Annotated in this window: 47 protein-coding genes and 1 riboswitch (1 of these 48 cut by a window edge); of the genes, 37 read left to right on the top strand and 10 right to left on the bottom strand. The window is 71.9% G+C overall.

Annotated features, from left to right (window positions below):
* Positions 1-116 precede the first annotated feature (116 nt).
* Entirely contained in the window at positions 117-1,013 is an 897-nt protein-coding gene (locus tag AB0J04_RS03185; RefSeq protein WP_363166639.1) for an SAM-dependent methyltransferase, read from the bottom strand.
* A gap of 199 nt (positions 1,014-1,212) precedes the next feature.
* On the opposite strand from AB0J04_RS03185, the gene proS reads away from it, so the two are divergent.
* The 18 genes from proS to AB0J04_RS03095 all read left to right on the top strand — a co-directional run bounded on the left by proS (position 1,213) and on the right by AB0J04_RS03095 (position 15,937).
* Positions 1,213-2,628, top strand: coding sequence for a proline--tRNA ligase (proS, locus tag AB0J04_RS03180; RefSeq protein WP_363166638.1), 1,416 nt, complete (start codon positions 1,213-1,215; stop codon positions 2,626-2,628).
* A gap of 261 nt (positions 2,629-2,889) precedes the next feature.
* Positions 2,890-3,486 (top strand): hypothetical protein, encoded by a 597-nt coding sequence (locus AB0J04_RS03175; RefSeq protein ID WP_351911628.1) that lies wholly within the window; start codon positions 2,890-2,892, stop codon positions 3,484-3,486.
* A gap of 292 nt (positions 3,487-3,778) precedes the next feature.
* Complete coding sequence (gene rpsP / locus AB0J04_RS03170) at positions 3,779-4,201, top strand: 30S ribosomal protein S16 (protein WP_363166637.1); 423 nt, start codon at positions 3,779-3,781, stop codon at positions 4,199-4,201.
* A gap of 5 nt (positions 4,202-4,206) precedes the next feature.
* Positions 4,207-4,446: an RNA-binding protein gene (locus tag AB0J04_RS03165; RefSeq protein ID WP_221353916.1), complete on the top strand. Its 240-nt coding sequence runs from the start codon at positions 4,207-4,209 to the stop codon at positions 4,444-4,446.
* 85 nt (positions 4,447-4,531) lie between these two features.
* The gene (gene rimM, locus AB0J04_RS03160; RefSeq protein WP_363166636.1) at positions 4,532-5,098 is read left to right on the top strand and encodes a ribosome maturation factor RimM; all 567 of its coding nucleotides are present in this window, start codon (positions 4,532-4,534) and stop codon (positions 5,096-5,098) included.
* Positions 5,098-5,931 carry a tRNA (guanosine(37)-N1)-methyltransferase TrmD gene (trmD, locus tag AB0J04_RS03155; protein ID WP_363166635.1) on the top strand — a complete coding sequence of 278 codons (834 nt, stop codon included), beginning with the start codon at positions 5,098-5,100 and terminating at the stop codon, positions 5,929-5,931. Before rimM ends, trmD begins: the two co-directional genes overlap by 1 nt.
* 137 nt (positions 5,932-6,068) lie before the next feature.
* Entirely contained in the window at positions 6,069-6,419 is a 351-nt protein-coding gene (rplS, locus tag AB0J04_RS03150) for a 50S ribosomal protein L19 (RefSeq protein ID WP_363166634.1), read from the top strand.
* Between the two features lie 45 nt (positions 6,420-6,464).
* Positions 6,465-7,163 (top strand): signal peptidase I, encoded by a 699-nt coding sequence (gene lepB / locus AB0J04_RS03145; RefSeq protein WP_363166633.1) that lies wholly within the window; start codon positions 6,465-6,467, stop codon positions 7,161-7,163.
* Positions 7,156-8,253: a signal peptidase I gene (gene lepB, locus AB0J04_RS03140; protein WP_363166632.1), complete on the top strand. Its 1,098-nt coding sequence runs from the start codon at positions 7,156-7,158 to the stop codon at positions 8,251-8,253. The genes lepB (AB0J04_RS03145) and lepB (AB0J04_RS03140) overlap by 8 nt, the downstream gene beginning before the upstream one ends.
* A complete protein-coding gene (lepB, locus tag AB0J04_RS03135; protein WP_363166631.1) occupies positions 8,141-9,121 on the top strand; it encodes a signal peptidase I in 981 nt (326 codons plus the stop codon). The genes lepB (AB0J04_RS03140) and lepB (AB0J04_RS03135) overlap by 113 nt, the downstream gene beginning before the upstream one ends.
* A gap of 109 nt (positions 9,122-9,230) precedes the next feature.
* Complete coding sequence (gene lepB / locus AB0J04_RS03130) at positions 9,231-10,007, top strand: signal peptidase I (RefSeq protein ID WP_363166630.1); 777 nt, start codon at positions 9,231-9,233, stop codon at positions 10,005-10,007.
* Positions 9,997-10,533, top strand: coding sequence for an NUDIX hydrolase (locus AB0J04_RS03125; RefSeq protein WP_363166629.1), 537 nt, complete (start codon positions 9,997-9,999; stop codon positions 10,531-10,533). Before lepB (AB0J04_RS03130) ends, AB0J04_RS03125 begins: the two co-directional genes overlap by 11 nt.
* 56 nt (positions 10,534-10,589) lie before the next feature.
* Positions 10,590-10,898, top strand: coding sequence for a DUF2469 domain-containing protein (locus AB0J04_RS03120; RefSeq protein ID WP_005311352.1), 309 nt, complete (start codon positions 10,590-10,592; stop codon positions 10,896-10,898).
* Positions 10,899-11,014: 116 nt separating this feature from the next.
* Positions 11,015-11,386 carry a YraN family protein gene (locus tag AB0J04_RS03115; protein ID WP_363166628.1) on the top strand — a complete coding sequence of 124 codons (372 nt, stop codon included), beginning with the start codon at positions 11,015-11,017 and terminating at the stop codon, positions 11,384-11,386.
* A gap of 1 nt (position 11,387) precedes the next feature.
* A complete protein-coding gene (locus AB0J04_RS03110) occupies positions 11,388-13,007 on the top strand; it encodes a YifB family Mg chelatase-like AAA ATPase (RefSeq protein ID WP_363166627.1) in 1,620 nt (539 codons plus the stop codon).
* A complete protein-coding gene (dprA, locus tag AB0J04_RS03105) occupies positions 13,004-14,164 on the top strand; it encodes a DNA-processing protein DprA (protein ID WP_363166626.1) in 1,161 nt (386 codons plus the stop codon). The genes AB0J04_RS03110 and dprA overlap by 4 nt, the downstream gene beginning before the upstream one ends.
* Positions 14,165-14,428: 264 nt before the next feature.
* Positions 14,429-15,271 carry an RNA polymerase sigma factor WhiG gene (gene whiG, locus AB0J04_RS03100; RefSeq protein ID WP_351911615.1) on the top strand — a complete coding sequence of 281 codons (843 nt, stop codon included), beginning with the start codon at positions 14,429-14,431 and terminating at the stop codon, positions 15,269-15,271.
* A 108-nt stretch (positions 15,272-15,379) separates the two neighbouring features.
* Complete coding sequence (locus tag AB0J04_RS03095; protein WP_363166644.1) at positions 15,380-15,937, top strand: helix-turn-helix domain-containing protein; 558 nt, start codon at positions 15,380-15,382, stop codon at positions 15,935-15,937.
* Positions 15,938-16,055: 118 nt separating this feature from the next.
* Here the strand turns inward: AB0J04_RS03095 and AB0J04_RS03090 are convergent, their stop codons facing one another.
* Positions 16,056-16,694, bottom strand: a complete 639-nt coding sequence (locus AB0J04_RS03090; RefSeq protein ID WP_363166625.1) for a M23 family metallopeptidase — start codon at positions 16,692-16,694, stop codon at positions 16,056-16,058.
* 280 nt (positions 16,695-16,974) lie between these two features.
* On the opposite strand from AB0J04_RS03090, the gene rpsB reads away from it, so the two are divergent.
* The 10 genes from rpsB (at position 16,975) to AB0J04_RS03040 (ending at position 27,942) form a co-directional block, all read left to right on the top strand.
* Positions 16,975-17,919, top strand: coding sequence for a 30S ribosomal protein S2 (rpsB, locus tag AB0J04_RS03085; RefSeq protein WP_363166624.1), 945 nt, complete (start codon positions 16,975-16,977; stop codon positions 17,917-17,919).
* Between the two features lie 157 nt (positions 17,920-18,076).
* Entirely contained in the window at positions 18,077-18,913 is an 837-nt protein-coding gene (gene tsf / locus AB0J04_RS03080) for a translation elongation factor Ts (RefSeq protein WP_363166623.1), read from the top strand.
* Between the two features lie 189 nt (positions 18,914-19,102).
* Positions 19,103-19,861, top strand: coding sequence for a UMP kinase (gene pyrH / locus AB0J04_RS03075; RefSeq protein WP_351919554.1), 759 nt, complete (start codon positions 19,103-19,105; stop codon positions 19,859-19,861).
* Positions 19,862-20,033: 172 nt separating this feature from the next.
* Positions 20,034-20,591 (top strand): ribosome recycling factor, encoded by a 558-nt coding sequence (gene frr, locus AB0J04_RS03070; protein WP_363166622.1) that lies wholly within the window; start codon positions 20,034-20,036, stop codon positions 20,589-20,591.
* Positions 20,591-21,847, top strand: coding sequence for a phosphatidate cytidylyltransferase (locus AB0J04_RS03065; RefSeq protein WP_363166621.1), 1,257 nt, complete (start codon positions 20,591-20,593; stop codon positions 21,845-21,847). The genes frr and AB0J04_RS03065 overlap by 1 nt, the downstream gene beginning before the upstream one ends.
* 172 nt (positions 21,848-22,019) lie before the next feature.
* Entirely contained in the window at positions 22,020-23,126 is a 1,107-nt protein-coding gene (gene rlmN, locus AB0J04_RS03060; protein ID WP_351919558.1) for a 23S rRNA (adenine(2503)-C(2))-methyltransferase RlmN, read from the top strand.
* 22 nt (positions 23,127-23,148) lie between these two features.
* Positions 23,149-23,256, top strand: a riboswitch (TPP riboswitch).
* An 82-nt stretch (positions 23,257-23,338) separates the two neighbouring features.
* Entirely contained in the window at positions 23,339-24,433 is a 1,095-nt protein-coding gene (locus tag AB0J04_RS03055) for a thiamine ABC transporter substrate-binding protein (protein ID WP_363166620.1), read from the top strand.
* Complete coding sequence (locus tag AB0J04_RS03050; RefSeq protein WP_363166619.1) at positions 24,409-26,097, top strand: iron ABC transporter permease; 1,689 nt, start codon at positions 24,409-24,411, stop codon at positions 26,095-26,097. Before AB0J04_RS03055 ends, AB0J04_RS03050 begins: the two co-directional genes overlap by 25 nt.
* Positions 26,097-27,119, top strand: coding sequence for an ABC transporter ATP-binding protein (locus AB0J04_RS03045; RefSeq protein ID WP_363166618.1), 1,023 nt, complete (start codon positions 26,097-26,099; stop codon positions 27,117-27,119). Before AB0J04_RS03050 ends, AB0J04_RS03045 begins: the two co-directional genes overlap by 1 nt.
* A 25-nt stretch (positions 27,120-27,144) precedes the next feature.
* Positions 27,145-27,942, top strand: coding sequence for a maleylpyruvate isomerase family mycothiol-dependent enzyme (locus AB0J04_RS03040; protein ID WP_363166617.1), 798 nt, complete (start codon positions 27,145-27,147; stop codon positions 27,940-27,942).
* Between the two features lie 70 nt (positions 27,943-28,012).
* Here the strand turns inward: AB0J04_RS03040 and AB0J04_RS03035 are convergent, their stop codons facing one another.
* From AB0J04_RS03035 to AB0J04_RS03005, 7 genes are all read right to left on the bottom strand, one after another.
* A complete protein-coding gene (locus AB0J04_RS03035; RefSeq protein ID WP_363166616.1) occupies positions 28,013-28,723 on the bottom strand; it encodes an LAETG motif-containing sortase-dependent surface protein in 711 nt (236 codons plus the stop codon).
* A gap of 162 nt (positions 28,724-28,885) precedes the next feature.
* Positions 28,886-30,013, bottom strand: a complete 1,128-nt coding sequence (locus AB0J04_RS03030) for a Rossmann fold nucleotide-binding protein (protein ID WP_363166615.1) — start codon at positions 30,011-30,013, stop codon at positions 28,886-28,888.
* A gap of 57 nt (positions 30,014-30,070) precedes the next feature.
* Complete coding sequence (locus tag AB0J04_RS03025) at positions 30,071-30,490, bottom strand: VOC family protein (protein ID WP_363166614.1); 420 nt, start codon at positions 30,488-30,490, stop codon at positions 30,071-30,073.
* Between the two features lie 124 nt (positions 30,491-30,614).
* Entirely contained in the window at positions 30,615-31,961 is a 1,347-nt protein-coding gene (locus AB0J04_RS03020) for a hypothetical protein (protein ID WP_363166613.1), read from the bottom strand.
* Complete coding sequence (locus AB0J04_RS03015) at positions 31,943-32,662, bottom strand: ATP-binding cassette domain-containing protein (protein WP_363166612.1); 720 nt, start codon at positions 32,660-32,662, stop codon at positions 31,943-31,945. The genes AB0J04_RS03020 and AB0J04_RS03015 overlap by 19 nt, the downstream gene beginning before the upstream one ends.
* Before the next feature lie 364 nt (positions 32,663-33,026).
* On the bottom strand, positions 33,027-34,391 hold the full coding sequence (locus AB0J04_RS03010; RefSeq protein WP_363166611.1) for an aspartate aminotransferase family protein: 1,365 nt from the start codon (positions 34,389-34,391) through the stop codon (positions 33,027-33,029).
* A gap of 19 nt (positions 34,392-34,410) precedes the next feature.
* Complete coding sequence (locus tag AB0J04_RS03005) at positions 34,411-34,929, bottom strand: Lrp/AsnC family transcriptional regulator (RefSeq protein WP_363166610.1); 519 nt, start codon at positions 34,927-34,929, stop codon at positions 34,411-34,413.
* Between the two features lie 181 nt (positions 34,930-35,110).
* Between AB0J04_RS03005 and AB0J04_RS03000 the strand changes: the two genes are divergently transcribed.
* The 8 genes from AB0J04_RS03000 to AB0J04_RS02965 all read left to right on the top strand — a co-directional run bounded on the left by AB0J04_RS03000 (position 35,111) and on the right by AB0J04_RS02965 (position 41,246).
* The gene (locus AB0J04_RS03000) at positions 35,111-36,550 is read left to right on the top strand and encodes a gamma-aminobutyraldehyde dehydrogenase (RefSeq protein WP_363166609.1); all 1,440 of its coding nucleotides are present in this window, start codon (positions 35,111-35,113) and stop codon (positions 36,548-36,550) included.
* A 138-nt stretch (positions 36,551-36,688) separates the two neighbouring features.
* Positions 36,689-37,042: a sortase-dependent protein gene (locus AB0J04_RS02995; RefSeq protein ID WP_363166643.1), complete on the top strand. Its 354-nt coding sequence runs from the start codon at positions 36,689-36,691 to the stop codon at positions 37,040-37,042.
* Positions 37,039-37,686 carry a class F sortase gene (locus AB0J04_RS02990; protein WP_363166608.1) on the top strand — a complete coding sequence of 216 codons (648 nt, stop codon included), beginning with the start codon at positions 37,039-37,041 and terminating at the stop codon, positions 37,684-37,686. The genes AB0J04_RS02995 and AB0J04_RS02990 overlap by 4 nt, the downstream gene beginning before the upstream one ends.
* A complete protein-coding gene (locus tag AB0J04_RS02985; protein WP_363166607.1) occupies positions 37,683-38,180 on the top strand; it encodes an RNA polymerase sigma factor in 498 nt (165 codons plus the stop codon). Before AB0J04_RS02990 ends, AB0J04_RS02985 begins: the two co-directional genes overlap by 4 nt.
* A complete protein-coding gene (locus AB0J04_RS02980) occupies positions 38,164-38,694 on the top strand; it encodes a hypothetical protein (protein WP_363166606.1) in 531 nt (176 codons plus the stop codon). The genes AB0J04_RS02985 and AB0J04_RS02980 overlap by 17 nt, the downstream gene beginning before the upstream one ends.
* 73 nt (positions 38,695-38,767) lie before the next feature.
* A complete protein-coding gene (locus tag AB0J04_RS02975; protein ID WP_363166605.1) occupies positions 38,768-39,727 on the top strand; it encodes a hypothetical protein in 960 nt (319 codons plus the stop codon).
* A gap of 36 nt (positions 39,728-39,763) precedes the next feature.
* Positions 39,764-40,423: a hypothetical protein gene (locus AB0J04_RS02970; RefSeq protein ID WP_363166604.1), complete on the top strand. Its 660-nt coding sequence runs from the start codon at positions 39,764-39,766 to the stop codon at positions 40,421-40,423.
* Positions 40,398-41,246: an inositol monophosphatase gene (locus tag AB0J04_RS02965; RefSeq protein ID WP_363166603.1), complete on the top strand. Its 849-nt coding sequence runs from the start codon at positions 40,398-40,400 to the stop codon at positions 41,244-41,246. Before AB0J04_RS02970 ends, AB0J04_RS02965 begins: the two co-directional genes overlap by 26 nt.
* An 11-nt stretch (positions 41,247-41,257) precedes the next feature.
* Here AB0J04_RS02965 and AB0J04_RS02960 read toward each other — a convergent pair whose 3' ends face one another.
* The gene (locus AB0J04_RS02960) at positions 41,258-42,511 is read right to left on the bottom strand and encodes an SLC13 family permease (RefSeq protein ID WP_363166602.1); all 1,254 of its coding nucleotides are present in this window, start codon (positions 42,509-42,511) and stop codon (positions 41,258-41,260) included.
* A 113-nt stretch (positions 42,512-42,624) separates the two neighbouring features.
* Here AB0J04_RS02960 and AB0J04_RS02955 point away from each other — a divergent pair, with 113 nt between their 5' ends.
* Positions 42,625-47,702: the 5' portion of a TIR domain-containing protein gene (locus AB0J04_RS02955; protein WP_363166601.1), read on the top strand. It continues 736 nt past the right edge of the window; only the first 5,078 of its 5,814 coding nucleotides appear in the window; the start codon lies at positions 42,625-42,627; its stop codon lies off the right edge, out of view.

Below are 47,702 nucleotides of genomic sequence, written 5' to 3'. Positions count from 1 at the left end.
GTCCTCGTAGCGGAGCTACTAGGGCTTTCGCCCGGTGCGGCGAGAGTGCGTGCCGGGCGTCGCGACGCCGCGGAGATCCATCAGAAGCCCCCTAGCCCCACCCCGGGGGCGTGCGCTCAGGGCGTGCGGGCGATGAGGTAGCGGAAGACGTTCGGCATCCACACCGTGCCGTCCGGCCGGCGGTACGGGTGCAGTGCCTCCGTCAGCTCCTTGTCGACCTGCGCCTGGTCCGTCGCCGAGACCGCCGCGTCGAACAGGCCGGTGGACAGCAGGCCCTTGAGGGCGCTCTCCACGTCCGCGTACCCGAACGGGCAGGCCACCCGCCCCGATCCGTCCGGCCGCAGGCCCGCCCGGCCGGCGACCTCCTCCAGGTCGTCGCGCAGGGCCGGACGCAGCCGGACCGTGCCGCCGCGCAGCGGATCGGCCAGCTTGGCCGCGACCCGCAGCACCGCCGACGTGGCACAGCGCTCCGGAGGGCCCCAGCCGACCAGCACCACGGCCGCGCCGCGCACGGCGAGCGGCTTCGCCTCGCTGAGCAGGGCGGCGAGCCGGTCCGCGTCGCCCGCGCGGCACCCGATCGGCTCGAAGGCGGTCACCAGGTCGTACGCGGGCGTCTTCGCGTCGGCCGCGTCCTTCGGCGAGCGGGCGGTGAGCCGGATGTCGGCGCCGCCGCTGCCGTCGCTTCCCGCACGCGCGCGTGCGGCGCGCTCCTCGGGTTCCTTCGGCAGCAGTCGCTCGCGGGCGAGGGCCAGCCGCTCGGGGGAGGAGGGCTCGCTGCCCGTGAGCGCGGCCGCGCCTCTGGCGGCGGCCATCAGCAGGGCGAGCCCGGAGCCGCAGCCGAGGGCGAGGAGCCGGGTGCCGGCCCCCACGTCCAGTCGCTCGTACACGGCCTCGTAGAGCGGTACCAGCATCCGCTCCTGGATCTCCGACCAGTCACGCGCGCGTGCATCCAGGTCCGCGCGGGACGTCGGTCCCGCGTGCGGCAGGTGCTGTCGCACGAGCGTAGGTGTCATGGATAAGCGCCCCAATCCGCCGAGAATCGACGCAGTAACCGATCAGGTGGCCCCCGTGCAGTGCGCTCGCACTTCCCCCGTATGTCAGGTAACTCCCCGTACGCGACCGCGTCCAGGGGTCTCGGGGCCCGGCTTGTGGACTTGCTGTGCCTGTGGCCAGAATTCACATTCCGGCAACTTGGGCCCGTACCATCGCGCCATGGCAAAGGCACCCGTTCTCACCCCTCGGGCAGACGATTTCCCCCGCTGGTACCAGGATCTGATCAACAAGGCGGAACTGGCCGACAACGGCCCAGTGCGCGGCACGATGGTGATCCGACCGTACGGTTACGGGCTGTGGGAGCGGATGCAGGCGGAGATGGACGCCCGCATCAAGGAGACGGGCACCGAGAACGCGTACTTCCCGCTGCTGATCCCGCAGTCGTACCTCACGCGCGAGGCGGACCATGTCGAAGGTTTCGCGCCCGAGTTGGCCGTGGTCACGCACGGCGGCGGCAAGGAACTGGAGGAGCCGGCGGTCGTCCGGCCCACGTCCGAGACCATCATCAACGAGTACTTCTCCAAGTGGGTGCAGAGCTACCGCGACCTGCCCCTGCTGATCAACCAGTGGGCCAACGTGGTCCGTTGGGAGCTGCGGCCGCGCCTGTTCCTGCGCACCTCCGAGTTCTTGTGGCAGGAGGGGCACACGGCCCACGCCACCTACGAGGAGGCCCGCGACTTCGCCGCGCACATCCACCGCGAGGTCTACGGCGACTTCCTGGAGAACGTCCTGGCGATCGACTTCGTCGCCGGCCGCAAGACGGTCAAGGAGCGCTTCGCGGGGGCCATCAACACGCTGACGCTCGAAAGCATGATGGGCGACGGCAAGGCCCTCCAGATGGTCACCAGCCATGAGCTGGGCCAGAACTTCGCCAAGGCCTTCAACACCCGGTACCTCTCGAAGGACGGCGCCCAGGAACTGGTCTGGCAGACCTCCTGGGGTTCGACGACCCGCATGATCGGCGCCCTGGTGATGACCCACGGCGACGACGACGGGCTGCGGGTGCCGCCGCGGCTGGCGCACATCCAGGTCGTCGTCCTGGCGATCAAGGGCGACGAGGCGGTTCTGGCCAAGGTGCGCGAGCTGGGCGACCGGCTGAAGGCGGCGGGCCTGCGCGTCCGGGTCGACGACCGCACCGACATCCCCTTCGGGCGGCGCGCGGTCGACTGGGAGCTCAAGGGCGTGCCCGTCCGCATCGAGATCGGGCCCCGTGACCTGGAGAGCGGCACGGCGATGCTGGCCCGGCGCATCCCGGGCGGGAAGGCGCCGGTGGCGATCGACACGATCGTCGGCCTGCTGCCCGCCCTCCTCGAAGAGGACCAGGCGCTGCTGCTGAAGCAGTCCCGCGAGCGCCGCGAGTCCCGCACGGTCGAAGTGTCGACGATCGAGGAGGCGGCCGAGGCAGCCGTCGCCGGCGGTTGGGCGCGCGTCCCGTGGGCGACCCTCGGCGAAGAGGGCGAGGCCAGGCTGGCCGAGCGGTCGCTGACCGTACGGTGTCTGGTCGCCGAGGACGGGTCGGTGCCGGACGACGGGGACGCTCCCGGTAACGTCGCGATCGTCGCGCGCGCTTACTGAGACAGCGCCCTCCGCCCGCGAGAGCGGCCGAAACGCCCCTTGCGCCCCTGCGGATCATCCCTGCCCCGGCGCGCGGACATGGTCTACGCGCCGGGGCGTACGGGGGTCTACGCACCAGCTTGGTATGAGCTGTGAGGCTTCTCCGCAGATCAGCGCACCCGCCCTCGTCTCCACGCATCAGTGGCAACTGACGGGTACGTGCAAATTATTTGGGATGCCCCGGAATAGGAACACAGGGGCACTCCCGCTCGTTGTCATTACGTGAGCACGACACAGACACCACCAGTTCTCGCCGCAGAGCTGGCAGAGGCGTGGGCCGACATTCAGCGGTACCACCCCGAACTGCCGGATCTCGCCGCGCCAGAGTCCCTGATCGGGGAGTCGTCGTCCGCCTGCGGTCACGAGCTCTCCTTCGAGCGACTGCTTCACGAGGCAGTCCATGGCATCGCCGCCGCCCGAGGCGTCCGCGACACCTCCCGTGCCGGCCGCTACCACAACCGCAGATTCCTCGCGATCGCTGAGGAGCTGGGCCTGGACCACCCCGAGGAACCCCACCCGAGCAGCGGTTTCTCCCTGGTCACGCTCAACCCCGAGGCCAAGCGTCGCTACCGTCCGACGATCGAGCGTCTCCAGCGGGCCCTCAAGGCCCACACGGCGGCCACCTCAGCCGACACCACCCGCACGTTCCGCGGTCCGGCGGCCCGCCACGGCTCCTCCGGCGGAGGCGTCCGGGTCAAGGCCGTCTGCGACTGCGGGCGCAACGTACGGGTCGTGCCCTCGGTCCTGGCCCAGGCGCCGATCGTGTGCGGGGGCTGCGGCAAGCCGTTCCGGATCCCGGAGATCGTCGGCGCGGCCTAGTCACGGGCAGTTCATGCACCGGCATCTCGTGGCTGCCGGTTCAGCGTGACGTGGGGAGCCGTCGTCGTCCTGTCGACGGCGCCTCGCGGGCGCCGGGCGTCCGTCAGTCATGCCCCGACCACCCGTGGCCGGAAGGGGCCCAGGTGGTGTGGCACAATGGCTAGCTGTACTCGACAGTCGCACAGGACCCCTCTCTCCTCCGGCTGACGCGTCCATCGGGCACTCGGGTACCGCAACCCCACGCGGCAATCTGCCGTGCCCAACCACGTCAAAACCAGGAGAACCCACTCCCGTGGCAGTCAAGATCAAGCTGAAGCGTCTGGGCAAGATCCGTTCGCCTCACTACCGCATCGTCGTCGCCGACTCCCGCACCCGTCGTGACGGCCGTGCGATCGAGGAGATCGGCAAGTACCAGCCGACGTACAACCCGTCGGTCATGGAGGTCGACGCCGACCGCGTGGCGTACTGGCTGGGTGTCGGCGCGCAGCCGACCGAGCCCGTGCTCGCCATCCTGAAGAAGACCGGCGACTGGCAGAAGTTCAAGGGCGAGCCCGCCCCGGCGCCGCTGCTCGTCGCCGAGCCGAAGAGGGCTCGCCCGTCGTTCGAGGCCCTCGGCGGAGACGACTCGGGCAAGGGTGAGGCCATCACCCAGAAGAAGAAGGCCGAGAAGAAGGACGAGGCCGCGGCCGAGTCCTCTGAGTCGACCGAGGCCTGAGCAGCATGCTCGAAGAGGCGCTTGAGCACCTCGTGAAGGGCATCGTCGACAACCCCGACGAGGTGCAGGTCGCTTCCCGCAACCTGCGCCGCGGGCGCGTGCTCGAGGTCCGGGTCCACCCGGACGACCTCGGCAAGGTGATCGGCCGCAACGGCCGCACCGCGCGCGCTCTGCGCACCGTCGTGGGCGCCATCGGCGGCCGGGGCGTCCGCGTCGACCTCGTCGATGTGGACCACGTCCGCTGACGCGTTTCGCAGCACCGGCTCGGGCCGGGGAAGGCCTACTGGGCCGTCCCCGGCCCGTAGTCGTTACGACAGGAGACTTTGAGAAGTGCAGCTCGTAGTCGCACGGATCGGCCGCGCCCACGGCATCAAGGGCGAGGTCACCGTCGAGGTTCGCACCGACGAGCCGGAGCTGAGGCTCGCGCCCGGCGCCGTGCTGATGACCGACCCCGCCTCGACGGGCCCGCTCACCATCGAGACCGGACGCGTCCACAGCGGCCGGCTCCTTCTGCGCTTCGAGGGCGTGAAGGACCGCAACGCCGCCGAGGCGCTGCGCAACACGCTCCTGATCGCCGAGGTGGACCCGGAGGCGCTCCCCGAGGAAGAGGACGAGTACTACGACCACCAGTTGATGGACCTGGACGTGGTCACCAAGGAAGGCGTCGAGGTCGGCCGGATCACCGAGATCTCGCACCTGCCCTCGCAGGACCTGTTCATCGTGGAGCGCGCGGACGGCAGCGAGGTCCTCATCCCCTTCGTGGAGTCGATCGTCATCGAGATCGACCTTGAGGAGCAGCGGGCGGTCATCGACCCGCCGCCGGGGCTCATCGACGACCGGGCAGAGATCGCGTCCTCCCGGGACGCGGCCGAGGGCTCCGGCGAGGGCGGGTCGTGATGCGCCTCGACGTCGTCACGATCTTCCCCGAGTACCTCGACCCGCTGAACGTCTCCCTCGTCGGCAAGGCACGCGCGCGTGGACAGCTCGACGTCAGGGTGCACGACCTGCGGGAGTGGACGTACGACCGGCACAACACCGTCGACGACACCCCCTACGGCGGCGGGCCCGGCATGGTCATGAAGACCGACCCCTGGGGCGCCGCCCTCGACTCGATCCTCGCCGACGGCTATGAGCGCGGCTCGCACGCGCCCGCGATCGTCGTCCCGACCCCCAGCGGCCGTCCCTTCACCCAGGAACTGGCGGTCGAGCTCTCCGAACGCCCCTGGCTGATCTTCACCCCGGCCCGCTACGAGGGCATCGACCGGCGGGTCATCGACGAGTACGCCACCCGGATCCCGGTCTACGAGGTCTCCATCGGCGACTACGTCCTGGCCGGCGGCGAGGCCGCCGTCCTCGTCGTCACCGAGGCCGTGGCGCGGCTGCTGCCCGGTGTGCTCGGCAACGCGGAGTCGCACCGCGACGACTCCTTCGCCCCCGGCGCCATGGCCAACCTCCTGGAAGGCCCCGTCTACACCAAGCCGCCCGCCTGGCGCGGCCGGGAGATCCCCGAGGTGCTGCTCAGCGGCCACCACGGGAAGATCGCACGCTGGCGACGCGACGAGGCCCTGCGCCGCACCACGGCCAACCGGCCCGACCTCATCGAGCGCTGCGATCCGAAGACCTTCGACAAGAAGGACCGCGAGATGCTCTCCATCCTGGGCTGGTCGCCTGACCCGGAGGGTGCGCCGTACGGTCGATTTTGGCGCAGGACCGAGGGCATGGAAGAATAGGTCGCTGTTGTGCGCCGTCCGGTGTGCGCCCCTGCCGCAGGGGGACACGACGCCCGCCTCGACGGGCACACGGCACTCAATCCTCGAACATCTAGTTCCGTTGATGACCTGTGGCATCAGCGAAGAAAGCAGACGAAATGTCTCACCTGCTCGACAATGTCGACGCCGCGTCGCTGCGCAGCGACATCCCGGCCTTCCGCCCGGGTGACACCGTCAACGTCCACGTCCGCGTCATCGAGGGCAACCGCTCCCGTGTGCAGCAGTTCAAGGGCGTAGTCATCCGCCGCCAGGGCGCCGGTGTCCGCGAGACCTTCACGGTCCGCAAGGTCTCCTTCTCCGTCGGCGTCGAGCGCACGTTCCCGGTGCACACCCCGATCGTCGAGAAGATCGAGCTCGTCACCCGCGGTGACGTGCGTCGCGCGAAGCTGTACTACCTCCGTGAGCTGCGCGGCAAGGCCGCGAAGATCAAGGAGAAGCGCGACAACTGAGTGCCTTCAGGGGTTCATGGAGGGGCCGGATAGCATCTGGCCCCGATGGACACCGAAGCTCGAACGACGACGGAGCGCGACCGCTCCTCCAGCCCTGAACCAGCGGGCGCGGAGGGCCGGTCGCGTTTCGCGTTGGTGGCGTGGATCACGGAGCGGATCCCGGGCGGCCGGATCAGCCTCACCCTGCTGGTCTGCCTGGTGTTTTTGCTGGTCCTCAACGCTTTCGTGGCGCAACCATTCCAGATTCCCAGCGGATCCATGGAAAACGGATTGAGGATCGGTGACCGGGTTCTCGTAAATAAGTTGGCGTACCGTTTCGGTGCCGAGCCGCGCCGCGGCGACGTCATCGTGTTCGACGGCACCGGGTACTTCGGGAACTCCGACTACATCAAGCGCGTCGTGGGTGTAGGGGGAGACCACGTGGTCTGCTGCGACAAGGAGGGGAGGATCCAGGTGAACGGCCGGTCGGTCGACGAGTCGACGTTCCTGTATCCCGGCGACAGCCCGTCAACGGTGGACTTCGACGCGGTCGTGCCGGACGGCGCCCTGTTCGTCCTCGGCGACCATCGCAGCCACTCCAGCGACTCCCGGGACCACCTGGGCTCACCGGGCGGCGGCATGATCCCCGTCGACGCGGTGATCGGCCGCGCCGACTGGATCGTCTGGCCTTTCGCCCACCTCACGCGTCTGCCCCGGCCGGGCGCCTACGCGCGCGTGCCCGGCCCGGAGGGCGCCCATGGGTAACCGCGGCAAGCCGCGCGGCGTGCCCACCTCCGCCGCGGACCAACTCCTGCCCACCGGCGTCCGGCGCGCCGCCAGCCCGGCCGGCGGCCGCTCGCGCGCGGAGCGGCGCAAGCTCCAGCGCAAGGTCAAGCGCAAACGCAGGCGGTCGGCCGTCCGGGAGATACCGCTGCTGGTCGGCGTCGCCGTCCTGATAGCCCTGGTGCTGAAGACCTTCCTCGTGCAGGCCTTCGTGATCCCGTCCGGCTCCATGGAACAGACGATCCGGATCGGCGACCGCGTCCTGGTCGACAAGTTCACCCCGTGGTTCGGCTCGAAGCCCGAGCGCGGGGACGTCGTCGTCTTCAAGGACCCCGGCGGCTGGCTGGACGACGAGCAGACGACGACCAAGAAGGAGGACCCGATCGTCGTCAAGCAGATCAAGGAAGGGCTCACCTTCATCGGTCTGCTGCCGTCCGACAACGAGAAGGACCTCATCAAGCGGGTCGTCGGCGTGGGCGGCGACCGGGTCGTGTGCTGTGACACGCAGGGCCGGGTGACCGTCAACGGCGTTCCCCTGGAGGAGGGGGCGTATCTGTACCCCGGCAACGCACCCTCCGCCACGGCCTTCGACATCACCGTCCCCCAGGGGCGGCTGTGGGTCATGGGCGACCACCGGGCCAACTCCGCGGACTCCCGCGCCCATCAGAACACCGACTACGGCGGCACCGTCTCGGAGGACGAGGTGGTGGGGCGGGCGATGGTCATCGCCTGGCCGGTGGGCCACGTGGTCCGCCTCAACGAACCGCAAACTTTCTCTTCCGTGTCCGGCTCGACGGCCACGACGACCGCGTCCGCCCAGCTGTCGCATAGGGTTGCTCCCGGCGATCCGAACGGATCGATTCGACAACTCCCGAGCCCTGCGGAACTCCCGCTCGTTATGGGAGTGGTGGGCCTGCGTCGTATGTGGGGCAGGCAGCGGCACAGAGTGAGGAGTTGGCGTGGGGGATGTGGCGGTTGGCGCACGGTCCGGGCACGACGGCGAGGATCACCGCGGACACCCCGTGGAAGCCGCCGACCCGGCCCCGGACGGCGGCGTGACCTCCGGGAATGACCCCGTGGCGGGCGGCGACGGTCCTCCGGCGGACGAGCCGCCCGGGACCGACGAGCTGGGATCCGGCGACTCGGCCCCGAAGCCGAGGAAGCCGCGTTCCTTCTGGAAGGAGCTGCCGATCCTGATCGGCATCGCGCTCGTCCTCGCGTTGCTCATCAAGACGTTCCTGGTGCAGGCGTTCTCCATCCCGTCGGCCTCGATGGAGAACACGCTCAGGATCGGCGACCGGGTCCTGGTGGACAAACTGACCCCGTGGTTCGGCTCGGAGCCGGAGCGCGGCGAGGTGGTCGTCTTCCACGACCCCGCCGACTGGCTGGCCGGTGAGGCCACCGTCGACCCGAACGCCTTCCAGACCTTCCTGAGCTGGATCGGCCTGATGCCGTCCGCGGAGGAGAAGGACCTGATCAAGCGGGTCATCGGGGTAGGCGGCGACACCGTCTCCTGCAAGGGCACGGGCCCGCTCACGGTCAACGGCAAGGCGCTGAACGAGCCGTACGTGTACCCCGGCAACACCCCGTGCAGCCAGGACGACCAGGGCGGTCAGTTCACGGTGAAGGTCCCCAAGGGGTACGTCTGGGTGATGGGCGACCACCGGCAGAACTCCCGTGACTCGCGCTACAACCAGTCGGACAAGAACCACGGCATGGTGCCCGTCGACCAGGTCGTCGGCCGTGCCATCGTCAAGGCCTGGCCGCTCACCCGCTGGGGCACGCTGCCGGTGCCGGACACCTTCGACCAGGACGGCCTGAGCAACCAGTCCGCGGCCTCCGCGGTCCTGACGGTCGCCCCGCAGGGCCTCGCCCTCGCCGGGGTCGTGCCGGTGGTCCTGTGGCGCCGTCGGCGCACGGCGGACTCCACGACCCGCTGATCTTCACCCTGCCGCACGGCAAACCCTTTCCCAAGGCTGCGGCCCTGGCCGGGAAGACCGGGGAAGAGGGGCTGCCCCGGTTCGGTACCGCCGGGTAGGGTGCGGATCCATGGGTGGCGAGAGCACTACGCGTACGGCCCCGCACAGTGGCGGCGGCACCAGCAGTGGCCCGGTGGGCAGCCGGACCGGACAGCGTCTGTCCGGACTGGCCGTCGCACTGGGCCTCGTGCTGTTCCTCGTCGGATTCGGCTGGGGCGCCCTGGTCTACCGGCCGTACACCGTGCCCACCTCCTCCATGAGCCCGACGATCGCCGCCGGCGACCGTGTCCTGGCCGAGCGGATCGACGGCGGTGAGGTGCGCCGCGGGGACGTCGTCGTCTTCACCGACAAGACCTGGGTGAGTGACTCGGCCGTGGTCAAGCGGGTGGTCGCGATCGGCGGTGACACCGTCGCCTGCTGCACGGAAGGCAAGCTGACCGTCAACGGCAAGCAGATCGAGGAACCGTATCTGCCGGCGGGCAGCCTGGCCGAGATCAAGAACTTCCCGACCGTGACGGTCCCCGAGGGCAGGCTGTTCCTGCTCGGCGACGAGCGGGAGGGCTCGCTGGACTCCACCGCCCACCTCTCGGACGCGGCACAGGGCACGGTCCCGCGCAGCGCCGTCACGGCGCGCGTCGACGCCGTCGTCTGGCCCATGAACGGCATGCTGAAGCGCCCCACGGGCTTCGAGACCCTCGGCGCCCTCTCCCAGCCGGGTCCGCTGCGGACGATGGGCTGGATGATCGTCGTCGGCGCGGTGCTGGTGCTGGGCGGCGGAGCGTACGGCCCGATCGCCAAGCGGACGTCGGCCCGTCGCGTCCGGTCGGAGCCGGCCGGTGCCCGCTGACCCCGCGGACGGCTCGACGGGCGCGATCCTCGACCCGTCCGGAGACGGGCTGCGCAAGGTCGCCCGGGTCGTCCTGCTGGATCCGCAGGACCGCATCCTGCTGCTGCACGGCCATGAACCCGACGACCCGGCCGACGACTGGTGGTTCACGCCGGGCGGCGGCGTGGAGGGCGACGAGACCCGTGAAGAGGCCGCCCTGCGGGAACTCGTCGAGGAGACCGGGATCGCCGAGGTCGAGCTCGGCCCGGTGCTGTGGCGGCGCAGGTGCTCCTTCCCGTTCGCCGGCCGTCGCTGGGACCAGGACGAGTGGTACTTCCTCGCCCGGACGACGGTGACGGCGACCCGCGCGACGGCCCTGACCGAGCTGGAGCGGCGCAGCGTCGCCGGAGCACGTTGGTGGACGTGTCAGGAACTGACCCGGGCACATGAGACGGTGTATCCGACCAGACTCGCCGAGCTGCTGCGCAGGCTGCTCGACGAAGGTCCTCCGGCCGGACCGGTGACCCTTGACACGGAAATCGTCTAGGGGCGCACGGGACTGGCGCACAATGGGGGGATCGCACGGCTGAAGGGGAACATGCCATGAGCGCCGAGGACCTCGAGAAGTACGAGACCGAGATGGAGCTGAAGCTCTACCGGGAGTACCGCGATGTCGTCGGTCTGTTCAAATACGTGATCGAGACCGAGCGGCGCTTCTACCTCACCAATGACTACGAGATGCAGGTGCACTCGGTCCAGGGTGAGGTGTTCTTCGAGGTGTCGATGGCGGACGCCTGGGTGTGGGACATGTACCGGCCGGCCCGGTTCGTGAAGCAGGTACGGGTGCTCACGTTCAAGGACGTGAACATCGAGGAGCTGAACAAGAGCGACCTGGAGCTTCCGGGGAGCTAGTTCTGAGCTAGTTCCCTCGCACGGGTGACGTGGTTGTCCACAGTCGCCGACTTCTCCACCAAGATCCTTTTTGTTGCGGCGGATGCGCGAACGTCGGTGCCGGAGGTGGTGCCGACATGAACGCGGATCTGGCACGTGGTGCACTCGGCAGGTACGGCGAGGAGCTGGCCGCCCGACGGCTGGCCGAGGCCGGAATGACGGTCCTGGAGCGCAACTGGCGCTCTGGCAGGACCGGTGAGATCGACATCGTCGCGAGGGACGGCGACGTCCTGGTCGTCTGCGAGGTGAAGACCCGCAGCGGGGGCGGATTCCAGCACCCGATGGCGGCGGTGACGCCGGAGAAGGCCGAGCGTCTGCGCGGCCTGGCCGAGCGGTGGATCCAGGCACACGGGGGAGCCCCGCCGGGCGGCGTCCGCATCGACCTGATCGGCGTCGTCCTGCCCCGCCGTGGGGCGGCCGTCGTGGAGCACGCGCGGGGGGTGGCCTGAGATGGGCTTCGCACGTACGTGCTCGGTGACGCTGGTGGGCGTCGAAGGAGTGGTCGTCGAGGTCCAGGCCGACCTCGAACCGGGAGTGGCGGCGTTCACGCTGGTGGGGCTGCCGGACAAGAGCCTGACCGAGAGCCGGGACCGGGTACGGGCGGCGGTGGCCAACTCGGGCGACGAATGGCCGCAGAAGAAGCTCACCGTCGGTCTCAGTCCGGCCTCGGTGCCCAAGGGCGGCAGCGGTTTTGATCTTGCTGTGGCCTGCGCCGTGCTCGGCGCGGCCGAGCGGATCGACCCGCGGGTGCTCACCGACCTCGTGATGATCGGGGAGCTGGGCCTGGACGGCCGGGTGCGCCCGGTGCGGGGCATCCTGCCCGCGGTGCTGGCCGCGGCCGAGGCCGGATACGAACAGGTGGTCGTGCCGGAGTGCGCCGCAGCCGAAGCGGCGCTCGTCCCCGGCGTCTCCGTGCTCGGGGTGCGCAGCCTGCGCCAGCTGATCGCCGTCCTCGCGGACGAGCCCGTGCCCGAGGAGGAGCCGGACGACGCGGGCCGCCCCGATCCGCTCCTGGCGGGGTTGCGGATGCCCGGCACGGGCGCGGCCACCGGCATGCACAGCCTGGGCGCCGCCCAGCACGAGCACGACCTCGCGGACGTGGTCGGCCAGGGCTCGGCGCGCACCGCGGTGGAAGTGGCCGCGGCCGGCGGACACCACCTCTTCCTGGAAGGACCGCCGGGGGCGGGCAAGACCATGCTCGCGGAGCGCCTCCCGGCGGTGCTGCCCCGGCTGGGCAGGCAGGAGTCGCTGGAGGTCACCGCGGTGCACTCGGTGGCCGGGCTGCTGCCACCGGGCAAACCCCTCATCGACATGCCCCCGTACTGCGCCCCGCACCACTCGGCCACCATGCAGTCGCTGGTCGGGGGCGGCCCCGGGACGGCCCGGCCCGGCGCCGTGTCGCTGGCCCACCGGGGAGTGCTCTTCCTCGACGAGACCCCGGAATTCGGCAGCCAGGCGCTCGACGCGCTCCGGCAGCCGCTGGAGGCGGGGCATGTGGTGATCGCGCGCAGCGCGGGAGTGGTCCGGTTCCCGGCCCGCTTCCTGATGGTGCTCGCGGCCAACCCCTGCCCGTGCGGCCGGTTCTCGCAACGGGACAGCCTGTGCGAGTGTCCGCCCTCGGTGATCCGCCGCTACCAGGCGCGGCTCTCCGGCCCGCTGCTCGACCGGGTCGACCTGCGCGTCGAGGTCGACCCGGTCAGCCGGGCCGAGCTCGCGCACCGCGGTCCCGGAGGCGAGTCCACGGCGACCGTCGCCGACCGGGTCCGGGCCGCCCGGGAGCGCGCGGCGGCCCGGCTGGCGGGCACCCCGTGGCGGACCAACAGCGAGGTGCCGGGACGTGAACTGCGCAGCCGCTGGCATGCCGCGGTCGGGGCCATGGACGAGGCGGAGCGGAACCTGGAGCGCGGGGTGCTGACCGTCCGGGGGCTCGACCGGGTGCTGCGCGTCGCCTGGACCGTCGCCGACCTCGTCGGGCACGACCGCCCCGGCGCGATGGACGTGGCCCTGGCCCTGCAACTGCGCACGGGGGTGCCGCGCGGTGTGCCGATGGCCCTCGGGGCTCTGACGTGAACGGCGGGGGCGGGCCGGTCGACGAGCGGCTGGCCCGCGTCTTCCTCGGGCGGGTCCTCGAGCCCGGTGACGAGGTGGGCGGGCAGTGGGTGCGCGAGCGCGGGGTGCCGGAGGTGGTGCGGCGGCTGCGGAGCGACGGGGAGCCGCTGCCGGGGGTGACCGCCCGGCGCTGGGCCGGCCTGCGGGCGCGCGCCGGGCGGGCCGAGCCGGAGAGCGATCTGGCCCGCGCGCGGGAGGCAGGGGTGCGGTTCGTGTGCCCGGGAGACGCCGAGTGGCCGGGAACGCTGGACGAGCTCGGGGACGCCCGGCCGCTGGGGCTGTGGGTGCGCGGACGGCCCAGCCTGCGGATGTGGGCGCTGCGCTCGGTCGCCGTCGTCGGAGCCCGCGCCTGCACCGAGTACGGGGCCCACATGGCCGCCACCCTGGCCTGCGGCCTCGCCGAACGAGGCTGGGTCGTGGTGTCCGGCGGGGCCTACGGAGTCGACGGCGCCGCCCACCGGGGCGCCCTCGGCGCGGGCGGCGCCACCGTCGCCGTCCTCGCCTGCGGGGTCGACCAGCCCTATCCGCGCGGCCACACGGAGTTGATCAACCGGATCGCGCAACAGGGCCTGGTGGTCGGGGAGTTGCCGCCCGGGGACCATCCGACGCCGAGCAGGTTCATCCTGCGCAACCGGGTGATCGCCGCGCTCACCCGGGGCACGGTCGTCGTCGAGGCCGCCTATCGCAGCGGCTCGCTGGTCACCGCGCGGGCGGCGCAGCGGCTGGGCCGCCACACCATGGGGGTGCCGGGGCCGGCCACCAGCGGCCTCTCCGCCGGGGTGCACGAGCTGCTGCGGGGGGAGGCCGTGCTGGTCACCGACGCCGCGGAGATCGTCGAGCTGGTGGGTGCCATGGGCGAGCTGGCTCCGGACCGGCGCGGGCCGGCGCTGCCGCGCGACCTGCTGGAGCCGGGCGCCCGGCGGGTCCTGGCCGCGCTCCCCGCCCGCAGGCCGGCGGCGGCCGAGGAGATCGCCCGCGAGGCCCGCACCACACCGGACGACGCGATCGCGAGGCTGTACGAGCTCAAGGCGCTCGGCTACGTCGAACGACACGGCGACGGCTGGAAGTTGACACGCCAGGCGATGGTCTCCGTTCGAGGGGGTCGCCCTCCGTGTTGACCCGGGGTGTTCGGCCGTCCGGGGGAACGCCGAAAGCCTTGGGAATTCCGGTAGTTGACCCACTCAGATGATCATCCACGGCGACCGGCGCGACCCCGGAGTGCGCCCAGCGGAACGTATCTGCGTACCGGTCCGGGCGCGACCTTCGCGCACCGCGACACCGCAGTCACGCTACGCTCACGAGGATTCCGGCACAGAACGGCACCACTGCACCATGCGGTACCCACCTCGCACACTTCACGGCAGAACGGCACAAGGCGACGAATGCCCCAGCACACCTCCGGGTCCGACCGGGCGGCGATCCCCCCAGCCGCCCGTGACGGTGGCAGCGTGCGCCCGCCCGCTCCCTCGACGCTCGACGAGCTGTGGCGCTCGTACAAGACGACCGGGGACGAGCGGCTGCGGGAGCAGCTGATCCTGCACTACTCACCGCTGGTGAAGTACGTGGCGGGACGGGTGAGCGTCGGACTGCCGCCCAATGTGGAGCAGGCCGACTTCGTGTCCTCCGGGGTCTTCGGGCTGATCGACGCGATCGAGAAGTTCGACATCGACCGGGAGATCAAGTTCGAGACGTACGCGATCACCCGCATCCGGGGCGCGATGATCGACGAGCTGCGCGCGCTGGACTGGATCCCGCGGTCGGTGCGGCAGAAGGCCCGCAACGTCGAGCGGGCCTACGCCACGCTGGAGGCGCGGCTGCGGCGCACTCCGTCGGAGTGCGAGGTGGCCGCCGAGCTGGGCATCGCGGTGGACGAACTGCACGCCGTGTTCAGCCAGTTGTCGCTGGCCAACGTGGTCGCGCTGGAGGAGCTGCTGCACGTCGGGGGCGAGGGCGGCGACCGGCTGAGCCTGATGGACACGCTGGAGGACACGGCCGCGGACAACCCCGTGGAGGTGGCCGAGGACCGGGAGCTCAGACGGTTCCTGGCGCGGGCCATCAACACCCTGCCCGACCGGGAGAAGACGGTCGTCACGCTGTACTACTACGAAGGGCTGACGCTCGCCGAGATCGGGAACGTGCTGGGTGTGACGGAAAGCCGGGTCAGTCAGATCCACACCAAGTCCGTGCTCCAGCTGCGCGCGAAGCTGGCGAGCTTCGGTCGTTGAGCCGCGTTCGCCGACCTGGCCGGATGACACGAGTGCGGGCGGAGTCACTCCCGCCGGGGGTGGCGCGTCCGTAGAGTGGTTGACGTGCCAAGGATTCGAGCGGCCTCCGTGGCCGAGCACCGATCGATGCAGCGCGCCTCCCTCCTGGACGCGGCACGCTCCCTGTTGTCCGAGGGCGGGACGGAGGCGCTGACGTTCCCGGCCCTCGCCGAGCGGACGGGCCTCGCGCGCTCGTCCGTGTACGAGTACTTCCGCTCGCGCGCCGCCGTGGTCGAGGAACTGTGCGAGGTCGACTTCCCCGTCTGGGCGGCGGAGGTCGAGGCGGCCATGGCCGCGGTCGACGGCGCGGAGGCCAAGGTCGAGGCGTATGTGCGGCGGCAGCTCGCGCTGGTGGGCGACCGACGGCACCGGGCCGTCGTCGCGATCTCGGCCAGCGAGTTGGACGCGGGCGCCCGGGAGAAGATCCGGGCCGCGCACGGCGGCCTCGTCGCGATGATCGGGGAGGCGCTGGCGGAGCTGGGCCACGCCGAGCCCCGCCTGGCGGCGATGCTGTTGCAGGGAGTCGTGGACGCGGCGGTACGCCGGATCGAACTCGGCGCCGCGGAGGACCCCTCGGCGATCACGGAAGCGGCGGTGGCGATGGTGCTGAGGGGCGTCCAGGGCTGAGGAACCGCCCGCCCCGCCTGTCCTGCCCGCCCCGCCTGTCCTGCCCGCCCTGCCCACCCCGCCTGCCTCACCGCTCCGTCTGCCCCGCCGCCCCGTCTGTTCCTTCTGATCGGCCGGGTCACGGCAACGGCACGCCCAGTACCGGCAGGAGTCGTGGCGGGCCCGTGTGTCGTAGCCATGGGGGCAGTAGCGACAGGGGGTCCAGATAGGTCCCGCCGCTCAGCAGGCCCCAGTGCACGCAGGTCCGGGTGCAGTGGGAGCCTGTCGGTTCCACCGTGCCGACCGTCTGGCCCGGGACGAGCTCGTCGCCCTTGCGCACCGATGCCCGTACCGGTTCGTATGTCGTGCGCAGGGGTGGTTCGCCCGTCGCCGTCAGTTCCACCGAGACGACGCCCCGGCCTGCCACCCGACCCGCGAAGGACACGCGGCCGGCTGCCACCGTCCGCACCGGGGCGCCCGGCGGGGCCGCCAGGTCGACGCCTCGGTGGCCGCGGGCGTAAGGCGTCGCCGGGGGCTCCCAGCCGCGCAGCACCGCCGGGCGTGTGCCCACCGGCCAGGCGCGGCCGATCGCCGGGACCGCGGGCGCAGGGGGCGCGGGGGCTCGCGGCGGGGCCTGCGGGTTCGCCCACGCCACGGACGCCAGGACCAGGATCGTGACCGACAGGAGCAGGGACAGCGGCAGGAAGAGGGACACCGGCAGTGGCAGGCGCAGGGACAGGGGCACGCCGCCGGAGTGTCGTTTCGTGTGCGGGTACATGGGGAGACCGTTCCGCATGCGAGCGATCACGGCTCCGGCCTGTGGACCACTCGCCGGTTGTGGACAGCGGCGTCACCCGCCGCCCCGCGGGTCCCGTACACTTCTTCTGGCGATCCGGGTCACCGGGTCGACTTCGCACGCCCCGGTATCGGGTGCCGGCCACGGTCGGTCTCCCGGTATCAGCGCCCCTCGGTCCTTCGTGGCTCGGCGCATCGCGGGCGTCAGGCGCGGGAGCCGTCCGGTTCCCGCGGCACAACCGAGAAACCCAAGGAGAACGGCCATGGCCGTCGTCACGATGCGGGAGCTGCTGGAAAGCGGCGTCCACTTCGGTCACCAGACCCGTCGCTGGAACCCGAAGATGAAGCGCTTCATCTTCACCGAGCGCAACGGCATCTACATCATCGACCTGCTCCAGTCGCTGTCGTACATCGACCGCGCCTACGAGTTCGTCAAGGAGACCGTCGCCCACGGCGGCACGGTCATGTTCGTCGGCACGAAGAAGCAGGCGCAGGAAGCGATCGCCGAGCAGGCGACCCGCGTCGGCATGCCTTACGTCAACCAGCGCTGGCTGGGCGGCATGCTCACCAACTTCTCGACCGTCTACAAGCGCCTCCAGCGCCTCAAGGAGCTCGAGCTCATCGACTTCGAGGACGTCGCGGCCTCGGGTCTGACCAAGAAGGAGCTCCTGGTCCTCTCGCGTGAGAAGGCCAAGCTCGAGAAGACCCTCGGCGGTATCCGCGAGATGTCCAAGGTGCCCAGCGCCGTCTGGATCGTGGACACCAAGAAGGAGCACATCGCGGTCGGCGAGGCCCGGAAGCTCAACATCCCGGTCGTCGCCATCCTCGACACCAACTGTGACCCCGACGAGGTCGACTACAAGATCCCGGGCAACGACGACGCGATCCGCTCCGTCACCCTGCTCACCCGCGTGATCGCCGACGCCGTCGCCGAGGGCCTCATCTCCCGCTCCGGCGTCGCCACCGGCGACAAGGGCGACAAGGCCGCCGCCGAGCCGCTGGCCGCGTGGGAGCGCGACCTGCTCGAGGGCGAGAAGAAGGCGGACGAGGCCGAGAAGCCGGCCGAGGCCGCTGCCGAGGCTCCGGCCGCTGAGGCGCCCGCCGCCGAGGCCCCCGCTGCCGAGGCTCCGGTCGCCGAAGAGGCGCCCGTCGCCGACGAGGCCCCCGCTGCCGAGGCCGCTCCGGCCGCCGAGGGCGAGCAGGCCTGAGTCAGGCCGTAGGCCGTACGGTCGCACAGCAGTCCGTACGGCCCCAGGGACGAAGTGACGGCGGGTGGCGTCTTGACCGAGCCGCCCGCCGTTCACCCACAGCCCCAGATCTTCGTAGATCTTCGAGACTTCGAACTCCGAGAGAGATTCACAGATCATGGCGAACTACACCGCCGCTGACGTCAAGAAGCTCCGTGAGCTCACCGGCGCCGGCATGATGGACTGCAAGAAGGCCCTGGACGAGGCCGTGGGCAACGTCGAGAAGGCCGTCGAGGCGCTCCGGATCAAGGGCCAGAAGGGCGTCGCCAAGCGCGAGGGCCGCTCCGCCGAGAACGGCGCCGTGGTCTCGATCATCGCTGACGACAACTCCTCCGGCGTCCTCGTCGAGCTGAAGTGCGAGACGGACTTCGTCGCCAAGGGCGAGAAGTTCCAGGCCGCCGCGGCCGCGATCGCCGAGCACGTCGCCAAGACCTCCCCGGCCGACCTCGAGGCGCTGCTCGCCTCCGAGATCGAGGCCGGCAAGACCGTCCAGGCGTTCGTGGACGAGGCCAACGCCAACCTCGGCGAGAAGATCGTGCTGGACCGCTTCGCGGTGTTCGCCGACGGCTTCGTGTTCGCGTACATGCACCGCACGATGCCCGACCTGCCCCCGCAGATCGGTGTCCTCGTCGAGCTGGACAAGCCGAACGCCGACGTCGCCAAGGGCATCGCCCAGCACATCGCCGCCTTCGCGCCGAAGTACCTCTCCAAGGAGGACGTGCCGGCCGAGGTCGTCGAGTCCGAGCGCCGCGTCGCCGAGGAGACCACCCGCGCCGAGGGCAAGCCCGAGGCCGCCCTGCCGAAGATCGTCGAGGGTCGCCTCAACGGCTTCTTCAAGGACGCCACGCTGCTCGGCCAGCCGTACGCGCTGGACAACAAGAAGTCCGTCCAGAAGGTCCTGGACGAGGCCGGTGTCGCCCTGAAGCGCTTCACGCGCATCAAGGTCGGCATCTGAGTCCGTACCGCGATCGACGCGTCGGCCCGATAGGGTCGGATGCAGTCGTCCGGTACGCCGTCACGCGCACGCGTGACGGACGACAGCAGATCTGACGAGGAGGCCATTGCCGAGCACGGGTTGCGGACGACACCCCACCGGCAGTGGCCTTCTTCGTATGTGCACCACGTGAAAGAGGCGGGATCTCCCATGACCACCAAGCCCCAGAAGAGCGACGACGGCAAGGTACGCGGCCGGTTTCTGCTGAAGCTGTCCGGTGAGGCATTCTCCGGTGGCGGGGGCCTGGGCGTGGACCCGAACGTGGTGCACAAGATCGCCCGGGAGATCGCGGCCGTCGTCCGGGACGGCGCGGAGATCGCCGTCGTCATCGGCGGCGGTAACTTCTTCCGCGGCGCCGAACTCCAGGTACGCGGCATGGACCGGGCCCGCTCGGACTACATGGGCATGCTGGGCACGGTCATGAACTGCCTCGCCCTCCAGGACTTCCTGGAGAAGGAAGGCATCGACAGCCGCGTCCAGACGGCCATCACCATGGGCCAGGTCGCCGAGCCGTACATCCCGCTGCGGGCCGTGCGGCATCTGGAGAAGGGCCGGGTGGTCATCTTCGGCGCCGGTATGGGCATGCCGTACTTCTCGACCGACACCACCGCCGCGCAGCGCGCCCTGGAGATCGACGCCGAGGCGCTGCTGATGGGCAAGAACGGCGTGGACGGCGTCTACGACTCCGACCCGAAGACCAACCCGGAGGCCGTCAAGTTCGACGCCCTCGGCTACGGCGAGGTCATCACGCGCGAGCTGAAGGTCGCCGACGCCACCGCCGTCACACTGTGCCGCGACAACAAGCTGCCGATCCTCGTCTTCGAGCTTCTGGCGGAGGGCAATATCGCTCGCGCCGTCAAGGGTGAGAAGATCGGCACGCTTGTGGGTGAGCAAGGCAGCCGGGCCTGACCGGCACAACCCCGGTCTCGTACGACAGCCCCTGACCGGGGGACGGACCCTGGCCGGGGGATGGACAATGTCCTGCCGGTCGGGAACCGTGCAGGAAGAAGACGCGACGCAGCCGGCCGCCGCCCCGTAAGGAACCGCAGCCGGGCCTACTCAAGACACGCAGGAGCAAGTGGTGATCGAAGAGACCCTCCTCGAGGCCGAGGAGAAGATGGAGAAGGCCGTCGTGGTCGCCAAGGAGGACTTCGCCGCGATCCGCACCGGCCGTGCGCACCCGGCGATGTTCAACAAGATCGTGGCCGACTACTACGGCGCGCCGACGCCGATCAACCAGCTGGCTTCGTTCTCCGTGCCGGAGCCGCGCATGGCGGTCGTGACCCCGTTCGACAAGACGGCCCTGCGCAACATCGAGCAGGCCATCCGCGACTCGGACCTGGGCGTCAACCCCAGCAACGACGGCAACATCATCCGGGTGGTGTTCCCCGAGCTCACCGAGGAGCGCCGCCGCGACTACATCAAGGTCGCCAAGGGCAAGGGCGAGGACGCCAAGGTGTCCATCCGCGCGGTCCGTCGCAAGGCCAAGGACGGGATCGACAAGCTCGTCAAGGACGGCGAGGTCGGCGAGGACGAGGGCCGCCGTGCGGAGAAGGAGCTCGACGACGCGACGCACAAGTACGTCGCCCAGGTGGACGAGCTCCTGAAGCACAAGGAAGCGGAGCTGCTCGAGGTCTGATGAACGACTCTTCCTGGGGCTCACCGCCGCAAGCCGGGTCACGGGCCGGGTACTGGGGGCCCGCTGCCCAGGGTCCTGTCCAGGGGGCCGCCCCGGCGGGTCCCGCGTACGATGCGCCTGAGGCGCAGCAGACTCGCCCCATGCCCATCGTCCCCGACGTACCCGCACACGGCGGAAACCAGGATGACGACCGGGGGGCCGCTCGGCCGGGCGGCCCCTTGTTCCGAGACGAGCCCCACCACGGCGCGTCCTACGGCACCGCGTCCTACGGCAACCCGCCTTACGGCAACCCGCCTTACGGCGGCACGCCTTACGGCGGCGAACCCTACGGCGACGCCGCTCGCGGCAACGACACCCCGTCGGCACGGCCCCCTGCGGCGGTGCCGCAGAATCCGGAGCCCATGTCCGACGTCCCGCACCCTGCGCCCGCCCCGCAGAAGAAGAGCGCGGGCCGAGACCTGGGCGCGGCCATAGGGGTCGCGGTCGGGCTCGGTGCGGTGATCCTCGCGTCGCTGCTCATCGTCAAGGCCGTGTTCGTCGGCGTGGTCGCGGTCGCCGTCGTCGTCGGTCTGTGGGAGCTGACCAGCAGGCTGCAGGAGCGCAAGGGCATCAAGGCGCCGCTCGTGCCGCTCGCGGTCGGCGGCGCGGCGATGGTCGTCGCCGGTTACGTCCGGGGCGCCGAGGGCGCCTGGGTCGCCATGGCCCTCACCGCGCTCGCGGTGCTGGTCTGGCGGATGACGGAACCGCCCGAGGGCTATCTGAAGGACGTCACGGCAGGCGTCTTCGCGGCCTTCTACGTCCCGTTCCTGGCCACGTTCGTCGCCGTGATGCTCGCCTCCGACGACGGGGCGTTCCGCGTCATGACGTTCCTGCTCCTGACGGTCGTCAGCGACACGGGCGCGTACGCCGTCGGCTGGCGCTTCGGCAGGACCAAGCTCGCCCCGCGCATCAGTCCCGGCAAGACCCGCGAGGGTCTGCTCGGCGCGGTGTCGTTCGCGATGGTCGCGGGCGCGCTGTTGATGCAGTTCCTGATCGACGACGGCACCTGGTGGCAGGGCCTGGTGCTCGGCTTCGCCGTCGCGGCCAGCGCCACGCTCGGCGACCTCGGCGAGTCCATGATCAAGCGGGACCTGGGCATCAAGGACATGGGCACGCTCCTCCCGGGCCACGGCGGCATCATGGACCGGCTGGACTCGTTGCTCCCTACGGCTCCTGTCGTCTGGGCCCTGTTCGTGCTGTTCGTCGGCTCCGGCTGACCCACCCGCGCAGAACGGCTCGCACGGGCCCCCGCCCCGGTCTCCGGAAATTCGCCAACAGCGTCCGGTCTCCGGGGCAGGGGCCCGTCGCTGCGAGGCCGCCCTGAGGCCGTTGCCGCTGTGCCGAGCGCGGCACCGGTCACACGATTCGATCTGCGACACTGGTACGGCTATGCCTAAGCCCGGAGAACTCACTTTCGTCGCCCCCCGCGGAGCCCAGAAGCCGCCGCGGCACCTTGCCGACCTCTCGCCCGCCGAGCGGAAGGAGGTCGTGGCGGAGATCGGTGAGAAGCCGTTCCGTGCCAAGCAGCTGTCCCAGCACTACTTCGCGCGCTACGCGCACGACCCGGCGGAGTGGACGGACATCCCCGCCGGTTCGCGCGAGAAGCTGCGCGAGGCGCTGCTGCCGGACCTGATGTCGGTCGTCCGGCATCTGTCGACGGACCAGGGGACCACCCGCAAGACCCTGTGGCGGCTGTTCGACGGCACGCTCGTGGAGTCGGTGCTGATGCGCTACCCGGACCGGGTGACGATGTGCATCAGCTCGCAGGCCGGGTGCGGGATGAACTGTCCGTTCTGCGCGACCGGGCAGGCGGGGCTGGACCGGAATCTGTCCACCGCCGAGATCGTCCATCAGATTGTCGACGGCATGCGGGCGCTGCGGGACGGCGAGGTTCCGGGCGGGCCGGCCCGGCTGTCCAACATCGTGTTCATGGGCATGGGTGAGCCGCTCGCCAACTACAAGCGGGTCGTCGGCTCCATCCGGGCGCTCACCGACCCCGCGCCGGACGGCCTCGGGCTCTCGCAGCGGGGCATCACCGTGTCGACGGTCGGGCTCGTGCCGGCCATCCACCGGTTCTCCGACGAGGGCTTCAAATGCCGGCTCGCGATCTCGCTGCACGCTCCCGACGACGAACTGCGCGACACCCTCGTCCCCGTGAACACGCGGTGGAAGGTGCGCGAGGTGCTGGACGCAGGGTTCGAGTACACCGAGCGGTCCGGCCGTCGGCTGTCCATCGAGTACGCGCTGATCCGGGACATCAATGACCAGGCCTGGCGAGGTGACCGGCTCGGCCGGCTGCTCCGCGGCAAGCCCGTGCACGTCAACCTCATCCCGCTCAACCCGACGCCGGGCTCGAAGTGGACGGCCTCGCGGCCGGAGGACGAGAAGGCGTTCGTCGAGGCGATCGCCTCGCACGGGGTGCCCGTCACCGTCCGGGACACCCGCGGTCAGGAGATCGACGGGGCCTGCGGTCAGCTCGCGGCCACCGAGCGGTAGTCTTTAGGCCATACACATCTTCATATTCCGACAGGGGAGCGCCACAGCGCTGAGAGTGCGGCACCCAGGCCGCAGACCCTCTGAACCTCGCCCAGGTCATTCTGGGTAGGAAGTTCGGTCATCACTCGAGCTGTTGCGCCCTGCCCGGATGTCCCCTGCGGACACCCGGGCAGGGCCGCGTCTCTTCCTGGTCCACCCCAGGAGGAAAACCAGTGCACAACAAGACCTTCAAGGCCGCGGCCCTCGGGCTCGGCATGATCGCGCTGTCCACGCTGTCCGCGTGCGGATCCACGGACGGCGACGGCAGCGAGGGAGTGGCGGCGGAGTCCAAGACCGTCACCCTCGTCAGCCATGACTCATGGGCCGTGTCCAAGACCGTGCTCGCCGACTTCGAGAAGACCTCCGGCTACCAGGTGAAGGTCCTCAAGGACGGCGACGCCGGGCAGGCCGTCAACAAGGCCATCCTCACCAAGGACAACCCGCAGGGCGACGTCTTCTTCGGCGTCGACAACACCCTGCTCTCCCGCGCGCTCGACAACGGGCTCTTCCAGCCGTACGAGGCGAAGGGGCTGGACCAGGTCGGCAGCGCGTTCCAGCTGGACGCCGAGAAGCACCGGGTCACGCCGATCGACTTCGGCGACATCTGCGTCAACTACGACAAGGCGTACTTCACCGAGCACAAGCTGACCCCGCCGGCCTCCTTCGACGACCTCGTCAAGCCCGCCTACAAGAACCTCCTCGTCACCGAGAACGCCTCCACCTCCTCACCCGGACTCGGCTTCCTGCTCGGCACGGCCGCGAAGTACGGGGACGGAGGCTGGGAGGGGTACTGGGCGAAGCTCAAGGCCAACGGCGTCAAGGTCGTCGACGGCTGGGAGCAGGCCTACAACGAGGAGTTCTCCGGGTCCGCCGGCGGCAAGAAGGCGGGGGCCGACCGGCCGCTCGTCGTCTCCTACGCCTCCTCACCCCCCGCCGAGGTGATCTACGGCGACCCGAAGCCGACCACCGCCCCGACCGGGGTCGCGGCCGGCACCTGCTTCCGGCAGGTCGAGTTCGCGGGGCTGCTGAGCAACGCGCACAACAGCAAGGGCGGCAAGGCGCTGATCGACTTCCTGATCGGCAAGGAGTTCCAGGAGGACATGCCGCTCAACATGTTCGTCTATCCGGTGCGGACGGGCGCGCAGATTCCGGCGGAGTTCACGCAGTACGGGCCGCAGGCGAAGGACCCCGAGACCCTCGCCCCGGCGAAGATCGCCGAACACCGCGACGACTGGGTCAAGTCATGGACCTCGCTCGTACTGAAGTGACCGAAGCAGCCCCCGGCAAGGGCAGCGGCGCCAAGGGGAGCGCGGCGGCGCGGCTCGGGCTCATGGCCCTGCCCGTCGCGTTCTTCGCGGTGTTCTTCGCCTACCCGGTCGCTGCGATCGTCGCCCGGGGGCTCGACGTCGACGGGAGCTGGCGGTTCGGGCGGCTGTGGGACGTGCTCGCCCAGTCCGACGTCCGGCATGTGCTGTGGTTCACCACCTGGCAGGCGCTCGTCTCCACCGCGCTCACGCTGTTGGTCGCGCTGCCGGGGGCGTATGTGTTCGCGCGTCTGGACTTCCCCGGCAAGCAGGTGCTGCGCGCGGTCGTCACCGTCCCGTTCGTGCTGCCGACGGTCGTCGTCGGCACGGCGTTCCTGGCGCTGGTCGGGCGGGGCGGCCTGCTCGACGAGCTGTGGGGCGTACGGCTGGACACCACGGTGTGGGCGATCCTGCTCGCGCACGTCTTCTTCAACTACGCGGTCGTCGTTCGGACCGTGGGCGGGCTGTGGGCGCAACTCGACCCCGGGCAGGAGGAGGCGGCGCGGATGCTGGGCGCGTCCCGGCTGCGCGCCTGGCGCACGGTGACCCTGCCCGCCCTCGGGCCGGCTGTCGCGGCCGCCGCGCTGATGGTCTTCCTCTTCACCTTCACCTCGTTCGGTGTGGTGCAGATCCTGGGCGGTCCCACCTTCTCCACCCTGGAGGTGGAGATCTACCGGCAGACCTCCGAGATCTTCGACCTGTCCACGGCCGCCGTCCTCACGATCGTCCAGTTCGCGGCCGTCGGCGCGGTCCTCGCCGTGCACGCGTGGACCGTGCGGCGTCGGGAGACCGCGTTGCGGCTGGTGGACGCGGCCGTGACGGCGCGGCGGCCGCGCGGGGCCGGGCAGTGGTCGCTGCTGGCCGGGGTGCTCGCGAGCATCGCCGTGCTGCTCGTGCTGCCGCTCGCGGTGCTGGTGCAGCGCTCGTTCGACGCGCCCGACTTCGCCTACTACCGGGCGCTGACCAGCGACGACGGCAATGTCTTCCTGGTCCCGCCGATCGAGGCCATCGGCAACTCGCTGGAGTACGCCCTCGCCGCGACCGGGATCGCGGTGCTGATCGGCGGGCTCGCCGCGGCCGCTCTCACCCGCCGGGACGCCGGACGGCTGGTGCGGGGCTTCGACGCGCTGCTGATGCTGCCGCTGGGCGTCTCCGCGGTGACCGTCGGCTTCGGGTTCCTGATCGCGCTCGACGAGCCTCCGCTGGACCTGCGCGGCAGCTGGATCCTGGTGCCGCTCGCGCAGGCGCTGGTCGGCGTGCCCTTCGTCGTCCGGACCATGCTGCCGGTGCTGCGGGCGGTGGACCGGCGGCTGCGGGAGGCGGCGGCCGTGCTCGGGGCGTCGCCCTGGCGGGTGTGGCGGGAGGTCGACCTGCCGATGGTGCGGCGGGCGCTGCTGGTCGCGGCCGGGTTCGCGTTCGCGGTGTCGCTGGGGGAGTTCGGCGCGACCGTGTTCATCGCCCGGCCCGACAACCCGACGCTCCCCGTCGCCGTGGCGCGGCTGCTCGGGCGGGCCGGTGAGCTCAACTACGGCCAGGCGATGGCCCTTTCGACGATTCTGATGGTGGTGTGCGCGGTGGCCCTGCTGGTGCTGGAGCGGCTGCGGACCGACCGGACGGGGGAGTTCTGATGCCGCTGCTCGAACTTGACGGCGCTACCGTGCGGTTCGGCGGGCGGCCTGTGCTGGACGCCGTCGGTCTTGCCGTCGCCGAGCACGAGGTCGTGTGTGTGCTCGGGCCCAGCGGCAGCGGCAAGTCGACGCTGCTGCGGGCGGTGGCCGGGCTGCAACCCCTGGACTCCGGACGGGTGTTGCTCGACGGGAGCGATCAGGCGGGGGTGCCCGCGCATCGGCGGGAGCTCGGGCTGATGTTCCAGGACCACCAGCTGTTCCCGCAGCGCGATGTCGGCGGCAACGTGGCCTTCGGGCTGCGGATGCGCGGCCTGCCCAAGGCTCAACAGGGCGAGCGGGTGCGGGAGTTGCTCGAACTCGTCGGGCTGCCGGGGGCCGCTGGCCGGGCCGTGGCCGCGCTCTCCGGCGGGGAGCAGCAGCGGGTCGCGTTGGCCCGGGCCCTCGCGCCGCGGCCCCGGCTGCTGATGCTCGACGAGCCGCTCGGGCAGCTCGACCGGTCGCTGCGCGAGCGGCTGGTCGTCGAGCTGAGGGAACTCTTCGGCCGGTTGGGCACGACCGTGCTCGCGGTCACCCATGACCAGGGCGAGGCGTTCGCGCTCGCCGACCGGGTCGTCGTGATGCGGGACGGCCGGATCGCCCAGTCCGGCACGCCTCTTGAGGTGTGGCAGCGGCCGGCGGACGCGTTCGTGGCCCGCTTCCTCGGCTTCGACAACGTGGTGGAGGCGACCGTCACGGGAGAGGTCGCCGTCACGCCGTGGGGCAAGATGCCGGTGCCGGCCGGGTCGGCGCAGGGAGCGTGCACGCTGCTGGTCCGGCCCGCCGGGGTGCGCCTGGTGGGCGTGGACGAGGGGTTGCGCTGCACGGTCGCCGCGCGCACCTTCCGGGGCACGCATGTCGCCGTGCACCTCCAGCCGGAGGGCGCACCGAAGCTGGAGGCGGCGTGCGCGTTGCGGGACGCGCCGGAGGTCGGGAGCACGGTGGAGGTGTCCTTCGACACGGCCGAAATCGTCGTGCTGGACTGACCCGCCGCGCCCTACGGTGCTGTGTATGACCCTTCTCTCGCATGACCGGTACTGCGACGAAATCGCCCACCAGATGGGTTTGTTGAGGTCCGTGGTGACCTCCGGGGCGGATCTGACGGCGACCGTGCCGACCTGCCCCGACTGGTCGCTGGAGCAGCTGGTGCGGCACATGGGCGTCGCCCTGCGCTGGACGGACGCCCTGGTGCGGGCGCGGGCCCAGGAGGAGATCCCGCCGGAGCGGGTTCCGGGGATCGGCGGACCGGCGGTCGAGGGCGACCCGGCCGCGCTGGACGCCTGGCTCGCCGAGACCGGCGAACTGGTCGTCGGCGCGCTGCGGGAGGCCGGGCCGGACACGAAGGTGTGGGGTTGGGCCGGGGTGCACGACACCGGCTTCTGGGCGCGCCGGATGACCCACGAGATCACCGTGCACCGCGCCGACGCCACGCTCGCGGTCGGACTGCCCTACGAGGTCGCGCCCGAGGTGGCCGCCGACACCCTGGACGAATGGCTGCAGATCGTGGCGTGGGTGCAGCGGAACCTGCCGCACCGGGTGGCCGCGGAACTGCTCGTCGGGGACCGGAGCATCCATCTGCACGCCACGGACGCGGCGGCCGGCCTGAACGCCGAGTGGAGTGTCGACCTCACCGAGCAGGGGATCGTCTGGCGGCGCGGGCACGAGAAGGCGACGGTCGCCCTGCGCGGGCCGCTGACCTCCGTGCTGCTCGCCTTCTACGGCCGGCTGCCGCTGGACAGCCCGGGGCTGGAGGTGCTCGGCGAGCGCGAGGTGCTGGAGTTCTGGCTGGAGAGGGCCAAGTTCGGCTGAGCGGCCGGGAAGAACGGGTGGCCCGCCCCGGTCGGGGACGGGCCACGCGCGTTCGGGTCGGTGGTGGAGGTCAGCGGTGGCTGGCCCCACGGCGACGCATGCCGAAGAACACCGCGCCGCCGCCGACGGCGACCAGAGCGGCCGCTATGCCGACGATCAGACCGGTGTTGGAGCCCGCGCCGGTCTCGGCGAGGTTGGACTCCTGGACCGCGGCCGACGGGGCGTTGCTCGCCGAGGCCGGGGGCGCCGAGCTGTCGCTCGCCGAGTCGGACGGGGACGGCGAGGCGGTGACCGTCTCGGCCGGCGGCGGAGTGGTGCCCGACGGCGTCGAGGACGGGGTGGTGGTCGGGGTGGTGGTGTCGTCGGCCTTGCAGGCCTTGGACGGGGTGGTCAGGTTCGGGGCTATGTCGGCGTCGACCGGGGTCTTCTTGCCGTTGTCGGCCACGACGTGGATCCGGTACTCGGCGTTCGGCTCCCAGTCCTCGGCGAAGGAGACGGTGACGCCCTTCTTCGAGCCCTCGACCGTCTGGGGTTCGCCGACCTGCCTCAGGTCGGCGCCGTTGTTCTCGAGGAACACGGTGATCACGGCCGGGACGCCCGTGGGGTCGTTGTCGGTGACGGTGATGACGCCCTTCGTGCCGTCACAGGCGGCAGCGGCGGAGAAGTCACCGATCTCGCGGGCCAGCGCGGTGCCGGAGGCACTGAGCGCGAGGGCGGCGGCGGCGGCGGTGACGCCGAGCATGCGCACCGAGCGGGCGGCGGTACGGCGGGATAGGGACACGTTTGTCCTTTACGGGAAGCGCAACTGCGGGGGGTGGAGGGGGAGATGGCGCCCCCGGTGAGCCGAGTGCGTCACCATCCCCAGCAGACTCACAGGTCTATAAGCGTTCCATAAGAAGTGTCAATGTGGGGACCCCTCTGAGCGGTTGCCTTTGCCCGCTTATTAACCACCGAGACGTTTCAACGCTTCCGGAGCCTCCTCGATCCGGTCAACGAGGGCGATACGGGACTCCATGGCCCGCTCCCGGGCGAGTGACCGCAAGAGCGGCCAGGCCGGCAGGCGTTCGGTCCAGTGCGCTCGGTCCACGAGCACCATCGGCGTCGGCTCGCCCCGCGACTCGTAGTAGTTGGGCGTCGTGTTGTCGAAGATCTCCTGGACGGTCCCGGCGGCGCCCGGCAGGAACACCACGCCCGCGGTGCAGCGGGCCAGCAGGCCGTCCTCCCGGGTGGCGTTGGAGAAGTACTTGGCGATGTGCGCGGCGAACGGGTTCGGCGGCTCGTGGCCGTAGAACCAGGTGGGGACGCCCACCGAGGGGCCGCCGCCGGGCCAGTTGTCGCGCACGTCGAAGGCGGCCCTGGCCCAATCGGTGATCGAGGGGGTGAACTTCGGCGCCTTGGCGAGGCGGCGCAGCGACTCGTCGAGCATCTCGTCGCCGAAGGGGGCCGCGTACGCGCCGAGGTTCGCGGCCTCCATCGCGCCGGGTCCGCCGCCGGTCGCCACCGTGAGCCCCGCGCGGGCGAGTTCCCGGCCGAGGCGGGCCGCGCCGGCGTACGCCTCCGTGCCGCGCGCCATCGCGTGACCGCCCTTCACCCCCACCACCCGGGCGCCGACGAGGAGTTCGTCGAGGGCGTCCGACACGGCGTCGTCGTGGATCGAGCGGAGCATCGAGCCGAATATGTCGCCGTCCGCCTTGGTCCGCTGGAACCAGGCGTAGGTACGGGCGTCCGGAGTCGCCTCGTAGCCCTCGGCCAGGTCGGCGAAGAGCTCGTCGGGGGAGTAGACGAAACCGCGGTACGGGTCGAAGGACAGGCCTGGCACGGGCGGGAGCACGAGGGCCCCCGAGGCGCGGGACTTCGCGGCCGCGTCCGGGTGCATCGGGCAGCCGAGGAAGACGGCGCCCGTGGTGTCCAGGGCGAGCAGGACCTCCGTACGGTCCGTCAGGTCGACGGACTGGACGCGGAAGTGGAACAGGGTGCCGTGGTCGCGGACCGCCTCGTCGAACTCGGCGAGGGTCTCGATCTCACGGTCGTGGGAGCCGTCGAACGGCGGGGCGGGTGTCGTCGGATGCACCCGCCCATGCTAGGACCGGTCCTGGGTACCGCCGTTCGGTGGACCGCCCGGGTTCGGTCAGCTCTCGATGACCGACGGGTCCATCCAGGAGATCTCCCAGGTGTGGCCGTCCAGGTCGTCGAAGGAGCGGCCGTACATGAAGCCGTGGTCCTGGGTCTCGCCGCCCGGCGAACCGCCCAGCGCGATCGCCTTGTCGACCAGTTCGTCGACCTTCTCGCGGCTCTCGGCGCTCAGCGCGATCAGGACCTCGCTGGTCTTCGTGGAGTCCGCGATCTCCTTCTTGGTGAAGGTCGAGTAGAACGGCTTGACGAGCATCATCGCGACGATCGTGTCGCTGATCATCACGGAGGCCGCGTTGTCGTCGCTGAACTGGGGGTTGAGCTTGTAGCCGAGCTCCGTGAAGAACTTCTTCGAGGCGTCGAGGTCGTTCACGGGCAGGTTGACGAAGATCATCTGCTGGTAGGCCGGAGTGGTCATCGGGTCTCTCCCTGGGGTTCGCGGTCTCGTGGCGCAGGTGCGTGCCGGTGTGTGCTGTTCGGTGGGGTAGACCCGTGGGTCGCGCCGAACTCATCGGCGGGCGGAGATTTTTTCGGCCGGGATCTCAGCGGGCCAGGGGGAGCGCCGCGAGTTCGGCCACGACGAGGGTGAGCGGGACGAACAGCGTCAGCAGGGCGCCGGCGCGCATCGCGGCGGCGCTGCGCAGCGTCTTCGCCGGGGCGCCGAGGCGGAGCAGCGCGGCGGTGGTGTCGGCGCGGGCCTGCCGGGCCTCCACGGCCGCCGTCAGCAGCGTGGCGACGGTGGAGCCCGCCACGACCAGCGCGCCGAGGGTGGTGAGCGGGCCGAAGGACGGGTCGGCCGGGTCGTACAGCGCGGCCATCGTGTACGCGCCGGAGGCCACCGCGCAGACGACGCCCAGCGGGCGGCCGATGCGGGACGCCTCCTGCATCAGGCCCCGGCCCGCGAGGAGCCGCAGGGCGCCGGGGCGGGCCGTCTGCAGCAGCCGGCCGCAGAGATGGGTGAGGCCGGGGCCGGCGAGGGCGAGGCCGACGGCGGTGAGGATCCAGCCGAGCAGGACCCCGGCGGGGCCGCTGGGGAGGCCGCCGGGGAGGCCGCCGGGGAGCGGGAGGGCGCCGCCGCCGGCGCGGCTCGCGTAGCCCTCCACCGCCAGACCGGTGGCCAGCAGGGCCGCACCCCAGGGGAGGGCGGTGGGGTTGGGGGTCGGCGTGCGGCCGGGGGTGGGATCCGGGGCGGGGCTCGGGGCGGCTTCGGGTTCCGGGCCGGGCAGGGTGTCGTCGGCCGGGGCCGCCGGGCGGGGCGCGCTGCTCTTCAGTCGGGCGCCGAACCGGCCGTACGCCCCGAAGCTCTCCCTCGACCCCGTCGGTCCGCCCGCCCCGAACCGGCCGAACATGCGCGGGGCCGCCTGGGCCGCCACGCGTGCGTCCCTGGGGCGCAGCGTCAACGCGACCGCGACGGACGAGGCGGCCGGGACCAGGGCCAGCAGGGTGAGGGCGGCGGGCAGCGGCAGCGGCTGGTGCGCCGCCAGGAACTCGGCCGCCGCTCCGTCGAACGGCATGCCCGTGAGGTCGCCGCGCAGGTGCAGGAAGAGGAGGAGGGCCAGCATGGAGCCGAGCAGCGTCGACAGGGCCGTCGTCGTCGCCGAGACGGCCATCAGCCGGGCCGGGCCCAGGCCGATCGCCGCGAGGCCCGGGCGGGGGCGGGTGCCGGGGTCGGTGCGGGCCACCGCCAGGGCGAAGTGGACCGTCGCGGCCAGCGGGACCGCGCACCAGGCCAGCCGCAGCGCGGAGGCCGCCGCGGCGTCCGGGTGGCTCAGGGCGTGGCCGAGGGTGCACAGGAGGAGGAAGCCGGTGCCCGCCGAGGCCGTCGCCACCAGGAGGCGGCGGACCTGGACGGCGGGGTGGGCGCTGCGGGTCAGACGGAGAGCGAGCACGCGGCCCCCCGGCCTTCCGGCTCCGTCACCGGGGGCAGATGGACGGTCTTCACCCGGCGGCCGTCGAGCAGCGCCACGGTGCGGTCGGCGAGGGCCGCGGTCTCCGCGTCGTGGGTGGCGAGCACCACCGTGATGCCGTGCGAGCGGGCCGCCGTCGTCAGGGTGCGCAGGACGTGCGCCCGGTCCGCGCGGTGCAGCGGGGCGGTGGGCTCGTCGGCGAAGAGGATCGAGGGGGCCGGGGCCAGGGCGCGGGTGATGCAGACCCGCTGGCGCTCGGCATGGGTGAGTTCGTGCGGGCGGCTGTGGGAGCGCTCGCCGACGTCCAGGCGCTCCAGCCACTCCAGGGCGGCGACCTTGGCCCGGCGGCGGCTGGTGCCGCGCAGCATCAGGGGGAGGGCCGCGTTCTCCCAGACGTTGAGCTCGGGCACGAGGACCGGCGCCGGGTCGATCCAGCCGAAGCGGTTGCGGCGCAGCCGTTCGCGGGCCATCGGACCCATGGTGTGCACGGGGACGCTGTTGAACCAGACCTCGCCGCGCTGGGCGGGCGCCAGGCCGGACAGACAGTGCAGCAGGGTCGTCTTGCCGCTGCCGCGCGGTCCGCTGACGGCGAGGATCTCGCCCTCCCGCACCTCCAGGGAGACCCCGCCCAGGCCGGGGGAGCCGTCGGGGTGCGTGAAGTGCAGGGAGCGTGCCCAGAGCACGTCGTTGTCCGGCGGGTCCTCCTGATTTCCGGAGCCGCTCCGTGGCGTAGTACGCTGCGTCTCCGCTCCGGCAGCGGTCAGGGCTTGGCCGTCACGAGACCCGTTGCGGTCGAGTGCGAAGCCCCCTCGGTCACGTGGGGGAGGAGTCACGGGCGTACACCTCGGTTCAGATCCGTAAGTTCCTTGCCAATCCCCCATCCTGGGGAACGAACGGGAAACGAAGGCAGGGCCGATCGGTCACGAGCACGCTAAGGATGTCGCGGCGGGCATCCACACAGCACACGGCCCCGGGCCGCCGTTTCTCACTCGAACGGCAGACACCGGGGCCGGTGTTGATCACAGAGTCAGCTCATCGGGCTGACGGTCACAGCTTCGTCCACGCCTCCGTGAGCGTGGCGCGCAGGATCTGCTCGATCTCGTCGAACGTCTCCTGGTTCGAGATCAGCGGCGGGGCGAGCTGGACGACCGGGTCGCCGCGGTCGTCGGCACGGCAGTACAGGCCGTTGTCGAAGAGCGCCTTGGACAGGAAGCCGTACAGGACGCGCTCGGTCTCGTCCGCGTCGAAGGACTCCTTCGTCGCCTTGTCCTTGACCAGTTCGATGCCGTAGAAGAAGCCGTTGCCGCGGACGTCGCCGACGATCGGCAGGTCGTGCAGCTTCTGGAGGGTGGACAGGAACGCGCCCTCGTTGTCGAGGACGTGCTGGTTGAGGCCCTCGCGCTCGAACAGGTCGAGGTTGGCCAGGCCCACCGCCGCGGACACCGGGTGGCCGCCGAAGGTGTAGCCGTGCAGGAAGGTGTTGTCGCCCTGGTAGAACGGCTCGGCGAGCCGGTCGGAGACGATGCACGCGCCGATCGGGGAGTAGCCCGACGTCATGCCCTTGGCGCAGGTGATCATGTCCGGGACGTAGTCGAACTTGTCGCAGGCGAACATGGTGCCGAGGCGGCCGAAGGCGCAGATGACCTCGTCCGACACGAGCAGCACGTCGTACTGGTCGCAGATCTCGCGGACCCGCTGGAAGTAGCCGGGCGGGGGCGGGAAGCAGCCGCCCGCGTTCTGCACGGGCTCCAGGAAGACGGCCGCGACCGTGTCCGGGCCCTCGAAGAGGATCTGCTGCTCGATCTGGTCGGCGGCCCAGCGGCCGAAGGCCTCCGGGTCGTCGCCGTGGATCGGGGCGCGGTAGATGTTGGTGTTCGGGACCTTGTGCGCGCCCGGGACGAGCGGCTCGAAGGGGGCCTTCAGGGCCGGCAGGCCGGTGATGGACAAGGCGCCCTGCGGGGTGCCGTGGTAGGCGACCGCGCGGGAGATGACCTTGTACTTGGTGGGCTTGCCGACCAGCTTGAAGTACTGCTTGGCCAGCTTCCAGGCGGTCTCGACGGCCTCACCGCCGCCGGTGGTGAAGAAGACCTTGTTGAGGTCGCCGGGCGCGTGGTGGGCGAGACGTTCCGCCAGCTCGACGGCCTTGGGGTGGGCGTAGGACCACACCGGGAAGAACGCGAGCTCCTGCGCCTGCTTGAAAGCCGCCTCGGCGAGCTCCACGCGGCCGTGGCCGGCCTGGACCACGAACAGACCCGCGAGCCCGTCGAGGTAGCGCTTGCCCTTGTCGTCGTAGATGTAGGTGCCCTCGCCCCGGACGATCGTCGGGACCGGGGAGTTCTCGTACGAGGACATGCGGGTGAAGTGCATCCACAGGTGGTCGTACGCGGTGCGGCTGAGGTCCTTTGAGCTCACGGTTATCGGGTCCTCACGGTCATCGGGTTCCCCACATGTAGGTCTGCTTCTTCAGCTTCAGATAGACGAAGCTCTCGGTCGAGCGCACGCCGGACAGGGCGCGGATGCGTTTGTTGATGACGTCCAGCAGGTGGTCGTCGTCCTCGCAGACGATCTCGGCGAGGACGTCGAACGAGCCCGCGGTCATCACCACGTACTCGACCTCCGGCATGGCGGTCAGCGCCTCGGCTATGGATTCGACGTCGCCCTCGACGTTGATCCCGACCATCGCCTGCCGGCGGAAGCCCACGGTCAGCGGGTCCGTCACGGCGACGATCTGCATCACGCCCTGGTCGAGCAGCTTCTGGACGCGCTGGCGCACGGCCGCCTCGGAGAGGCCGACCGCCTTGCCGATCGCGGCGTACGGCCGCCGGCCGTCCTCCTGGAGCTGCTCGATGATGGCGAGGCTGACGGCATCGAGGTGCGGGGTGCTGCCGTTCCTGGACTCGCGGGAGTCCCTGTGCTCTGCGCTTCGACTGGCCACGACCTCACTGTGCACGACGTCTCGACCGTTCCGCAAGGTCGATGCGATGAAATTCGTTGTTTACGTGAGTGAGATCTGCGGATTCCGCAGCCATCACGCGATCAGGGGTGTTGAAAACGTCGGTGCGCGGATTACTGTGGGTGTCTCAGTCAATGGACACCCGCACGCGGGACACCCGCACTTGGAGGGCCGGTCAGTGAGCAGCGAGCTGCGTCGTCTGCGCAACTACATCAACGGTGAGTTCCGGGACGCCGCCGACGGACGGACCACCGAGGTGGTCAACCCCGCGACGGGCGAGGCGTACGCGACCGCGCCGCTGTCCGGCCAGGCCGACGTCGACGCCGCGATGGCGGCCGCCGCCGCGGCCTTCCCGGGCTGGCGCGACACGACGCCGGCCGAGCGGCAGAAGGCCCTGCTGAAGATCGCGGACGCGTTCGAGGAGCGGGCCGAGGAGCTCATCGCGGCCGAGGTGGAGAACACGGGCAAGCCGATCGGGCTGACCCGTTCCGAGGAGATCCCGCCCATGGTCGACCAGATCCGCTTCTTCGCGGGCGCGGCCCGGATGCTGGAGGGGCGCTCGGCCGGTGAGTACATGGACGGCATGACGTCCATCGTCCGCCGCGAGCCGGTCGGCGTCTGCGCGCAGGTCGCGCCGTGGAACTACCCGATGATGATGGCCGTGTGGAAGTTCGCCCCGGCGATCGCGGCCGGCAACACGGTCGTCCTGAAGCCCTCGGACACCACCCCGGCCTCGACCGTCCTGATCGCCGACATCATCGGCTCGATCCTGCCCACGGGCGTCTTCAACGTCGTCACCGGCGACCGTGACACCGGCCGGCTGATGGTCGAGCACCCGACCCCGGCGATGGCGTCCATCACCGGTTCGGTGCGCGCCGGGATGTCGGTCGCCGAGTCGGCGTCGAAGGACCTCAAGCGCGTCCACCTGGAGCTGGGCGGCAAGGCGCCGGTCGTGGTCTTCGAGGACACCGACATCGCCAAGGCCGTCGAGGACATCTCCGTGGCGGGCTACTTCAACGCCGGCCAGGACTGCACGGCGGCCACGCGCGTGCTCGTCCAGGACTCGATCCACGACGAGTTCGTGACGGCGCTGGCCAAGGCCGCGGCCGAGACGAAGACCGGTCAGCCGGACGACGAGGACGTGCTGTACGGCCCGCTCAACAACCCCCACCAGCTCAAGCAGGTCACCGGCTTCATCGACCGGCTGCCCGCCCACGCCAAGGTCGAGGCGGGCGGCCGACGCGTCGGCGACAAGGGCTACTTCTACGCCGCGACCGTCGTCTCCGGCCTGAAGCAGGACGACGAGATCATCCAGCACGAGGTCTTCGGACCGGTCATCACCGTCCAGTCCTTCACGGACGAGGACCAGGCCGTGGAGTGGGCCAACGGCGTCGACTACGCCCTCGCCTCCTCGGTGTGGACCAAGGACCACGGGCGCGCGATGCGGATGTCCAAGAAGCTCGACTTCGGCTGCGTATGGATCAACACCCACATCCCGCTGGTCGCCGAGATGCCCCACGGCGGCTTCAAGAAGTCCGGCTACGGCAAGGACCTGTCGGGCTACGGCTTCGAGGACTACACCCGCATCAAGCACGTGATGACCTCCCTCGACGCGTGAAGTTCCGCCGCGCGGAGCCGCCCCCCGGGGCGGCTTTGCCATCTCTTTACAACCTGCCCCAGGGCTGTCTCGTCTCTTAGCCCGATCCGTCGCCCGATCCGTCGACGGACCGAGGAAAGAGAGCGATTCATGCGACTCATGCCCCGAACGGGCCTCGCCGCCCTGGCAGTTGCCACCACCGCCCTGCTGGCCGGCGCGGCGCCCGCGCTCGCCGACGCGGGGACGCCGACCCCCGTCCCCGACACCCGCAGCGCGAGCCCCGTGCCGAGCGAGGCCCCGACCAAACAGGCGCCGGCGGACGAGGCCAGCACGGCTCCGTCCGCGGTTCCGAGCCAGGTCGCCGTCGTGCCGCGGGGCGCGGCCGAAACCGGTGTCGAGGAGCCGTCCGCCGACAGCGACGCCGGGGTGATCGGCGGCGGCGCGGCCGGCGTCCTCGCGGCGGCCGGCACCGTCTTCTACGTCGTCCGGCGCCGGAGGGCGACCGGCGCATGAGCCCGCTCTCCAGGCGTGCCCCGGCCGCCCTGTCGGCCCTCGCGGCACTGCTGCTGCTCACGGGCTGCGCCGGTGACCAGGCCGAACCGGCCGCGGCGGCCGCCACGCGCACGCCGGGCGCCTCCGCGGCCCCCGTCGCCCGGCCGACGCAGCCCCTGGCGCGCTCGGTGCCGGTGGGGCTGCGGATCCCCGCCATCGAGGTCGACGCCCCGGTCATGCGGCTGGGGCTGGCCGCCGACGGCACTGTCGAGGTGCCTCCGGTCGAGCAGGACGACCGGGCCGGGTGGTACGAGAACTCGCCGACGCCGGGCCAGACCGGACCGTCGGTCATCCTCGGCCATGTCACGGTCGGCCGGTACGGCGACGGCGTCTTCCGCCGCCTCGACCGGCTGCGCAAGGGCGATCTGATCGGGGCGCGTCTGGAGAACGGCACGACGGCCGAGTTCGCCGTCACCGAGGTGCGGACCGTCGACAAGGCCGAGTTCCCGACCGAGGACGTCTACGGGAACGTGGACCGGCCCGCGTTGCGTCTCATCACATGCGGTGGCCCCCGGACCGGCGACGGATACCGCGACAACGTGATCGTCTTCGCCGAGCTGAGCCCATCGCCCGGCGCTGGGCCGACTGCTGCGGGAGAACGTTGAAGCGGCTCGCCTCACGGGAGAGGGCGGCGTCCGAGCTGTTCGCCGCCCTCTACCCACGCCTCGCCGGCTGGTGCCGCCGCCTCGTCGACGACGACGAGACGGCGCACGAGATCGCCTCGGAGGCGTTCACCCGGCTCTGGGCCCGCTGGACGGCCGTCGCGGAACCCCAGGGCTTCCTCTTCGTCACCGCCGCCAACCTGGTCCGCGACCACTGGCGCAAGCTCGAACGGGAGCGCCGGGCCGTGCGCCGGGCCGGCGTCGAGGCCGCCGTCGCCCCGCCCGCCGAACCGGCCGATCCCTCGGTGCGGATGCTCGTGCAGTCCCTGCCCGACCGGCTGCGCGTGCCCATCCTGCTGCACTACTACGCTGACATGCCGATCAGGGAGGTGTCCGTGCTGACCGGGCGCAAGGAAGGGACCGTCAAGGCCGACCTGCACGCGGCCCGCGAACTGCTCCGCGCCCATCTGAGGAGAAGCCTTGATCACACCTGCTGACGACTTCGACGACGGCCCGGACCTCGACCCCGACGACCCTCTGACCGTCATCCTTAGGCCCGCCTCCGGCCACCTCGGCGCGCCGCCCGGCCGCTACCAGGAGATCCGGCGGGGCGCGGCCCGCCGCCGCCTGCTGCGCGCCGCCGCCGGGGCCGGCGCGACCTGCGCGGTCCTCACGCTCGCCGTCCTGCTGCCACTGCGCCTGACGGCGTCCGACGCGCCCGCGCGCCCGACGGTCCCGCTCGCCCCGCCCTCGCTGGGCGGCTCGGCGACCGTGCCCACCCCGTCGGTCGCGCCCTCCCGGGCGGACTCGACCGGGCCGGTCACCGAGCGCCCTACCGAGGGGGCCCCGTCCCCCGTACCGGACGCCGGGGCCTCGACTGCGCCCACCGACACCGCTGCCTCCGGCACGGACTCCGCCCGTGACCAGTCGCCGACACCGACCGTGCGGGACGAGTCGTCCAAGACCAGTGCGCCGTCCATCGCGCCGTCCGCGTCGAGTACGCGCCGCTGAGGCCGATGCACGCACCGTAGCCGTCGGGGGCGGTTGCTCCTACCCTGGAAGTCGCCGTCGGGGGAGGGTGGTCGTGTCGCGCAGTACACCGCAGCCGTCGGGGCGCCGGCTGGAGGACTCGATCGCGTGGGCGGTCCGCAACGCGGACGGCGTCGTCGCCATCGGGCTGGCTCTGACCGTCGCCCTGCTGGACGTCACGGACAAGGGCTTCGACGAGGACAACGACATCGTCTCCGGCGCGATCCTGCTGGTCCTGGCCGCGCTGGTGTACGGCTCGCTGACCGAACGGCGCCGGCGGATGGCCGACCTGCGCGCCGCCACCGCCGGGACCAGCCGGGCCATCGAGGACCTGGCCATGGTCCGCACGCTGGCCGGACCCGAGGTGGGCGTGGCGCACGAACAGGCCCGACGCAGCACCGCCCGCTGGGTGTTCAAGGGCGGCACCGGCACCTACCTGCGGGCGGTCACCCTGCCGGAGTGCGTCCGGGAGGCGCAGCGCCAGCGCCGTTCCCTCAGCATGAAGATCGACATCGTCAACCCGGCCGACGACCGGGTGTGCGAGGCCTACGCCCGCTTCCGACGCACCTTCGGACACGAGGACACCGGCGGCTGGACCCTCGAACGCACCCGCAAGGAGTCGTACGCCACCGTCCTGGCCGCCAGTTGGCACCGGCAGCGGCTGGACACGCTGGAGATCGACGTCCATCTCAGCTCCGTGGCGCCGGCGTTGCGCTTCGACCTGTCCGACACCTGCCTGATCATCACCCAGGACGACCCGCGCCGCGTGAGCCTGTACGTCGAGCGGGGGCGGCCGCTGTACGACTACTACGTCACCGAGCTGCACCAGAGCCGCGAGCAGGCGGTCAAACTCGACCTGCGGGAGGCCACCCCGCTCGGCGACGAGCCGACCGTCGACGAGGCCAGACGCCTGCTGGAGCGGCTCGGACTGCCGCTGCCGAGCAGTTTCACCGACCGCGACGTCGGCGACATCATCGACAAGGCGCTGCACGCGGAGGATCCCTACCGCAGGTGAGAGCGCCGTCTTTCTTCGGTCTGGGGAGGGGGAGCGATGGATTACCCGGCCCTGGAACGGGCCGCACGGCGGGGTGCGTCCGCCGAGCTGATGCGGCACGCCGCATCGGACCTGGAAGAGATCGTGTCCGGCCGCCGCGTCCTGCGCGCGGTGCGCCATCCACTGGGGTTCGTCTGCCTGCCGGTGCTGCGCGACGGAGCGGAGGGCGTCTGCGTGCATGTCTTCGGGCCGACCGATCCCGTCCTGACCGACCATCAAGTGCACTCGCACAGCTGGGAGTTGACCAGCACCGTGCTGTACGGGCGGCTGAGCAACCGGCGGATGGAGGTGACCGAGGAGAGCACGCAGCCCACCCACCGGGTCTTCGAGGTGCGCAGCGAACCGTCCGGGGCGGACGAACTGCGGCCCACCAGACGGCTGGTGCGCTGCTCTCCCGGCCCCGAGCAGACCAGCGCCCGAGGCCAGACCTACGCCCTTGCCGCGGGCGAGTTCCACACCACCGTGGTGCCGGACGGCCGTCCGACCGCCACCCTGGTGCTGGGACGCACGCTGCCCGGCCGGGCGGACCTCTCCCTGGGCCCGGTACGGGCCCCGGGCCACCGGATGGTCCGCAGGATGTGCGACGCGGCCCAGACCACCCGGATCGCCCAGGCCGCGCTCAGGAGGATCCATGAGCCCCAGCCCCCGCTCGTCTGACTTCACCGCCGAGTGCCGTACGGCGGTGGCGGCCGCCGAGGCGGCCGGGGCGCTGTTGCGCTCCCGCTTCCCCGACGGCTTCGCGGCCCGCCCCAAGGGCGACCGCGGCGATGTCGTCACCGACCTGGACCTGCTGGCCGAGGCCCTGGTCGTCGACCGGATCCGCGCGGACTTCCCGCACGACCGGGTCCTCGCCGAGGAGGCCGGGGACCTGGGCGGCGACGGGGGCGGCGGCCGGACCTGGCTGGTGGACCCCCTCGACGGCAGCAACAACGTGGTGATCGGGCTGCCCGTCTACGTCGTCGGCGTCGCCCTCTGCGTCGACGGGGCGCCGGTGGTCGGCGTGGTGCACGACCCGGTGACCGGACGGACCTGGTCGGCCCGGCACGGCCGCGGCGCGCACGGCCCCGCCGGACGGCTGCTCGTTCCCGCGGGCCGCCCGCCCTCCCCGGCGGGACCGCTGCTGGCCTGGACCCAGGGGCACGCGGTGCGCCGCGACGACCCCGCGGTCCGCGCGCTGCGGCACACCCTGGAGCTGCGCTCCCGTCGGCTGCTCCAGCTGTGGGCGCCCCTGCTGGCCTGGGCGATGCTGGCCCGCGGGGACATCGACGGCTTCGTCGGCTACCGCGCGGAGGCCATCGACCTGCCGGCCGGCGCCCTGCTGGCCCGCGAGGCCGGAGTCGCCCTGCGCCACCTCGACGGCCGCGACTTCACCGGCTGCTTCACCGGCCCGGACACCGAGCGCTCCTTCGTCGCTGGCCGACCGGAGACGCTGCCGTCGTTGCTGGAACTGGTCGCCGACTCCGCCGTGCCCACCTCCTGAACGCCGGACGGCTACCGAGTGAGTGCCAACGCGGCGACCGATGCCGTCACCGCCGTGACCGCCAGTACCGTGCCCGTTCCCATCAGGCGGGCGACCGGGACGCGGACGCCGTACGCGAGGCAGCGTTCGTACCAGAGGAGGGTCGCCAGGGAGGCCCACGGGGTGATCACCGGGCCCGCGTTGGTGCCCACCAGCAGGGCGAGGAGCTGATCGTGGTTGGCGACCGGCACGGCCCCCTCGCCGGCCAGGTAGACGGGGAGGTTGTTCAGGACGTTCGACAGACCGCCGCCGACCGCCGCCGCGCGGAACTGGCCCAGCAGGCCGCCGTCGTCGCCGACCGCCGCCGCCAGCAGGTCGTGCAGACCGTGCGCGTTGACCGTCTCCACCACCAGGAACATCCCCGGGACCATCACCAGCAGCCGCCAGGGGATCAGGGACCAGCGCAGCGCCGAGCGGCCGCGCAGGGCGAAGGCCGCGACCGCGACCGCGGCGGCCGTCGCGGACGCGATCCACAGCTCGACGTCGGCGACCAGGATCGCCAGCAGGAACCCGCCGCAGGCGAGCGCGCAGGCGCGGAAGAGGACGGGGTCGGCGGGGCGGTGGACCGGCGGCGGCTCGTATCGGTCGGGGGCCTTCTCGCGCACCCGCTCCGTCACCTGCACCGCGCCCGGCCCGCCGCTCGATCCGGCCGCCGCGCGACGGCCCCGGCGCCAGAAGAACACCCACAGGCAGGCCGTCGTCACCGCGATCGCCGCCAGCTGGGGAGCCCACATCCGGCCCGCGAGCCCCAGCGGGGACAGCGCGACACGGTCCGCGGCCAGCAGGTTCGTCAGGTTGGAGACCGGCAGGAGCAGACTCGCCGTGTTCGCCAGCCAGACCGTCGTCATCGCCAGCGGGACCGCCGCGATGCCGATCCGCGCCGCCAGCGCCAGCATCACCGGGGTCAGGAGCACCGCCGTGGTGTCCAGGTTCAGGGCGATCGTGGTGACGGACGCGAAGGCCACGCACAGCAGGAACAGCAGTGCGTAGCTGCCCCGGCCCGCCCGCGCCACCCGCGCCGCGACCACGTCGAACACCTCGGCCCTGCTGGTGAGTTCGGCGAGCACGATGACCGTGCCCAGGAAGGCCAGCAGCGGGGCGATCCGGGTCATCGCGTCGGACGCCGCACCGGTCGGCAGCAAGCCCGAGGCCACGCACACCAGTCCGGTCGCGAGAAGACCGATCGCCACCCGGTCGAGCACATGCAGACGCCTCAGCACAGACACGGGGGGAAGGGTCGCACATTTGTGCTCCGCTGTGACCAGGGACGGGGACCGGTCCGGAAAAAGCCCATATCTACGCTCGCTCACGGCATCATGCATACATGGGGGGTCGTCAGATGACGGGTGACGCAGGGCCGTTGGACTTCTTCGTCAGCTATTCGCCGGCCGACGAACGCTGGGCGTCCTGGATCGCCTGGACGCTGGAGGAGGCCGGGTACCGCACGGTCCTGCAGGCCTGGGACTTCGTGGCGGGCACCAACTTCGTGGACTTCATGGACCGGGGGGTGAGCGAGTCCGCGGCCGTCATCGCCGTGCTGTCGCGGAACTACGAGCGCTCCCGGTACGGCCGGATGGAGTGGCAGGCCGCGCTGCGCGCCGACCCGGACGCGCCCGAGCGGCGCTTGATCACGGTCCGGGTCGAGGACATCCCGGTGGAGGGGCTGCTCGCCACCATCACCTACGTCGACCTGGTGCCCGTCACCGATCCGGCCGCCGCCCGCGACCTGCTCCTCACCCGGGTCCGGCAGGCCCTCGACGGGCGGGCCCGGCCCAGCCTGCGGCCCGCGTATCCGGGTGACGGCAGGCCGGTCCCGCCCGCCCCCGCCGTGCCGGTCGCGCCCGCCTCCGGACGCCCCCTCGGGCGGGCCGGCTGGGCCGGGAGGCGCCGGCCCGCCGCGCCGCCGGCCTATCCGCGGGTCACCGGGGACCCGGCGACCCGGGAGGCGGTCACCGTGCTCCAACTGGCCGGGCCCGCCTTCGGGCGCGGGCAGGATCCGGCCGAACTGCAGGCGGCGATCTGGGGCGACCTCGTCGAGCTGTACGACGTCGGCGCGCCCGCCCCCGACCTGCTGGTGGTCACCGGCGACCTGACCGCCTCCGGCAGCCCCCGCGAGTTCGACCAGGCGCTCGCCTTCCTCACCGGACTGCGGGCGCTGCTCGGCCTCGAACCGCACCGGGTCGCCCTCGTCCCGGGCGGCCACGACGTCAACCAGGCCGCCTGCCGGGCCTACTTCAGCACCTGCGAGGCCGACGAGATGCCGCCCCGGCCGCCGTACTGGCCCAAGTGGCGGCACTTCGCCCGACTCTTCCAGGAGCTGTACCAGGGGCTCGACGCCGTCTTCGACAGCGACCAGCCGTGGACCCTCTTCCCCGTGCCCGAGCTGCACACCGTCGTCGCCGGGCTGAACTCCTCGATGGCCTACAGCCATCGGCTCGACGACCAGTACGGCCTGCTCGGGCCCGAGCAGGCCGCCTGGTTCGCGCAGGCGCTGCGGCCCTACGAGGAGGAGGGATGGCTGCGCATCGGCGCGCTGCGGCACGCCCCCGGGACGGCCCGGGCCGGGGTGCTGCGCGGCGCCGCCCCGGACGGCTCGGGGCCGCTGCGCGACACCGACGTGCTGGCCCGGCTCACCGCGCCCCGGCTGCATCTGCTGCTGCACGGCCCGACCGGCCCCGGCGCGCACCCGGCCCTGCCCACCGCCGCCGGCGAGCTGCCGCTGCTCGGCGCGGCCGGACCCGCCCGGCACCAGCTCCTGCGCATCGGCCGCGACGGACTCGCCGCCTGGCCGGGCCCCGGCGAGCCGCGCCGCAGCCGCGTCGAGTGGCGGCGGGCCCACCGCGCCTTCGCCCCCGACGACCACTGCGACGACGGTCCCGCCGGTGTGCCGGACGGCGTCCCGGACGCGACGGCCGTGCCCGACCCCGAGCCGCGGGCCGTGCAGTCGCCCGCCGACATACTGCTGGCCCGGGTCGCGGAGGTCTGCCGGACCCGGCACGAGGGCGCGCAGATCCGCCCGGTCGCCGGTCCGGTGCCCCAACTCCTCGTCACCTGGACCCAGTCGGGCTTCGTACGCCAGCAACGGGTCGCCGTGCACACCGGCACCCCCACCGACCAGGACGTCGAACGAGTGGTCGCGCTCGTCCACGCGGCCGACTCCGAGACCGAGGCCGAACTCGTCCACGACGGCCCGCCGCCCGCTCGCGAACTGCGCGACCAGGCCCGCCGCAGAGGCGTCCGGGTGCGCAGCTTCACCGAGTTCCAGGGCCTGCTCGACCTGCGGGCCTACGTCGGCGCCCAGAGCGAGCGGCTGCGCACCGACCCGCGCTATCCCCCGGGCATGTACCTGCCCCAGCGGTACCGCGAGGCCGAGCGGCTCGACGCCGAGGACCGCGACGGCCTGGTCGACGACATGCTCCGCCTCCTCGACTGCGACCAGGGCCGCTTCCTGCTCCTGCTCGGCGACTTCGGCCACGGCAAGACGTTCGCGCTGCGCGAGCTGGCCCGCCGCATCCCCGTCGAACTCCCGCACCTGGTGCCGCTGTTGGTCGAGCTGAACGCACTGGACCGGGCCTACTCCTTCGAGGGGCTGGTCGCCGCGCACCTCGCCGCCCACGGCGTCGACAACATCGACCTGCGCGCCTTCCGCTACATGCTCCAGCAGGGCCGGATCGTGCTCCTCTTCGACGGCTTCGACGAACTCGTCACCCGGGTGACGTACGACCGGGCCGCCGAGCGGCTGCAAGTGCTCCTGGACTCCGCCGTCGACAGCGCCAAGATCGTCGTCAGCAGCCGCACCCAGCACTTCCGCTCCCAGGGCCAGGTGCTGACCGCGCTCGGCGAACGAGTCGGCCTGCTCCCGCACCGCCGGGTGCTCGCCGTCCAGGAGTTCACCGCGGCGCAGATCCGCGCCTACCTGATCAACCGCTACGACGGCGACGACCGCGCCGCCGACCGCCGGGTCCGCCAGCTCGACGCCATCCCCGACCTGCTCGCCCTGTGCCGCAACCCCCGGCTGCTGGGCTTCGTCGCCGACCTGGACGACGACCAGCTGCGCGCCGTCGCCGGAGCCGGCCGCGCGCTCAGTCCCGCCGGACTCTACGAGGAGGTGCTCACCGCCTGGCTGCGCTTCGAGCAGCAACGGGCCGGCGGCCCCGGCCGGGCCCCCGGACTCAGCCTGGAACAGCTGTGGAACGCGGTCACCGCGCTCGCCCTGCGGCTGTGGCAGAGCGGCCAGGACTCGCTGCGGCTCGACGAGCTGACGGACGTCGCCGAGACCCTGACCGGACTCGCCGACAGCCGGCTGTCCGTCCCGCAGGCCGCGCACGCGGTCGGCTCCGGCAGCCTGCTGGTGCGCAGCGAGGACGGCGTGTTCCGGTTCATCCACGGCTCGGTGGTGGAGTGGCTCATCGCCCGGGAGTGCGCGCTGCGGCTGGCCGCGGGGGACAGCACGCTGCTCGGTCGGCGTCAGCTCAGCCAGCTCGCCGTGGAGTTCCTGTGCGACCTGGCCGACCACCGGGCCTGCCAGGAGTGGGCCGAACAGGTGCTGGCCGCGCGGGAGACCCGGGGCGCGGAGGTGTCCCGCGCCAACGCCGTGAAGATCCTGTCCCGGCTGCGGGTGCCCGCCCACACCGACCTGCGCGGCGCGGCCCTCGCCGGGGAGGACCTCTCCTACCGCGACTTCTCCGGCGTCGACCTGACCCGCGCCGACCTCACCGACGCCCGGCTCGTCGGCGCCGACCTCTCCGGGGCCGTTCTGCGGGACGCCCGGCTGACCGGCGCGCGGCTGGACGGCGCCGATCTCACCGGGGCCGACCTGCGCGGAGCCGACCTGCGGCGGGCCCGGCTGATCCGCACCGATCTGACCGGCGCCCGCGTCGAGGGCGGCCGCTGGCGGCGGGCCGCGCTCATCGGCGCGACCACCGGAGCCGGGCTGCCGGACACCCCGGAACTGTCGGTCGCGGCGCTCGCGCCCGGCATGGCCGTCGACTCCGGGTTCCGGCCCTCCGCGGTCGGCGTGCCCTACGGCTTCGACATGCGCACCAGCCGACTGCCCGAACCCATCTCCTACAGCCCCGACGGCGAACTCCTCGCCGTCGGCAGCGAGGACGGCGGGGTGCTGGTCTGCGACGCCGTCACCGGCACCGCCCTGCGCACCCTCCAGGGCCACACCGACCGCGTCTACGCCGTCAAGTTCCGCGAGCGGGTCCTCGCCACCGGCAGCGCGGACGGCACCGTCCGGCTGTGGGACCCGGTGTCCGGCGCGTGCCGGCACCGGCTGGAGATCCATCCGCGGGGCGTCTGGCCCGTCGTCCTCGACGCCGGGGGGTCCCTGCTCGCCACCGGCGACGCCGACGGGGTGGTCACCGTGTGGGACACCGCCACCGGCGCCCCGCTGCACCGGCTGCCCGGGCACTCAGCGCCCGTCTACACCGTCGCGTTCGCCGCCGACAACGCCACCCTCGTCACCGGGGACGCCTCCGCCGCCGTCCGGCTGTGGGACCTCGGCGCCGGGCGGCTGCTCGGGGCGCTGCCGGGGCATCGGGGCGCGGTGTTCCGGGCCCGGTTCAGTCCGGACGGCACGCTGCTGGCCACCGGCGACATGGGCGACGGGCGGGCCGGGACCGTGCGGGTGTGGGACGTGGCCGGGCGGCGGGTGGTGCACACCTTCACCGGGCACGCCGGCCGCGTCTACACGCTGGACTTCCACCCCGGGGGCCGGTTCCTGGTGAGCGGCGACACCGAGGGGGAGGTGCGGCTGTGGGACCTGGCCGCCGGAGCCGGCGCCGGGGTGCTCGGCGGCTGCCGCGGGGCCGTCTACCAGGTGCTGTTCGATCCCGACGGCACGCTGCTCGCCGCCGGCGACAGCCAGGGCGTCGTCCGGCTGTGGCGGTTCGCCCCGGAGGCCGACCCGGCCGCCGTGGCGCTCACCCGGCAGCCCACGGAGCATCGCGGCTCGGTCTGGGTGTGCAAGTTCCGGCCGGCCGGCGAGGGGGCCGCACCGGAGACCGGCTCGCTGCTGGTCACCGGCGGCAACGACGGCGTCGTCCGGCTCTGGGACCCCGCCACCGGTCAGGGGCGGCGGATCCTGCGCGGGCACGGGCGGCGGATCGGCACGCTCTCCTTCAGCGCCGACGGCTCGATGCTGGCGGCGGGCGGCAACGACGGCGTCGTCCGGCTGTGGCACTGCGCCTCCGGGCGGCGGCTGCGGGAGCTGGCCGGGCAGAGCGACCGGCTGATCTCGGCCGTGTTCAGCCCCGGCGGCCCGCTGCTCGCCACCGCGAGCAGCGACGGCGACATGTACCTGTGGAACGCCGAGACGGGCGAGTACCAGCGCGAGATGGACGTCGAGACCGACCACGTCTGGGCGGAGGCGTTCAGCCCGGACGGCGAACTCCTCGCCACCGCCAACGACGA

This window comes from Streptomyces sp. NPDC050263 (assembly GCF_040655955.1).
Lineage (GTDB): Bacteria > Actinomycetota > Actinomycetes > Streptomycetales > Streptomycetaceae > Streptomyces.
The sequence above is the reverse complement of the archived record's forward strand: the minus strand, read 5'-3'. Positions and strand labels throughout refer to the sequence as shown.

What these genes read in the sequence shown, in the direction of transcription:
- AB0J04_RS03185 (WP_363166639.1), bottom strand. Translation starts at nt 1,013, where the DNA reads ATGACACCTACGCTCGTGCGACAGCACCTGCCGCACGCGGGACCGACG.
- proS (WP_363166638.1), top strand. Translation starts at nt 1,213, where the DNA reads ATGGCAAAGGCACCCGTTCTCACCCCTCGGGCAGACGATTTCCCCCGC.
- AB0J04_RS03165 (WP_221353916.1), top strand. Translation starts at nt 4,207, where the DNA reads ATGCTCGAAGAGGCGCTTGAGCACCTCGTGAAGGGCATCGTCGACAAC.
- trmD (WP_363166635.1), top strand. Translation starts at nt 5,098, where the DNA reads ATGCGCCTCGACGTCGTCACGATCTTCCCCGAGTACCTCGACCCGCTG.
- rplS (WP_363166634.1), top strand. Translation starts at nt 6,069, where the DNA reads ATGTCTCACCTGCTCGACAATGTCGACGCCGCGTCGCTGCGCAGCGAC.
- lepB (WP_363166633.1), top strand. Translation starts at nt 6,465, where the DNA reads ATGGACACCGAAGCTCGAACGACGACGGAGCGCGACCGCTCCTCCAGC.
- lepB (WP_363166632.1), top strand. Translation starts at nt 7,156, where the DNA reads ATGGGTAACCGCGGCAAGCCGCGCGGCGTGCCCACCTCCGCCGCGGAC.
- lepB (WP_363166630.1), top strand. Translation starts at nt 9,231, where the DNA reads ATGGGTGGCGAGAGCACTACGCGTACGGCCCCGCACAGTGGCGGCGGC.
- AB0J04_RS03120 (WP_005311352.1), top strand. Translation starts at nt 10,590, where the DNA reads ATGAGCGCCGAGGACCTCGAGAAGTACGAGACCGAGATGGAGCTGAAG.
- AB0J04_RS03115 (WP_363166628.1), top strand. Translation starts at nt 11,015, where the DNA reads ATGAACGCGGATCTGGCACGTGGTGCACTCGGCAGGTACGGCGAGGAG.
- AB0J04_RS03110 (WP_363166627.1), top strand. Translation starts at nt 11,388, where the DNA reads ATGGGCTTCGCACGTACGTGCTCGGTGACGCTGGTGGGCGTCGAAGGA.
- whiG (WP_351911615.1), top strand. Translation starts at nt 14,429, where the DNA reads ATGCCCCAGCACACCTCCGGGTCCGACCGGGCGGCGATCCCCCCAGCC.
- AB0J04_RS03090 (WP_363166625.1), bottom strand. Translation starts at nt 16,694, where the DNA reads ATGTACCCGCACACGAAACGACACTCCGGCGGCGTGCCCCTGTCCCTG.
- rpsB (WP_363166624.1), top strand. Translation starts at nt 16,975, where the DNA reads ATGGCCGTCGTCACGATGCGGGAGCTGCTGGAAAGCGGCGTCCACTTC.
- tsf (WP_363166623.1), top strand. Translation starts at nt 18,077, where the DNA reads ATGGCGAACTACACCGCCGCTGACGTCAAGAAGCTCCGTGAGCTCACC.
- pyrH (WP_351919554.1), top strand. Translation starts at nt 19,103, where the DNA reads ATGACCACCAAGCCCCAGAAGAGCGACGACGGCAAGGTACGCGGCCGG.
- AB0J04_RS03065 (WP_363166621.1), top strand. Translation starts at nt 20,591, where the DNA reads ATGAACGACTCTTCCTGGGGCTCACCGCCGCAAGCCGGGTCACGGGCC.
- rlmN (WP_351919558.1), top strand. Translation starts at nt 22,020, where the DNA reads ATGCCTAAGCCCGGAGAACTCACTTTCGTCGCCCCCCGCGGAGCCCAG.
- AB0J04_RS03050 (WP_363166619.1), top strand. Translation starts at nt 24,409, where the DNA reads ATGGACCTCGCTCGTACTGAAGTGACCGAAGCAGCCCCCGGCAAGGGC.
- AB0J04_RS03045 (WP_363166618.1), top strand. Translation starts at nt 26,097, where the DNA reads ATGCCGCTGCTCGAACTTGACGGCGCTACCGTGCGGTTCGGCGGGCGG.
- AB0J04_RS03040 (WP_363166617.1), top strand. Translation starts at nt 27,145, where the DNA reads ATGACCCTTCTCTCGCATGACCGGTACTGCGACGAAATCGCCCACCAG.
- AB0J04_RS03025 (WP_363166614.1), bottom strand. Translation starts at nt 30,490, where the DNA reads ATGACCACTCCGGCCTACCAGCAGATGATCTTCGTCAACCTGCCCGTG.
- AB0J04_RS02995 (WP_363166643.1), top strand. Translation starts at nt 36,689, where the DNA reads ATGCCCCGAACGGGCCTCGCCGCCCTGGCAGTTGCCACCACCGCCCTG.
- AB0J04_RS02990 (WP_363166608.1), top strand. Translation starts at nt 37,039, where the DNA reads ATGAGCCCGCTCTCCAGGCGTGCCCCGGCCGCCCTGTCGGCCCTCGCG.
- AB0J04_RS02970 (WP_363166604.1), top strand. Translation starts at nt 39,764, where the DNA reads ATGGATTACCCGGCCCTGGAACGGGCCGCACGGCGGGGTGCGTCCGCC.
- AB0J04_RS02965 (WP_363166603.1), top strand. Translation starts at nt 40,398, where the DNA reads ATGAGCCCCAGCCCCCGCTCGTCTGACTTCACCGCCGAGTGCCGTACG.